This window comes from Streptomyces californicus, from assembly GCF_000717645.1.
Taxonomy (GTDB): Bacteria; Actinomycetota; Actinomycetes; order Streptomycetales; family Streptomycetaceae; genus Streptomyces; species Streptomyces californicus.
Genome location: NZ_JNZZ01000029.1, coordinates 1 through 56,579, shown reverse-complemented (window position 1 = coordinate 56,579; position 56,579 = coordinate 1). Strand labels below are relative to the sequence as shown.

The window sequence follows — 56,579 nt, the reverse complement described above, 5'->3', positions numbered from 1 at the left end:
CGGCAGATCCTCACCGACGGGACATCGCCGGTCGGCTACAACTGGAGCGGACGCCCGGCCCCGAACGGCGTGGAGAGCGACCAGTGGTACGCGCGGGTCAAGGCCGGCAACGACGTCCTCACCCTGCCCCACCCGGCGCAGTGGCGGTCCACGGAACCGGGCGGGGACTCCCTGGTGATCTGGACCGGGACCCGGCCGGACGACGGCGGCATCGTCATCCACCTCCCCGGGCACGCCCCCGTGCCCGTTCCCGACGAGGAGCTGTGGGCGCTGCTCGACCTGGCCCCACTGGTCACGGACGCGGGCGTCGACGTCCCCGTCGTCTTCCCGATGGGCGGCTTCACCGCGGGCGACACGCGGCGGACGCAGCCGTTCACCGACCGCACCGGCCGCAGCGCCTTCGGCTACTCCGGACCGCTGGACCTGGTCGAGGACGACCCGTTCGACCCGCTGCGCATCACCGCCCTGCGGGAGAAGAAGCTGGGCCAGTGGATCAGGACCGTCTGGAGGCCCCGGCCCGCTCCGGGGGCCGCGCCGGGGACGCCCGGCACGGCCGCCAAGACCGGTCCGTCGCCGAGCGTCACGGAACGCGCCGACGCCGCCGGCCCCCCGCGGACCGGTGCGCCCGAGGAGCCCGCCGGTCTCCCGCAGTCCGCAAAGGCCGCCCTTCCCGACGACGCGTACGGGGCGCTCCGGGACGGCGTCTCCGTGCTCCGCGAGGGCTTCCGGCGCGTCGGGCCGGACACCGTCCTCCTCGACGGCGCTCCCCTCACCCTGCGCGAGGCGCCGGGGGAGGGCGAACGGACCGTGGACACCCTGCTGTTCGCCGTACGCCCGGTGGCGGGCGGCACACCGGCCGGCGCGGTGACCGGCACGGCGGCGGAGTTCCGTGCCTGGCTGGAGGGCATGGTCACCGCCGAAGACGTGACCGGGCAGGACGTGCCGTCCCTGGAGGCCGACCGCACCCTCCCGCTGGACCTCCTGGACCGGATCGGGGCGTCGCTCAGCGTCTCCGTACGCACGGAGGCCATGCTGCTGGGCGACCGGATCCCCGCCTCCCGGGTGGAGTTGACCCCCGTACAGCGGCTGCGGGTGCTGCTCGCCGACCCGTCCTACGGCGCCGGGACCACGGCCCTGCCGATGGGCCCCCTCGCGGCGGCCGCCGCGCGCGGGCTCGGGGTGACCGTGGCCGTGGTGGGCCCCGACGACGAGGTGACGTACCACGGCGGGCACGGCGACGGGGGCCCCGCCGCCCTGCTGGCGCTCGCCGGGGACCGTCACCTGGCGGGTGTCCCGGACAGCTCCTCGGCGGAGGCTTCGGACGCCCCGGGCCGGGGAGCCGCCGACGCCTCACCGACCCCCGGCCAGGGCACGGCCGACGCCCCGGAGACGCCCGGCGGCCCGTTGGCCGACGACGCGGCACGGCTGGACCAGGTGGTGGAGGCCCTGTCCTCCGTCCCGGCGTCCGTCCTGCGACCGGCGCCCGCCGGACCGGGGGAGACGGCGCCCCCCGTCCCGGCCCGGCCCGGACCGCAGGACCCCGAGGCGGACGCCTGGGCACGGCGGCACCGCGCCGTCCTGGACGACGCCCTGCGCCTGTTGACGGCGCTCGGCCCCGAATCCCCGCCCCGGGCCGGGCCGCTGACGGCCGCTCGGCTGGAGCCGCTGGTCAACGCCTGGTTCCGGGCCCGTGAACAGGACCCCTCCGGCAGCCTGACCGACCGGATCCGCCGCATACTGGACGACATCCGTGCCTGATCGCAGCGAGGAGCCCATGAACGACAACACGCCCGACGCGGGGACCGCCGACGGGACCGCCGCCCCCGAGCCGCGCCCCTCCGGCGTCCAGGGCGGACCGTCCGCCGTGCTGCGGGGCGCACCGGGGTTCCGCGAGCCGCCCGAGGACTACGTCGAGGCGGCCAGGGCGGCCCCCGACCACTGGCTGTCCGTCATCGACCGGCACTGGAGCGGCGACGAGGACGAGCCCACCCCGGCCTGGGCGGTCCTGGGGCGCTGGCGCAGCGACGCCGACGGCGAGATCGTGGAGTGGGAGGAGAACACCGCCTACCGCCCCTCGCCCGACGCGCACGGCTGGGCCCCGCCGGTCAGCCCCGTGGACGCCGCCGTGCAACTGGTCGCCACCGGCTACGCGTCGGAGGACCTGTTCGCCCTGATGGTCGCCGACGCCGAAGTGGCCGTGTGCCTCGACGGGACGGGCGGTCTGGCGGTCACCGACGCGCAGGACGGCACCGAGGCCGTCCCGGTCTTCCCGGCCTCCCCGGCACTGGACCAGGACCGGCTGCCCCCGCACGAGATGATGCTGGTCCCCGACCTCCTGGGCCGGCTGCCCGAGGGCAAGGAGGTGCTGGTCCTCAGCTCGTCCGCGCCGGTCGGCCAACTCGTCACCGCGAGCGCCCTGCTGGCGGCCCGGGCCGAACTGGAGGAGTTCGCGCGCCTGGAGGAGGCCGACGCCTGGCCCCCCGCCCCGGCGGCGGGCGACCGCCCGGACGCCACCCCCTGGCCTCCCGAATCCGCCGAGGAGCGGCCCGAGTTCTTCCGGGGGGAGAGCTGACCCCCCGGGCCGCCGGAGGGCCGTGCCCGCGGCGGCGGGGCACAGCCGGGCGGCGGGGAGGGCAGGACCGGGCGGTGGCGAGGGCAGGACGAGGCAGGTGCCCCTCCTCCAACTCCGCTTCGGGCGGGTACGGTTCCTCCGTGACCGGAATCCCCACCCGGACGGGGATTCCGCTTGCCGCCCGCTCGCCGGCCCCGTGCCCCGTCGCCGAGGGGCCCGGCCCGGCAACCCGTCCCGCCGGACTGTCACCTGATGAGCCCGCCGGACTGTCAACCGATGAGAATGAGTTCGCGACCATGGCCCGTGTCTTCTGTTCCTGGAGTGCCCGCCGGTGAGTGAGTACGTCGACAGGTCCGGCCCGGAGACACCTTCCGCTCCCGGACCCGAGCCCCTCCCCGCGGCCGAGGACGGCCCGGCGATACCGGACCCGGAGCCGGGGCCCGCGCCGGCCGGAGCGGTCCCGACCGTCGGCGGCCCGGCGAACCCGGCCCCCGCACCGGCCGTCGTCCCCGCCGGTCCGACGGCCCCCGCCCCGGACGGCTCGGCGGCAGCGGACGGGCCGATGCCCGAGCCGCCCCCGGAGGTGGTCGAGGCGGCCCGGGAGCTGCCCGACCGCTGGCTCGGCGTGCCCGACCCCGCGTGGTCGGGACGGGGCGCACCCCCGGACTGGGCGGTCCCCGGCCGGTGGCGTACGGACGCCACCGGCGCGATCGTGGCGTGGGAGGACAACGACGGCTACCGCCCGTCCCCGGCGGCGCTCGGCTGGCCCCGGGCCACCGACCCGGTGGAGTCCGCCGTCCAGCGCGCCGTGACCGGCTACGGGCCGGCCGGCGAGGTCCTGCGCACCCTGGCCGCGTCGAAGGTCGCGGTGCTCACCGGACCGGACGGCGGACCGGCGGCCCTCCGGTCGGCGCAGGGCGACCCCGTGGTCCCCGTCTTCACCAGCCCGGCCCACCTCCGCGCCCTCGGATCGCTCGCCGCCCGGCTGCTCCCGGTGGCCGACGTGGTCGCGGGGCTGCCCGAGGGGCACTCCCTCTACGTCAACCCGAACGGACCCGCCGGGATGATCATGGAGACCGAGGCGCTGGCCGAGGAGATCGCCGCCCAGGAGCGCGGCGAGGCCCGGCCGGTGGGCACGGACGGCCCGGGAGCGCCGGACGCCCCGCGCGTCCACGCGGTCCGCGTGACCGACGCCGACCGCCTCGCCCCGCACACGGCGGCCCGCGTGGACGCCGCCGGGACGGAGGTCCGGGCATGAGGGGCAGAGGACTCTTCGCACGCCGACGCGGCGCCGGAACCGCCACCGGCCCCGGGCGCGACCGCCCGGCGGCCGTGCCGACCGCCTCCACCGAACCTGGCGGCGGTGCCGAGGAGGGGTTCCTCGTCGAGGACCACGACGGCATGCTGCTGCTGCGGACCTTCTCCGACGAGACCCTCACCCCGGCCGACGTCGCCGACCTGGCCCGCACCATGCGCGCGGACGAGGACACCGTGACCGTCGTCGCGGGCGCCGAGGGGGCCGGCTCCGCCGCCTTCTGGCCGAAGCTGAGCGAACTGCTCGACACCCTGGGCGAATCGGGGGCCGACAGCGTACGGCTGGTCATGCCCGGCGCCGGGCACGAGACCGAGGGCCGGCCCGCCACCGCCCGCCGCATCGCCGACGCCTGGCGGATGGCGGTCGAGGCTCCGGACGGGCCGCCGCTCGTAGTCCCAGGCGGCTCCCTCTTCGTCCCGCCCGCCGAGGGCGCCGCACCGCGGCCCTCCGCGGGCGGCTGGTGGCGGTTCGCGCCGGGCGAGCGGCCGAAGCCGCTGGGTCCGCGCAGCCCGCAGCCGTCCTGGCAGTCCGCGCTGAACGGCCTGCCGTCGGCCCTGGCGGGCGGCTGCGTCGTCGAGCAGATACCCGCCGGGGTGCTGGTCCGCCCCTCCGGGGCCGCGCCGGCCCGGCCCGGCGACCTCTACCACGCGGTGCCGGTCGACCCCCGGCGCCTGACCGTCGTGGTCGGGGTGCCCTTCGGCGAGGACATCTCGGCCGAGGAGGTCGCCGAGGTGCTCGAAGCCCTGCCGGACGACGTCCAGGTCGCCGTGCGGCTCGTGCCCGGCGGGCGGCGCGATCTGCTGCCGCTGGCGCAGTCGGTCTCCGACCGGCTGGACATCGAGGTGGAGGTCATGACCGGGCTGCCGCTCGTCGCGGCCTCCGGCCCGCTCGGCACGTACTCCGTGCGGTCGGTGCTGGCGACGCCGGACGGCGTCCCGACGTGGATCCCGTTCGTCGACGCCGTCCGCTGCGCCCCGCCGGACGCGGAGGGCCGCGCCCGGCCGCCCCGGCTGCTGCGCTGGAGCCCCCCGCTGCCCGGGCCCGCGCGCCCGGAGGAGGGCGTGGTCGGACTGACCGACGACTGGCAGCTCACGGTGACCCGGGCCGGCATGTGGGTGGGACCGCGCGGCGGCCCGGCGCTGTCGGCCCGCCGGGTGGACCCGGGCGGCCCGGTGATCGAGCTGGGCGTGCCGGGCGAACTGCTCGACGCCTCGCTGTGGCCGGTCCTGTCGAACGTGCTGGAGTCCCTGGCCCCGGACCTGCGCGGCCGTACGACCCTGCACGTTCACGGTGCGGCCCGCGACGGCGGACGCGAACTGCGGCGGCTGGCCGCCCAGTACGGACTGCGCACCCTGCGCCACGCCGCCCCGGCCCCGGTCCGGGCCGGGCAGGCGGCCCCGGGCCGCCCCGCCGCTGCCGCCGCCGGTCCCGCCGCGCCGTCGGGAGCTCCCGCACCGGCATCGTTGTCACCGACGCCTCCGGTACGGGGCACCGCGCGCCCGGCACCGTCCGGACCCGCGGAGCGCCCCGGCCAGGGCCCGCGCACCCAGTCCGCCCAGCCCGCGACGGCGGCGCACCAGCCGGGCCGGACCTCCGGGTCCACCCCGGCCCCGGCGGCGAAAATCGGCGGCCGGGAGGCGCGCACGGACCGCGCCCGGCAGCTCCGGGAGTCGATGGCGGCCGGGTCGGAGACGAGCGCGGGGACGGGCACGGCGGCGCAGGCGAGCACCGCGACGGGTGCGGGCGCGTCCAGCACCCCGCGTACGCCCGCGACCCCGAGCACGCCGAGGGCCTCGGATACGTCGAGTGCTTCGGGTACGTCCAGCGCTTCGGGTACGTCCAGCGCCTCGGGAACCTCCGGTGCGTCCGGCAGGGGCCCGGTGCGCGGGGAGCGGGAGCGGCGGGCGAGCACCTTCGACTGGTCGGACGACGACCGCGTTCCGACGGGGTTCGCCGGGCGGGCCCGCACGCCGGCGGCGACCTCCGGTCCGGACGCGCGCCCCGAGGCGGCCGACGGAACCGGTACGACGGCCGGGAAGGCCACGACGTCCGAGGGCACGGGAGCGACTGAGGGAGACGCCCCCGACGCCCCCATCGCCCCCATCGCTCCCGAAGCCGAGAACGCCGCCGAGCAGAAGAAGGCTCCGGCGGGGGCCGGAGACCCGAAACCGTCGTCGGCGGCCCCTGACGCATCGGCGACCGAACCGGAGGCGGAGGCGGGACCGGACGCGGACCCCGGCCGGGGACCGGGAGCTGACCGCGACCCGGGACCGGACGCGGACCCCGACCCGAAGCCGGAAGCGGGACCGGAAGCGGACTCCGCCCCCGACCAGGACCCCGACCGCGCCCCGAAGCCGCAACCGGAAGCGGACCCCGACCCGAAGCCGTCCGCCGGGCCGGAGGACCCCACCGAGGTCCCCACCGAGATCCCCCCGGCCGCTCCCCGCCCCACCGGCACGGACGTCCGGGATCCGGAGCCCGCGCCCGCTCCGCCGGGGCCGGCGCGCCGGCCGGCGGCCGGGTCCTCCGACCCCGCGCCCGCGACGGCGCCGGTCACCTCGACCGCCTCGTCGGACTCCGGAGCCGCCCGGGTGCCGGACGTGGCCCCCGTACCGGACGCGCCGGACGCGGACGTACCGGACGCGCCGGATCCCCGAGGCGTTCCCGGCGTCGCCGACACCGGCCACGCGACCGATGACGGTGACGGCAACGACGACGGAGAGGGTGCCGGGGACGAAGACGCGGAGCCGGTGGCCCAGGAGCCGCTTCCCCCGGTCCTCCTGGACCCCGGACACCGCAGCTCCGAGGCCGAGCGGACCGCCTTCCGGACGCTCGCGGGCGACCTGTGGGACCGGCACGGCGCGGCTGTCGCCCGTGCCCTCGCCCGGATGCCCGCTCTGCGCGGGAAGGAGCAGGAGGCGGCCCGCGCGGACCTCATCGCGCTGCGGATGTATCTGCACCTGGCCGAAGGGCCGCTCAGCCACGGCGCGTTGACATGGAGTCTGCGCGACCGCGAGCTGGACCTGCTGCCGTACGGCGCCTGCGTGGCCTCGGCGCTCAACCGGATGCCGTCCTACCGGGGCGTGGTGCTGCGCGGCACCGCCGTCTCCGCGGGCGCGGACCGCCCCGCCCCGCCGCGTCCCGGGACGCTGCTGCGCGACGCGGCCCTGCTGAGCACCGTACGGCCGGACGCCGGCGCCGCACCGCCGCCGGGTGACAGCTATGTCATCTGGTCGGTGGCCGGCCGCCGTGTACGCCAGTTCTCCGAGCAGCGCGGGCCGGAGGAGGTCGTGTTCGCCCCCGGGACGCTCTTCCGGGTGCTGGCCGTCCGCCGCGCGCGGCCCGGCGTACAGATCCATCTGCGTGAACTGACCGGACCTGCCGAGGCGGTCGCGCCCGATCCCGAGGGGGACCGGACCGTGCTCGCCCGGCTGGAGGCCGTCGCGCCCGGACCCGACGCGACGCCCAAAAGCGCCGGCCCCTGGCCGGACCGCTGCACGGGCGCGGTGGGGGCCGGGCCGTGACGCGACAGAGAACCCCGACAGGAGCGAGGACCTTACGTGGCACGAGAGCATGATCCGACCCCCCGCATACCCACGCGGTCGGGCACATCCAGCGGCGAAGGCGGCACCGGGAACAGCCGGGGCTCCGGCGGCCCGTCGGTGTCGGTCCGCCGCGCGGTGACCATGCCGGGAGCGCCGGGGGACCCCGGCAGCGCACTGGCGCCGGGCGGCGGTACGACCGCACCCGCCGCCGGAGCCGCCCCGGAGGCCGCCACCCGGGCGGAGACTCCGGCGTCCGCGAGCCCCGCAGGCACGAACGCCGGTGCCGCCGCGTCCACGAGCGCCACCACGGGCCCGGACGCCGCCAGCACCGGAGCGCGCGCCGAGGCGCCCCGGGAAGAGGCGGAGGGCGCCACCAGACCCTCCGCCTCCTCGGCGGCGGCAGCCGCTTCCGTACCGTCGTCGGCGTCGTCGTCGGCATCCGTCCCGACCGCTGAACTGGCGACCGTCAGCACCGACGGCCCGGCTTCCGGCAGCGCGGCGACCGCCACCGGAACCGGTGGCGGCGGCGGGGCCAGTACGCAGGAGGGCGACGAACCGCCCGGCAGCCGGCCCAAGAAGCCGATGCTCGCCGCCGCCGGCATCGTCGGGGCGCTCCTCATCGCGGTGCCCTTCCTCTTGGCGGGGCAGGACGACCGCAAGCCCGAGCGCACCCGGACCGAGAACGCGGCCGGCACCGTCCTGGACAGTGAGCGGCCTCCGGTCCCGGAGACGTACACCAGCCAGACGCCGGCTCCCGCGCCCACGCCGAGCAAGAAGAAGGAGGAGAAGAAGGAGAAGAAGGCGGTCGCGCCGGTGGTCCACCAGCCGCCGGTCACGGTCTCGCCGACCCCCTCCCCAAAGAAGTCCGAGGCCGAGGAGAAGCCCGAGCCCAAGGCCAAGGCGAAGGTCAAGGCCAAGGCGCTGACGCCGGCCGAGCAGCTCCGCCAGTGGGCGAACGGGCGCTCCGGGGTCCAGAACACCGTGATCAAGAACGCGTCGACCAACCAGTGCATCGACATCGGCGGTTACGGCAAGGGCAAGATCAACAACGCCGTCAACCAGTACCCGTGCAACGGCACGACGGGCGACAACCAGTTGTGGAACCTCGACATCGTGGACAAGGACGGCGGGCCCCAGAACGCGCCCCTCTTCCTGATCCGCAACAGCAAGGACGGGCTCTGCCTGGACCTGGGGTACTACAACGCCCGTTCGGCGGGGACGAAGATCGGCCAGTTCCACTGCAACGCGTCGGGCGACAACCAGCTCTGGTGGCTCGACCCGCGCGGCGACGGGACGAACTGGATCCGCAACGCGGTCAGCAAGGACCTGTGCCTGCGCCCGACCGGTGGTGCCTCCGCCGGGAACGACGCCCGGCTGGAGATCGCCGACTGCGGCTTCGGCGATCGCTGGATCGTCTGAGTCCTGAAGTGTTGTGACGTCGCCCTCGTCTGCCCGGTGCGGTTCCCAGCACCGGGCAGACGGGGGCGTTCTCCTGCGCCCTCGCACGGGGCCGGAGCGGCCGGCGCCGCGGGTTCGCGGGGCGGACGCAGCCGGCGTCGCGGGCGGGTCAGCGCAGCTCGGCCAGGACGGCGTCCGTGAACGGCGTCCACGCCTCCGCGGCCCACGGGCCGAACGCGCGGTCCGTCAGCGCGACGCAGGCCGCGCCCGCCACCGGGTCGATCCACAGGAACGTGCCCGACTGGCCGAAGTGCCCGAAGGTGGCCGGGGAGGACGAACTGCCCGTCCAGTGCGGGGACTTGGAGTCGCGGATCTCGAAGCCGAGGCCCCAGTCGTTCGGGTTCTGGTGGCCGTAGCCCGGCAGGACGCCCTTGAGCCCCGGGTGCACGACGCTCTGGGCCTCCAGGACCGTCCGCGGGTCGAGCAGACGGGGGGCCTGCACCTCGGCGGCGAAGCGCACCAGGTCGTCCACGGTGGAGACGCCGTCCCGGGCGGGGGAGCCGTCCAGGGTCGTGGAGGCCATGGCGAGCGGTTCCAGGACGGCCTGGCGCAGATACTCCCCGAACGGGATGCCGGACGCCTTCGCGATGTGCTCGCCCAGCACCTCGAAGCCCGCGTTGGAGTACAGCCGGCGCTCGCCGGGCGGGGCCGTCACCCGGTGCTCGTCGAAGGCGAGGCCGCTGGTGTGGGCGAGGAGGTGGCGCACCGTGGAGCCCTCGGGCCCGGCCGGCTCGTCCAGTTCGACGGCCCCCTCCTCGTACGCCACCAGCGCCGCGTAGGCCGCGAGCGGCTTGGTGACCGAGGCGAGGGGGAAGCGGTGGCCGGTCGGCCCGTGCGTGCCGAGGACCGTGCCGTCCGCCCGTACGACGGCGGCCGCCGCGGTCGTGACCGGCCAGGTGTCGATGATGCGCAGGCTCTCCATGCCCCCGAGCCTAACGGCCACCCGTACCGCCCCGCCCCCGGCCCCGCGCCACCTCCGCCCGTACAGCTGTCGCACCGCTCCCGTACCTCCTCGCGCCCCCTCACGCGGCCAGCGGATGCGGACGGTGCGCAGGGTGCAGCGGGGCGAGCCGGGTGCCGAGCGCCATGATGCGCATCGCGCGTTCCGTGGCGTCGGCCAGGAGTTCGCCGCTGCGGCCGATCGCCTCCACCAGCGTCATCGGCGCGGGCAGGATCGCGCTGTACGCGTCCACGCCCACCTCCCGCACGTCCTGCGCCCCCGGCCCGATCGTCCCGGCCAGCGCCAGGACCGGCACCCCGGCGTCCCGCGCCCGCCGCGCCACCTCCGCCGGGATCTTCCCGCGCACGGTCTGGTGGTCGAGCGCCCCCTCCGCCGTGATCACGATGTCGGCGCGGGCCAGCCGGGCGTCCAGGTCGAGGCCGTCCAGGAGGACGTCGTACCGGGGGAGGAGCCGGGCCCCCACGGCCGCCAGCCCGGCCCCGAGCCCGCCCGAAGCGCCCGTGCCGGGAGCCGTCCGCAGATCCAGCGGCTCCCGGCCCGGCGGGGTGAAGGCCGGGGCCACGTCCCGGGCGAGGACGGCGGCCAGCCGCTCCAGGCCGGCCGACAGCAGTTCCACCTCCGCCGGGGTCGCGCCCTTCTGCGGCCCGAACACCCGGGCCACCCCGCGCTTGCCGCAGAGCACGTTGTACGGATTGCACGCCACGAGCAGCTCCGTGCGGGCCAGCCTGGGGTCGAGCCCCGCCGGGTCGATGTGCTCCAGCTCGTACAACGCGCCGCCGCCCGGACGGAGTTCGCGCCCGTGCCGGTCGGTCAGCCGGGCCCCGAGCGCCTGGAGCGCCCCCGCGCCCCCGTCCGACGTACCGGAGTCGCCGCAGCCGACGAGGACGCGCCGGGCCCCGGCGTCCAGGGCCGCCCGGATCAGCTCGCCGACCCCGTACGTCGTCGTCGCGCCCGGGTGGCGGCGGTCCGGCGGGACCAGGGAGAGCCCCGCGACGGCCGCCATCTCGACGACGGCGGTCAGCGCGCCGGGGTCGCCCAGCAGCGCGAAATGGGTGGGGACCGGGTCGCCCACCGGGCCCGTCGCGGTGGCCCGCACCAGCCGCCCGCCGCTCGCCAGGGCCAGCGCCTCCGCCGTCCCCTCTCCGCCGTCGACCAGGGGGATGAGGTCGAGTTCCGCGTCGGGGACCACCCGGCGCACCCCGGCGGCGATGGCCTCCGCGACGCGGGCGGCCGACAGGGACTCCTTGAACCCGCTGGGGGCGATGGCGATGCGGGGCGTACGGGGACGAGGGGTCATGGCTGGGTCTCCAGGAGGACGGGCACGCCGAGCAGCGGCCAGACGGCGAGGGCGAAGAGAAGGACGAGGGCCGCGGTGAGCGGCGCGAGGAAGGCCGACAGCCGCAGCAGATCGCGCGGGGTGTACGTCGGGGTGTCCGGCACGTCCGCGAAGAGCGCGACCGGCTTGGCCGAGGACGGCAGGGTGTGGCAGAAACCGGCGGCGGCCGTGGACGCCAGCGCCGCCGTGACCGGATTGACCCCGGCCCCGACCGCCGCCGCCACCACCAGCGGCACCAGCACGGAGGACCGGGCGGAGCGGGACTGGAGCGCCAGATGGGCGGCCGTGCTGACGAGCGCCACTCCGGCGAGGAACAGCCACGGGGGCGTACCGGCCCCCAGGGGTATCCACCCCACCAGCCAGGCGGCCGCACCCGAGTCGGAGAGGGCGACGCCCATCGCCATGGTCGCGGCCATGAACAGCAGCAGCGGCCAGGGGACCGTCCGCAGCCCGTCCTTGAAGCGCACCGTGCCGAGCGCGGGCGAGGTCGCCACCAGTGCGCCGATGAGCGCGACCACGGCGGGCGACACCCCGTGCAGCGGCTCGCTGCACCAGAGCAGGACCACCGTCGCGAGCAGCAGCAGGCACCGGGACTCCGCCGGGGTGAACGGCCCCTCGACCGCTGTCTCCGCGTGCTCCTGGATCTGTGCCGCCGTGATCCTGACCGGGCCCTTCCGGTCGGCGCGGCGGGTCGTCGTCAGCAGCACCAGCTCGGCTGCCAGATGGGAGGAGACGACGGCCAACGGCAGCCCGAGGAGCAGCCATTGGACGAAGCCCAGCTCCTGGCCGGTCTGCTCCCACAGCACCCCGACCGTGATCAGGTGGGCCCCCGCCCCGATGAGCGTGGCGACGGCGGAGAGCAGGATCACGGTGGGGAAGAGGAGCGCCAGCATGACGACGAGGCGGGTCCGCTCCCGCAGCGCGGCGGCCAGCGCCAGGAACACCGGTAGCGCGAGGGCGGCCCGCCCCGAGGTGGCCGGCACGGCGAACGCGGTGACGACGAGCCCGGCCGTGGTCAGGTGCGTCAACTGGCGTACGGTCCGGGCCCCGCCGACCAGGAACACGGCCGCCCGGCCGGCGAGCCCGGTCCGGGTCACCGCGGCCGCCAGGACGAAGGCGCAGATCAGCAGCCACACCGTCTCGTCGCCCAGGGTGGCGAACAGGGCCTCGCTGCTGATCACCCCCGTCACCGTCAGCGCCAGCCCCGCGCCGAGCGCGACGTAGGCGTCGTCCACCGGGGTGGCGATCCACGCGGCGGTGGCCAGGACGAAGACGGCGAGGGAGAGCCGCCCGTCGGCCCCGAGCCCGGGGGCGGCGCCGGGAACGGCGAGGAGGGCGCAGAGGCCGGCGGCGGCCCCGAGGCCGAGGATCCGGGGGAGAGGAGGAGACACGCTGTACAGCCTCGGAAGGCGGGGTGAGCGGTCGATGAGCAGCCCGTGAAGGACCTTTCATCTGCCCCGCGGTGCGCTTTCGGGCACGATCGCCCGTGGTCACGCCGTTCCCGCGCGGCTTCGGACCTCCTGCTTCGGACCTCCTCGGGATTGCTTCAGACCTCCTCGGGATGCGGGGAGTCGAGTGCGTCGAGCTCGTCCCGCGACAGGCGCAAGGAGCCGGCGGCCACGTTCTGGGCGAGGTGGACGGGATCGCCGGTGCCGGGAATGGCCAGGACGTGCGGGCCCCGGTGCAGCGTCCAGGCCAGCCGGATCTGCGCCGTGCCGACCCCGTGGGCGCGGGCGACGGCCCGTATCGCGGGACCGTCCTCCACGGTCGCGCCGGCGGTACGGCCGGTGCCGGCGATCGCGTAGAAGGGCACGAAGGCGATGCCCTGTTCACCGCAGAGGTCCAGGAACTCCGACTGCTCGCGCGGTGCTCCGATGCCGTACATGTTCTGCACGCACACCACGGGCGCGATGGCCACGGCCTCCGCCAGGTGGTGGGGGCGGACGTTGGACAGCCCCAGGTGGCGGACGAGCCCCGCTTCGCGCAGTTCGGCGAGCGCGCCGAAGCGTTCGGCGATCGAGTCGGCGCCGACGACGCGCAGGTTCACCACGTAGAGGTGGTCGCGGCCGAGCTGGCGCAGGTTCTCCTCGACCTGGCCGCGCAGCCGGCCGGGGTCGGCGTGCGGCAGCCAGTCGCCCGAGGGTGCGCGGCCGGGGCCGACCTTGGTGGTGATGACGAGGTCGTCCGGGTAGGGCGCCAGCGCCCGGTTGACCAACTCGTTCGCGCTCCGCAGCGACGAGAAGTAGAACGCGGCGGTGTCGAGGTGGTTCACGCCCAGCTCGACCGCGCGGCGCAGCACCGCGATCGCCTGATCGCGGTCGCGCGGCGGTGCGGTGGGCGAGAACGCCTCACCGGTCTGGGGCAGGCGCATCGTTCCGAAGCCGAGCCGGTTCACGGTGCGGTCGCCGAGCATCCAGGTGCCCGAGTCGGCCGCGTTGACGGTCTGTGAGGTCATGGCGGGATGATGACCGCACGCTAGGCTGGCCCGCCATGGATTCACCCGTACCCGAATCCGTCGAGGGGGCTTATCGGTGGGACTGTCGTTCTCGGCGAGTGATCTGGCACAGGTGCGGTTCGCCGTCTCACCGATGTGGGAGGTGGCGCCCAGCTTCCGGCTGCTGCGGTCGGGGGCCGCGCATCCGGTCCACCGGGCCTGGGCCGACCAGGTCCGGCCGCGGCTGACGGCCGCCGGACTGGACCGGGGGTGGCTCGCCGAACTGATCCCGCCCACCGGCTACGTCCCCGACTTCCTCAACCCGGCCCCCGCCGGCCCGGCCCCCGCGCCCCGTACGGAATGGCGGGCCATCCGGGCCGCGTCCGCCGACCGGGTGCGCCGGGACCTCGACCACCTGGCACGCCACCAGGGGCGACTCGGCCCCCGGCTGCGGATGCTGCACGCCGAACCGGAGGCCCGCCTCGCGAAGCTCACGGACGAGCTCGAAAGCTACTGGGAGGTGGTGCTGGCCCCGTACTGGGCGCGGATCGGGCCGGTCCTGGAGGCCGACATCCTCCACCGGGCCCGCACGGTCGCCGAACACGGCGCGGGCCGTCTCCTCGACGACCTCCACGCCTCGCTGAGCTGGGAGAGCGACGGGCTGCGGATGGCCCGCCGCAAGCATCCGCTGGTCCGGGCGACGGCGGGCGCCGGACTGCTCCTGATCCCCTCGGTCTTCACCGGACCGGACCTGCGCACCCGCACCACGCCGCCGGACCCGCCGCAGATCGCCTATCCGGCGCGCGGCACCGGCACGCTGTGGCAGCGGCGGCGCACGGCCGGGGCCGAGGCCCTCACCGCCGTGCTCGGCCGCTCGCGCACCCTGCTCCTGACCGAGCTGGAGTCCCCGGCCTCCACCACGCAGCTGGCCCACCGCACCGGGCTCTCCCCGGCCGGGGTCTCCCAGCAGCTCACCGCTCTGCGCGACGCGGGCCTGGTCAGCGCCCACCGCGCCGGCCGCTCCGTCCTCTACGCCCGCACCACCGCGGCCGAGACCCTTCTCCGCGCCGCGTCCCCCTGACGGCGGGCCCCGGAAGCCTTCCGGGGCCCGCCGCCGCTACGGCAGCCGGTACCCCATGCCCCGTACCGTCTCCAGCCGCTCCGCGCCCAGCTTCCGGCGGAGCGCGCGGACGTAGACGTCCACGATGTTGGAGCCGGGGTCGAAGTCGTACCCCCACACGTGTGACAGGATCTGCTCGCGCGACAGCACCTGGCCCGGATGGCGCAGGAACATCTCCAGCAGCACGAACTCGCGCGCCGTCAGGTCCACCGTCCGCTCCTCCGCGCGGGCCCGGCGCGTCCGCAGGTCCAGGGTGAGGCTGCCGCTGCGCAACAGGGTGACCTCGGGGGCGCGGGCGGCGGTGCGCTGGCGCAGCCGTATCCGCGCGAGCAGCTCCTCGAAGCGGAACGGCTTCGTCATCCAGTCGTCGGCCCCGCCCTCCAGCCCGGCCACGGTGTCGCGGACCGAGTCGCGGGCGGTGAGCACGATCACCGGCAGCGTCACCCGGGACTCGCGCAGCTCCCGCAGGACGGTGAAGCCGTCCCGGCCCGGCAGGCCGATGTCGAGCACCATCAGGTCGAAGCCGCCGGTCAGCGCGTGGCCGAGCGCCAGGTCGCCGTCCTCCGCGACGACCGTGGTGAAGCCGTTGGCGCGCAGCCCCTTCTGGACGAACGAGGCGATGCGCTCCTCGTCCTCGGCGATCAGGATGCGGTTCATGCGTCGGTCTCCAGGGTGAGTACGAAGGTGGCTCCGCCGCCCTCGGTCCGGCGGAGTTCCACCTGCCCGTGGTGGCCCTCCGCGATGGCCTTGACAATGGCGAGGCCGAGCCCCGCCCCGCTGGTGCGGGTCCCGCGCCGGGACGTGCCCCGGCGGAACCGCTCGAAGATCACCTCGGCGTCCTCCGGCGGGATCCCGGGCCCGTGGTCCGCGACGTACAGCTCGACGCGGCCCCCGCCGCCCGGACCCGGCTGCGACCCGCCCGCCCCGCCCCCGCCCGTCTCGCCCCGGGAGCCGGAGGGGGAGACGACACGGGAGCCGATGCGGATGCGCCGGCCGGGGGCGGTGTGCTGGACGGCGTTCTGCGCGAGCTGGACCATCGCCTGCGTCATCCGCTGCGGATCCAGCCGCACCTCACGGTCCGCGACCCCGTCGAGCACCCACGCGCGGTCCCCGAGGGTCCGCACCTTCACGAACACGTCGGCGGTCAGCTCCGCGAGCTGCACGGGTTCCGGCCGGACGAAGTCGGGCCGCTCGGCCCCGGCGAGCAGCAGCAGGTCCTCCACGATGCGGCTCATCCGGTCCAGCTCGTCCGTGACCAGCCGTACGGTCTCCTCCCGGTCCGCCGGATCGTCGCCCATCAGCTCCAGATGGCCCCGGACGATGGTGATCGGGGTGCGCAGCTCGTGCCCCGCGTCGTCCACGAAGACCCGCTGCGCGGCGAACGCCCGCTCCAGCCGGTCCAGCATCGCGTTGAACGTCTCCGCGAGGGCCGCGATGTCGTCCCGGCCCTCCACCGGGATCCGCCGGGTGAGGTCCTGCTCGGTCAACTCCGCCGCCGTCGCCCGGACGATCCGTACGGGAGCCAGGATGCGGCCGGCGACGGCCCAGCCGATCCCGGTCGTCATCAGCAGCGCCACCCCGGACAGGGCGAGCAGCGTCCAGAACGTCTTGTCGGCGACGGCCCGTTCGCGTTCCGGATGGAAGGCGACGACGAACGCCCCGGGCTTCCCGCCCGCCGCCGGGCCGATCGCGACCTTCGCCCAGCGCACCTCGCCCTGCGGGCGCTTCAGCGTGCCGAAGGAGTCCTCGGAGGCGTGGATGCGGGTGAGCGAGGCGCCGTCCCGCCACAGGGCGGTGTCCGCAGGCAGATCGCGCCGCTGGCGGATGGCGTCGGGCCGGTCGCCGGGGCGGCCGGTGAGGCCCAGCAGCTCCTCGTCGGGGTCCGCGTACTGGCGTTGCAGATAGATCCGGAGCAGCCGGTCGGCGGTGGAGAACCGGCCGCCGGTGTCCGGATCGACCCCCTGCGGCACGAAGTTGGCGAACTCCCCGGTCTCCTGCGTCAGCAACTGGCTGATCCGGTGGTCCACGTCCCGCTGGAGGATGGAGCGCACGGTGACGGCGACCGCGCCCAGCGCGACCGCCATCACGACCAGCAGCCAGAGCAGGATGCGGACCCGGGCGGAGATCCTCGGCAGGCCCAGGGGCGACCGGCTAACCGTCATCACCGACGTCGTCGTCGTCATCGTCGTCGGCCGCCGAGGGGCCCGGCACGACGGAGCCGTCCGTGGTGCGGGAGGGGCCTGCGGAGCCGCCCGGCGTCGGCGTGCCGCCCGGGGAGGGGTCCCCGCCCGGCGGCGGAGTGGAGCGCGGGCTCTCCTCCAGATGGACGGCGGGCGGCACCTTCGGCGCCTCCGAGGTGTCGGTCATGGCATAGCTGGTGGCCGCTATGCCGAGCGGCACGGCGACGACGGCTGCCAGGGCCGCCAGACGAGGTGAGAAAGCCATGCGTTCACCTTGACGGCTCCGCCCGGTCCGCACATGAAGACAGGATGAACAATCCTTCATCTCGGGCATTCAGTGCATACCAGGCATTGAAGGTGCGATCGGCCGCAGGGCGGATCCCGGGGGCGCCCCGCCGGTTCCGCTTGCTTCGAGTGCACTCCAAGGATCTAGCGTGGAGGCCATGACGGTGATCGACGGAACCTCCCGGAGCACCCCCGCGACGACCGCACCGGCACGGCCCTCACCGGGGACCGCGTCGGGAGTGGACGCCTGCCGGGCCGCCCCGGAGCCGCACCCCCGCCCCACGGGCCGGGACAGCTACACGATCAGTGAGGTCGTCGCGTACACCGGGCTCACCGCGCACACCCTGCGCTGGTACGAGCGGATCGGGCTCATGCCCCACGTGGACCGCTCGCACACCGGGCAGCGCCGCTTCAGCAACCGCGACCTCGACTGGCTGGTCTTCGTCGGCAAGCTGCGGCTGACCGGGATGCCCGTCGCCGACATGGTGCGGTACGCGGAGCTGCTGCGCGAGGGCGAGTCCACCTTCGAGGCACGGCAGGAGCTGCTGGAGGCGACCCGCCGCGACGTGATCGCGCGGATCGCGGAGCTCCACGACACCCTCGCCGTCCTCGACCACAAGATCGAGTTCTATGCGGGCGCCCGCCTGGCGCCGGAGAGGCACAGCGCCTGATGACCACTGCCGACACGATCGCCACGGTGGAGCTGGGTACGGACGGGCCGCGGGTCGGCGTCCAGGGCCTCGGCTGCATGGGCATGAGCGAGTTCTACGGCGACACCGACGAACGCGCCGCCCGCGACACCCTCGACGCCGCCCTGGAGGCGGGCGTCACGCTCCTCGACACCGCCGACGCCTACGGGCGCGGGGCCAACGAGGAGTTCCTCGCCCCGTTCGTCCGGGCCCACCGGGACGAGATCACCCTCGCCACCAAGTTCGCCCTCGTCCGCACCGACGACCCCCACTACCGGGGCATCAGCAACGACCCCGCGTACATCAGGACCGCCGTCGAGGCGAGCCTGCGCCGGCTGGGCACCGACGTCATCGACCTCTACTACATGCACCGCCGAGACCCGGCCGTCCCGCTCGCCGAGTCGATCGGCGCGCTGGCGGAGCTGGTCCAGCAGGGCAAGGTCAAGCAGCTGGGGCTGAGCGAGGTGACCGGACCGGAACTGCGCGAGGCGTACGCCGTCCACCCGATCGCCGCCCTCCAGTCCGAATGGTCCCTCTTCAGCCGCGACGTCGAGAAGAGCGCCGTCGGCGCGGCGGCCGACCTCGGCGTCACGCTCGTCCCGTACTCCCCGCTCGGCCGGGGCTTCCTCACCGGAGCCTTCACCGACGCGGGCGAGCAGCTGACCGAGGGCGACTACCGGCAGCGGCAGCCCCGCTTCAGCGGCGACAACGCCCGGACCAACGCGGCCCTCCTGGAGCCCGTCCGCGCCATCGCCGCCGCACACGGCGCGACGGCCGCGCAGGTGGCCCTCGCCTGGGTCCAGCAGCGCGCCGAGGTGCACGGCCTGACCGTGGTCCCGATCCCCGGCACCCGCAAGCGCGCCCGCCTCCTGGAGAACGTCGCGGCGACCCGGCTGACCCTGACGTCCGACGAACTGGCCGCCCTGGAGCCGATCGCGGCCCGGGTGGCGGGGGACCGCTACCCGGACATGAGCAGCACGGCGGCGGCGCGGGAGGAGTAGCGGGAAGGGGCACGGCCCGGATGTGCCCCGGGCCGCGCCCCGGCCTGAGGAGCCGCAGGCCGCGCCCCGGCCTGGGTGCCCGCCGTGCCCGGGCCCGGAAGCCGTCCCCGGGCCCGGAAGCCGTGCCCCGGGCCCGGGACCCCGCAGGCCGCGCCCCGGCCCGGGGGTGCCGAGGGCCGCGCCCCGGCCCGCAGACCGTGCCACGGTACGGCTGTGCGCCCCGCCGCTCACGCCAGCCCCAGCGCGAACACCGCGAACCCCGCCGCGAGCAGCCCCGCCAGCGCGCGGCGGGCGCGGGCGGCGCGGGTGCCCGTCCGCCACGGGGCCTCGAAGCGGCGCGCGTACCGGGCGATCAGCACCAGCAGCCCCGCGAACACCGGCAGCCACGCGACCCGGGCCAGCAGCCAGCCCACCGTCTCGGGCGCGGCCGTCAGCCCCGCCACCGTCGCGCCCCCGGCCCCCGCCAGCGAGGCCGGCACGGCGGCGGCAAGCATCGCGCTCTGGTGCCAGCAGAGGATCGTCATCGCGGACAGGTTGACCACCACGACCGGCGCCCACAGCAGCGGCCTGCGCAGCAGCCGCCCGAGCCGGTCGCGCAGCAGGATCGCCGCCCCGCTCTGCGCCGCCGCCAACGCCACCACCAGCAGCGACGGCGGATGCGAGTTCGTCCGCGCCTCGCCCGGCACCCCGACCATCGACGCCGGGTAGTGGAAGACGAGCAGCAGCACCGCGAACAGCGCCCCGCCCCCGATCAGCAGCAGCCGGGCCCCGCGCTGTCCCAGCCGCCCCTCGCCCCACGACACACCGAGCTGATACGCGAACAGCCAGCCCGGCAGGATGTTGAGCACGCTCAGCCAGGACGGCACCGCATCCGCGTACGGCCCGTAGCGCAGGAAGTCCACCACCGCGACCGACCCGAGCAGGGGCAGCGCCGCCCAGCCGCCGAGTCGCCGCGCCAGCGTGACGCAGACGGGGGTGAGGGCCGTGACCACGGTGTACACCCCGACGAACCAGAGCGGCTGGATCACCAGCGTCGACGCCGTACGCAGGGTGTCGCCGGGCACGTCCAGCCAGGACAGGACCGTCAGCAGCACCGCCCACACCGCCGTCACCCCGAGCACGGGCCGGCCGAGGCGCGCCAGCCGGCCGCCCAGCCAGGCGGCCGTGGTCGAGGGGCGGCGCCGGTAGGAGAGGACCGAGGCGTACCCGCCGACCAGGAAGAAGATCCCCAGCATCTGAAGCACCCAGCTCGCGGGCGCGAGGCCGCCGAAGACGGTGAGCGGGCTGGCGTTGTGCAGGCCGTCGGCGTCCAGCCGGAATCCGCCGAGCATCCAGTGGCCGAGCGGCACGGCGAGCAGGGCCACCGCCCGCAGCCCGTCGACGGCGCGGTCGCGGTGGGCGGGGGTGGAGGCGTCGATGCGGGCGGCGAGCCGCCGCGCGTTCTCCCGTACGGAGCTCATCGGACCGCCCCTTCCCGAACCCGCCCGCCGGCCGAAACCCGCACGTCTTCCGAAGCCCGAGCACGCTCCGAGGCCGGTCCTTCGGCCGAAGCCCGTACGCGCTCCGGAGTCTGTCCGTCAGCCGAAGCCGGTACGTCGGTCGGTGCCGATACGTCCGCCGGAACCCGCGCGTCCGCCGTGGCCCCGGCGCCTCCCGGGGCGTCCGTCCCCCGCGCGATGGCGACGAAGGTGCGCAGCGAATCCGTCCCCGGTGCGAAGTACCCGGCGTGGCCCCGGGCCTCGTCGGCCGGTACGCGCCGGGCGCCGAAGGCCGGGTCGGTCGGGTCCGTCCCGTGGCCGAGGCCCGCGAACCGCACGTTCGGCACGTTGTCGATCCAGTCCGTCGGGTCCTTCGCCGCCCATACCCGGGCGTTCGTCCGCAGCCCCGCCACATCGTCCGCCCGCATGCCGGGGGAGCCGAGCACCACCAGGTCGGTGACGGCCAGCCGGTGCGCGGCCAGACCGCAGACCACCGAGCCGTAGCTGTGGCAGAACACGGCGGGCTCGGGCAGCCCGTCCGCCGTCAGGCCCTCCGTGAACCGGGTCAGCCGGTCGGCCCCCGCCTGTGCGAGGCGGCCGGTCGCCGCGTCGATGCCGACGCCCACCGGGGTGGTGTACCCGACCCAGGCGACGACCGCCGTCCCCGGGCCGGCCTCCGCCTGCAGGGTCCTGGCCATTCCGACCGGGGCCCCGTGGTCGGCGACCTTCCGGTCGAAGGTCCCGGCGTCGTTGTCGGACCCGGGCACCACCACCGAGACGCGGTGCGCGGTGCGCAGGTCCCCGAACACCTCGGCGACCTGGCCGCGTCCGCGCGGGTCGAAGGCGAGGATCCGCCGGCCGGGGGCGGCGAGCGAACGGTAGCGGGGGTCGTCCTCGGCGGCCAGGGCCAGGGCGTTGGCGCGGTAACGCAGCTCCAGCGGCGCCCCGTCGAGATTCCCGACGACGGACGGATGCCGCGCCACCAGCCGCCGTTGTTCGGCGGCGCTCAACCCGGCGAAGAATTGCGCCACTTCGCCGGGCGTGGCGCGCTCCGGATCGGGCAGCCCGCCGCCCGGCGTCCGGTCCGCCCGCCACTGCGCGCTGCCCGGCGGCGGCCCGGTCAGCGCCTGCTGCGCATCCCCCGAAACCCAGCCCGCGGTCCCCGCCACCGTGCCGGCGGCCAGTGCGAACGCGACCAGAGCCCTCGCGTATCGGCGCATCGTTCCCTCCCTCTCCGGATCCGCACCGACCGGTGCGACCGGGAGGAAGGTAGGAAGAGGGAGGGTGACGCGACGTCACACCGGGGAGCCAACTGCGGGGTGATACCGGAGTAGGGGGTGGGGGAGAAGCCTCCGCACCGACGCCTCCCCGGGCCGCCGGGCCGAGGGAGGCCCTGCGCCAATCCCTCCCCGGGCCGGGGCGCCTGCGCCGGTTCCCTACGCCCTCGTGTCCCCCGGCGTCACCAGACCCGACTCGTACGCGAAGATCACCGCCTGGGCCCGGTCCCGCAGCTCCAGCTTGGCCAGCACCCGCCCGATGTGCGTCTTCACCGTCTGCTCCGCCAGCACCAGCCGCCCCGCGATCTCCTGGTTCGACAACCCCCGGGCGATCAGCTCCAGCACCTCGCTCTCGCGCGGGGTCAGCCCGTTCAGCCGGAGCGCCTGGCCGGTGCGGGTCGCCCCGGCGGGCCGTTGCGCCGCGAAGTCCGCGATCAGCCGCCGGGTCACCGAGGGCGCGAGCAGCGCGTCCCCGGCCGCCACCACCCGTACCGCCGCGATCAGGTCGGCGGGCGGCGCGTCCTTCAGCAGGAACCCGGAGGCGCCCGCGCGCAGCGCCTCGTACACGTAGTCGTCCACGTCGAACGTCGTCAGCATCAGGACCTTCGGCCGGTGGACCACCCCCACCGGGGGGTTCAACAGCTCGCGCGCGGCGGCCAGTCCGTCCATCTCCGGCATCCGCACGTCCATCAGCACCACGTCGGGGTGCTGGTTGCGGCTGACGTCCACGCCCCGGCGGCCGTCCGCCGCCTCGCCCACCACGTCGATGTCGCTCTGCGCCGCCAGCAGAGCCGCGAACCCCGCCCGCACCATGGCCTGGTCGTCGACGATGATCACGCGGATGGTCACAGATCCTCCGAAAGGGGTGGTGCGGAAGGGGAGTCGGGCGGCGGCAGCGGCATCCGGGCGGCCACCCGGAACCCGCCGTCGGGCAGCGGTCCGGTGTCCAGCGAGCCGCCGGTCAACCGTACGCGCTCCCGCATCCCCACCAGGCCGTGCCCGGTGCCGGCGCTCTCCAGCGGCGAAGTCCGCTCCGGGGCGGGCCCGTTGACCACCAGCACGTTCAGACGGCCCCGCGACGCCCGCACCGACACCTGAGTGCGCGCCCCGGGCGCGTGCCGCACCACATTGGCCAACGCCTCCTGCACGATCCGGTACGCCGACAGGTCCACCGCCTGCGGCACCTCGCCCAGCTCCGCCGCGAGCGAGAACTTCACCGGCAGCCCGGCCCGCACCGTCGCCTCCACGAGCTGCTGGAGCCGGTCCAGACCCGGCTGCGGTGCCCGGTCGCCCTCCGAGCCGTCGCTGCGCAGGACCGACAGCAGCCGCCGCATCTCGCCCAGCGACTCCCGGGCCGCCGCCGCGATGGAGGCGAACTCCTCCCGCGCCGGCTCCGGCAGCCCGGCGATCCGGTACGGCGCCGAGTCCGCCTGCACGGTGATCACCGACATGTGGTGCGCCACCACGTCGTGCAGCTCACGGGCGATCCGCGTCCGCTCCTCCAGCAGCGTGCGCCGCGCCCGCTCCTCCTCGCTGATCGTCTCCTGCTCGGCCAGCCGCCGGGTCGCCTCACCCCGCTCCCGTACCACGCCGCCGATCACCAGGACCACCGCGCCGAGGATCGTCAGCAGCAGGGCGCTGCCCGCGTCGCGGTCCGAGGACGCGACGATCTGGAGCACCACCCCCGCCGCGGCCGTCATCACCCAGACGGCGATGGCGGTCCGCCAGGTCTCGCGCAGGCCGAGGGCCAGCAGCACGAAGAGGTACGCGATCAGCACCGGAGGCGGCCACGGCCAGCTGTCGTGCTGCCCGGGGTCGCGGGCCAGCAGCACCAGCGCGCCCACGACATCGGCCGGGAAGATGATCCACCACGCCTGGAGGGGCCGGTGGGCGAGCATCAGCAGCGGGGCGGCCTGAGCCACCCCGAGGGCCCCGGCCAGTGCGCCCGGCAGGCCGTACTGCGAGGTCAGCACGGTGATGGTGACCGGGATGAAGGTCGCGGCCAGCGCGAGCACCAGAGCGTGCGGCAGCAGCCGCTGCCACCGCTCGGGCGCGTTCGCCAGCGGCGGGGTGGGCGGATGGGACGCGTGGGACAGCCCGTGGGCCAGCTCGCGCAGATTGCGGCGGGCGGCGCTCAGCAGGCCGTCGGCGGGCGGCGGGGGCCCGGCGGGGGAAGTGGACATGGCCCGGTCAGCCTAGGCAGACCGAGGCCACCCCGGCGTCATACCGTGGTTCCGACCGTCCCCGGGTCGTCTCATACCCGGGTACGGGGTCCCCGCGCCGACCCGGGCACTGGGTCCCCGCGCCAACCCGGGCACGGGGTCGACGCGCCGGGACCGGGCGGGCCACGACGCGCCGGGACCGGACGGGCCGAGGGCCGGGTCACAGCTCCGAGAGCAGCTCGGCCTTCTTCGCGCTGAACTCGGCGTCCGTCACCAGCCCCGCCCGGTGCAGCTCCCCGAGGTGGTGGATCCGCTCCGCGATGTCCGCCGGATCGCGCCGCCCGGCGGACACCAGGGCCGGGGCCGGGCCGCCGGACCCGGGCTGGGTCCGGCGTACGGACTCCAGGACGGCGGCGGCGAACGGCAGCGACTCGTGCACCGGCCCGTACCCCAGCCCGAACAGCACGGCCGCCGGGTCCTGGTCGGCGGCCCGCGACGCCGAGGGCTCGCCGGCCGCCGGACCGCCGGTCTCCCCCTCGCCGGCGACCGGGCCGAGCGTGTCGTCCAGGCTGCCGCCGGCGCGGTGGTCGACCGGGGCGGCCGTGCGGGGTATCAGCCGCAGATAGCCGTCGAGCGCCTCGGGGGAGCGCCATACGATTCCGGCCAGTTCCCCCACCCGGAAGGTCTGGTCCCCGGCCTTCCACTTGGCGCTGGAGGCCCCGGTCCACGACCACCGGAAGGAGACCCGATCCCCGTCGAAGCCGGCCCGCCCGTCGTACGCCTTGAAGGACATCGGGGCCTCGGGGGCGGCCACCAGGAAGCGGTCGGCGGGCTCGTCGGACGCCGGGTCCAGCACGGTCCGCAGCTCATCCGCGTAGTACTCCGCGAGTACTTCCCGCTCCGCCGGAAGCACCAGGCGATACGGGTCGTACCCCTCCTTGAGCTGCCCGGCGGCAGCCTCCACCAGAGGATCGGCGCCCACCCTCGGCACGGCACGCAGCACCACCGTGTTCCGCTTGCCGGGGGTCAGCGTCACCGACGACAGCGCCGCATACGGGATGCGGCGTTCCCGCAGGCTCTGGAAGAGCTTCGGTGCGCGGATGCCCCGTTCGAAGCGGATGAGCACGGCGTCGGTGTCGAACTCCCAGGTGGCATGAATTCCGGCCAGCACATCACCCATGTGCCTCATCGTATGCGGCACGGTCGCGCACGTCCCCCCTTGAAGCAATGATCTGTTTATCCGCCCGACACGCGCTTTTACGCGCGTCAGCCCTCCAGCTCGCCGGAGATACCGCGGTGACAGGCGCTGTCGGCGCTCGCGCAGCTCACCGATCCGTACGCGCCGACGCCGATCGCGGCGAAGTTGTCCAGGCTCTCGGTGCCCGGCACGAAGTAGCCGCTGTGCCCGGCGGCGCCGGCCGCCGAGACGATCCGCGCGCCGAAGGCCGGGTCCACCGGATCGGCCCCGTGACCGATCCCGCCGAACTCCATGTGCGGTACGTCCCCGATCCAGTCGTCCCCGTCCCGCATCGCCCAGATCCGGGCGCCGGTCTCCAGCTGTCCCGCGTGGGCGGCCCGCATGCCGGGGCTCCCCGCGACCGCGATGTCGGCCACCCGGCCCGGGGCCCGGTGCGCGGCGATCCCGCAGACGACGGAACCGTAGCTGTGGCAGAACAACGAGACCCGGGAGCGGCCGGGCAACGCTTGGACCAGCGCGTTCAGCCGGACCGCGCCGTCGGAGGCGAGCGCGCCGAGCGCCGCGTCCATGCCGACGCCGACCGGTGCGGTGTAGTCGGCCCAGGCGATCACGGCGGTACGGGTGGCCGGGGAGGCCGCGCGCTCCGCCTCGTACAGCGACTTCGCCATGCCGACCGGGGCCGTGTACCGGCGTTGGCTGCGTTCCAGGGTCAGCAGGTGCGTGTCCACGCCGGGGACGACGACGGAGACCCGGGAGGCCCGGTCGAGGTTCCCGAACACCTCGGCCGCCCGGCCCCGCCCGGACGGGTCGAAGGCCAGGATCTTGCGGTCGCCCTTGAGCAGTGAGCGGAACCGGTCGAGCCGGGCCCGCGCCTCGGCCCGGCCGTCCGGCGAGAGCTTCGGGTCGCTGCTCCGCACCCGCTCGGCGGTCACGGCCTGCCCGAGCGCCACCCGGTTGGCGCGGTAGCGCATGGCGACCGGCGCGCCGTTCAGGTTTCCCACCACCGACGGGTGCCGGGCCGCGAGGACCATGCGCTGCGCCGAGGTGAGGGAGGCGAAGAAGTGCGCCAGCCGCGTGGTGGGGGCGTCCGCCTCCGGCAGCTGCCGGCCCGCTATCTTGTCCCGGGCCCAGGCGGCGAGCGCCAGCTCGCGCGGCCCGTCGGCGTGCTGGTCACGGACGGCGCTCCAGCCCGTCGTCCCCAGCATCACGAACACCACCGCTACGGCGAGCAGCGCGCGCCAGACGGTCAACGTGGGAGAGGTGTCGAAAGAAGTCACTGCGCCACACCCTAGGAGACGTGCGACGGCCTCCGTGTTTCAGGTGAGCGACATCACCCGTCCGCGAGGGATTAACGGAGAATTTCTCACGCGGCGTCACCCTGGCGTCGTGACCGGGTCACCGCTACCACTCCTGCTGAGGCCCCCGGCCCGCCGGGCGCCAGTCGCGGGCGAGGGCCGGGACGAGCTGGTCGAGGTACTCCTCCGTCAGATCGCGCAGCGCCTCCACGCTCGCGTCGTGGCCGCGGCCCCACAGCTGGCCGGTCACCCGCATCACCGCCGAGAACGCGGCGACGGCCACCCGGGGGCGGGGGTCGCGCTCCACGTCGAGCCCCTCACGCTCCGCGATCAGCAGGGCGACCTGGTTCTCCAGGGCGACCCCGCGCCGCATGTGCGCGGCGAGCAGGGTGGGCGTGGACTCGATGATCCGGTACACGCGCATGTGGAGATCGACGGTGACGACCTCCTCGATCGCCTCGCCGATGCTGTTCCACGCGCACAGCACCGCCCCGCGCATGGCCTCGAAGGGCGCCTCGTGCGCGGGCCGGCGGCGCAGCTCGTCGATGAAGCGGGACTCGACCATCTCCTGCACCGCAAAGGTGACGTCCTCCTTGCTCGCGAAGTAGCGGAAGAAGGTGCGCTGCGAGACGTCCACGGCCTCGACGATCTCGTCGACCGTGGTGCGTTCGTACCCCTGGGTGGTGAACAGTTCGAGGGAGGCGCGCACCAAGGCGTCGCGGGTGCGCTGCTTCTTGCGTTCACGCAGTCCGGCTCGTGGCCCGCCTGCCTGCCCCTCGGTCACGTACCACCCTCTTTTCCCGTATTTCTCCAGCTCAGCATACCTATGAGCCCTGTGTGAGCCACGTGACAGTTACTGTCTTGTGAATTGGTTTGTCAACTGTCAGACGCTGTCACTAGTCTCCCCGTTATGACTAGTCAGACCACCGTCGAGAAGGCGCCGCGGGAGCCTGAAGACAACGCAGTACCCGCCCCGGTCAAGGGGCTTCGCGGCCACCCCTGGCTGACCCTCTTCGCCGTCGCCATCGGCGTGATGATGGTCGCCCTCGACGGCACCATCGTCGCCATCGCGAACCCCGCGATCCAGCGGGACCTCGGCGCCTCGCTCGCCGACGTCCAGTGGATCACCAACGGCTATCTGCTCGCCCTCGCCGTCGCCCTGATCACCGCGGGCAAGCTGGGCGACCGCTTCGGCCACCGGCAGACCTTCCTCATCGGCATCGCGGGCTTCGCGCTCGCCTCCGGTGCGATCGGCCTCTCCAGCGAGATCTCGCTGGTCATCCTCTTCCGCGTCCTCCAGGGCCTCTTCGGCGCCCTGCTGATGCCGGCCGCGCTCGGCCTGCTGCGCGCGACCTTCCCCGCCGAAAAGCTGAACATGGCGATCGGCATCTGGGGCATGGTCATCGGCGCGTCCACCGCGGGCGGCCCGATCGTCGGCGGTCTCCTCGTCGAGCACGTCAGCTGGCAGTCGGTCTTCTTCATCAACGTACCCGTCGGCGTCGTCGCGCTCGTCTTCGGCCTGGTGATCCTGCGCGACCACCGCGCCGCCAACGCCCCGCGCTCCTTCGACGTGATCGGCATCCTGCTGCTCTCCAGCGCGATGTTCGCCCTCATCTGGGGCATCATCAAGGCCGGTGAGTCCTGGGGCTGGGGCGACGGCCGGACCTGGGCGTGGCTGGCCTCCGCCGTCGCGGCGTTCATCCTCTTCGGCGTCTGGCAGAACCGGGTCAGGGAGCCGCTCGTCCCGCTGAAGATGTTCCGCTCCGTCCCGTTGACGGCCGGTGTCATCCTCATGGTGCTGATGGCCTTCGCCTTCATGGGCGGCCTCTTCTTCGTGACGTTCTTCCTCCAGGGCGTCCACGGCCTCAGCCCCGTCGACAGCGGTCTGCACCTGCTGCCGCTGACCGCGATGATGATCGTCTCCTCGCCGGTGGCGGGTCTGCTGATCACCAAGTTCGGCCCCCGCATCCCGCTGGTCGGCGGCATGGTCTTCACGGCCACCGCGATGTTCGGCATGACCACGCTCAGCGAGTCCACCGGCACCTTCACCATGTCCCTCTGGTTCGCCCTCCTCGGCTGCGGTCTGGCCCCGGTCATGGTCGGCGCCACCGAGGTCATCGTCGGCAACGCGCCCCTGGAGCTGTCCGGCGTGGCCGGCGGGCTCCAGCAGGCCGCCATGCAGGTCGGCGGCGCGCTCGGCACCGCCGTCCTCGGCGCGGTCATGTCCTCCAAGGTCAGCGCCGACTTCGCGGGCAACTGGAAGGACGCGGGCCTGCCGGGCCAGGCGGACCCCGCGCTGGAGAAGGCCGCCGAGTTCGGCATGGTCCCCGGTGAGCTCGGTCAGGCCCCCGGCATGACGCCGGACATCGCCGCCCGCATCGGCGGGGTCATCCACGACACCTTCATGTCCGGCATGGGGCTGGCCTTCACCGTCGCCGGTGTGGTCGCGGTCATCGCCGCCCTCGTCGCCACCCTCACCAAGCGCGGCGAGAACGCCGAGGCGGGCGCCGCAGTCGGCCACATCTGACCCGGCCCGGTACGACCTCGTACGTCAACACAGCGCATCGCACAGCCCCGCCGAATCCTTTCGGCGGGGCTGTCGCCTATCAGGGTGGTGGACCCCCTCCGCTCTTCCGCACCGCCTGCATGGTGACGCAGAGTGATCGGCGGAAAGAACAGCACCGATCGACCACGGGGGTTGACCACCATGCGCACGACCGTCCTTACCCTGCGCACGACCGTTCTCGCGGCGGCCGTCCTGGCCTGCACCGCACTCGTTCCCCAGGCCCTGTCGCCCGACCGGGCGGCAGCCGCGCCCGACCGGTCCGCGGGCGTCAAGCTCGGGACCTGCGAACCGGGGCGGCTCTGCCTCTGGAAGAAGGCTGACTTCACCGGGGCCCGCCACACCTTCGAACTCTCCGGCACCGACATCGAGAGCTGCGTCCCGCTGCCCGGGGGCGGCGACGCCCAGTCCCTCGCCAACCGCACCGGCCGGCCCGTCACCACCTACCAGTCCGCCGAGTGCGCGGAGACCGGGGAGTTCGAGACGTACCCCGGCGGCGGGACCTGGACGCCCCGGTCCCCGTACCAGGTCCGCGCCTTCAAGATCTGGGAGAACTGAGCCCGGACATGCCGGAGGGGCGGTGGCGTCGTGCCACCGCCCCTCCGGGCCCGTCCGCCTGCGGCTACGCGTCGCCGCCCGCCGCGCCGGGGTCGGCCGCCGTCACGTCCAGCAGCTCGTAGCGGTCCACGGCCTTCTTGAGGGCGGACCGGTCGATCCGGCCCTCCTTGGCCAGCTCGGTCAGGACCGCCAGCACGATCGACTGCGCGTCGATGTGGAAGAACCGGCGGGCCGCGCCCCGGGTGTCCGCGAAGCCGAAGCCGTCCGCGCCCAGCGACTGGTAGGCGCCCGGCACCCAGCGCGCGATCTGGTCCGGCACCGAGCGCATCCAGTCCGAGACCGCCACGAATGGGCCCTGGGCCCCTTCGAGCTTCCTGGTCACGTACGGGACGCGCTGCTCCTCCTCCGGGTGCAGGAGGTTGTGGCGCTCCACGTCCACCGCCTCGCGGCGCAGCTCGTTCCAGGAGGTCGCCGACCAGACGTCCGCCCTGACGTTCCACTCGTCCGCGAGGATCCGCTGCGCCTCCAGGGCCCAGGGGACCGCCACGCCCGACGCCATGATCTGGGCCGGGATCTCGCCCTTCTCACCGGCGGAGAAGCGGTGGATGCCCTTGAGGATGCCCTCGACGTCCACGTTCTCCGGCTCGGCCGGGTGCTGGATCGGCTCGTTGTAGACGGTGAGGTAGTAGAAGACGTCCTCGTTGGCCTCGCCGTACATCCGGCGCAGCCCGTCCTTCATGATGTGCGCGATCTCGAACCCGTACGCCGGGTCGTACGCGACACAGCCCGGGTTCGTCGAGGCGAGCAGCTGCGAGTGGCCGTCCGCGTGCTGGAGCCCCTCGCCGGTCAGCGTCGTGCGGCCGGCGGTCGCGCCCAGGACGAAACCGCGCGAGAGCTGGTCGGCCATCTGCCAGAACTGGTCGCCGGTGCGCTGGAACCCGAACATCGAGTAGAAGACGTACACCGGGATCAGCGGCTCGCCGTGCGTGGCGTACGCCGAGCCGGCCGCGATCAGCGACGCCGTGCACCCCGCCTCGGAGATGCCGTCGTGCAGCATCTGGCCCGTCGGGGACTCCTTGTAGGCGAGCAGCAGATCGCGGTCGACCGCCTCGTACTGCTGGCCCAGCGGGTTGTAGATCTTCGCACTCGGGAAGAACGCGTCCATGCCGAAGGTGCGGTACTCATCGGGGGCGATCAGCACGAAACGCTTGCCGATCTCCTTGTCCCGCATGAGGTCCTTCAGGATGCGGACGAACGCCATGGTGGTGGCGATCGACTGCGAACCCGAACCCTTCTTCGCGGCCGCGAACACCTTGTCCTCGGGCTGCGGCAGCGGCTTCGCGCGGACCACCCGGGTCGGGACGTACCCGCCCAGACCCTGGCGGCGGTCGTGCATGTACTGGATCTCGTCCGAGTCGCGGCCCGGGTGGTAGTAGGGCGGGTAGCCCTCGTCCAGCTGCTTGTCCGTGATCGGGATGTGCAGGCGGTCGCGGAACCGCTTGAGGTCCTCGACCGTGAGCTTCTTCATCTGGTGGGTCGCGTTGCGGCCCTCGAAGTTCGGCCCCAGGGTCCAGCCCTTGACCGTCTGCGCCAGGATGACCGTCGGCTGCCCCTTGTGCGCCTTGGCCGCCGCGTAGGCCGCGTAGACCTTGCGGTGGTCGTGGCCACCGCGCCCGAGGTGCAGGATCTGGTGGTCGGACATGTCCTTGACCATGTCCCGCAGCCGCGGGTCGTCGCCGAAGAAGTGCTCGCGGATGTACGCGCCCGTCTCCGTGGCGTACGTCTGGAACTGACCGTCCGGGGTGGTGTTCAGCTTGTTGACCAGGATGCCCGTGCGGTCCTGCGCCAGCAGCGGGTCCCAGGAGCGGTCCCAGACCAGCTTGATGACGTTCCAGCCGGCGCCCCGGAACTGCGACTCCAGCTCCTGGATGATCTTGCCGTTGCCGCGCACCGGGCCGTCGAGGCGCTGGAGGTTGCAGTTGACCACGAAGGTCAGGTTGTCCAGGCCCTCGCGGGCCGCGATGGAGAGCTGGCCCAGCGACTCCGGCTCGTCCATCTCGCCGTCGCCCAGGTAGGCCCAGACGTGCGACTTGGAGGTGTCGGCGATGCCGCGCGCCTCCATGTAGCGGTTCATCCGCGCCTGGTAGATCGCCCCGAGCGGGCCGAGGCCCATCGAGACGGTCGGGAACTCCCAGAAGTCCGGCATCAGCCGCGGGTGCGGGTAGCTGGACAGCCCGTTCGGGGCCTTCGACTTCTCCTGGCGGAAGGCGTCGAGCTGCGCCTCGCTCAGCCGGTCCAGCAGGTACGCGCGGGCGTAGATCCCCGGGGACGCGTGCCCCTGGAAGAAGATCTGGTCGCCGCCGTCGCCCTGGTCCTTGCCCCGGAAGAAGTGGTTGAAGCCCACGTCGTACAGGGAGGCGGAGGACGCGAAGGTGGCGATGTGACCGCCGACGCCGATCCCCGGCCGCTGCGCCCGCGAGACCATCACGGCCGCGTTCCAGCGGGTCGCGTTGAGGATCTTGCGTTCGATCTCCTCGTCGCCGGGGAAGAACGGCTCGTCCTTCGTGGCGATCGTGTTCACGTAGTCCGTGCTGCGCATCTCCGGCACCGCGACGCGCTTCTCCCGCGCGCGTTCGATGAGCCGGAGCATCAGATAGCGGGCCCTCTCACGGCCGCGCTCGTCGACGGCGGCGTCGAGGGAGTCCAGCCATTCCTGGGTCTCCTCGGGATCGAAATCCGGGACCTGGCTCGGAAGGCCGCCAATGATGATCGGGTTGCGATCGGATCCGGAAGCCACACTGTTCCTTCGCTGTTCGGTGATGCTCTACGGGGTTCGTTACGGGGAACGTACCCCCGGGTCAACTCTGTGCGCGCCGCCTCCATCGTGCTACCGCGAAGGCCCGAACGTCATCTCTACCGTGGGGTAACCCCGAGGTTCCGAAAACTGCTCGGCGGGGCACGAGTATGAGCGGTACGCGGCTGGGTACGGGCAAACCGCAACCTTACGCCCAAGGCGTCCAAGCGTTCCCAAAGGCTGTTCGAATCCGATTGGCGGATCGAAACGGCATAAGCTGAGGAAGGACGTAAACGGATGGAGAGAGCCGGGGAGACCCGGTGAAGCCGCCGGAGAGACATGCCGGAACTTGCGATGACGTGGCAGGGAACGTCACCGTATAGGCGGTCTCGCACGCTGGGTACTTGCGCGATTCGCCGGGCCCGTGTGGACTACGGCCTACGCCCCGCGCACGCGCGTGGCTGAGCATTTTCCGAAGACATGATCAGGAGGCAACCCGTGAGCGCGACCGCGGACCACGCGGAGGAGCGGACCAACCCGGCTGCACGCCTGGGGTTCGAGCCCGGACAGGTGGTCCAGGAGATCGGCTACGACGAAGACGTCGAGCTGGAGCTCCGTGAGGGCATTGAGGCCACTACCGGCCAGGAACTCGTCGACGAGGAGTACGACGATGTCGCCGACGTCGTCCTGCTCTGGTTCCGCGACGAGGACGGCGACCTTACGGACGCGCTGGTGGATGCCATCGGTCTGATCGAGGACGGCGGCATGGTCTGGCTGATGACGCCGAAGACCGGCCGTGACGGTTACGTCGAGCCGAGCGACATCAACGAGGCCGCCCAGACGGCCGGGCTCGCCCAGACCAAGACCATCAGCGCGGGCAAGGACTGGACGGGCAGCCGTCTGGCCACCCCCAAGGGGGCCAAGGCCAAGCGCTGAGCCGCTCTTCGCACCACCTCAGGGCCCTCGCGGGCGCGCACACCGTGCCCGCGGGGGCCTTCGTACGCCCGCGGGGCCCGTGGGCGCCCCGGGCAGGGCGGGAGGCCCCGCGGGACCGGCGACCGGGACCGTTCGCGGTCGGGCGGGGGACCGTGCGTAGGGTGGGGGCCACCCGGACGGACCGGCCGGGGATGCGGAGAAGCGGCGAAGGGATGCGTGTTCCATGACGATCGAGGTCGGCAGCCAGGCCCCGGATTTCGAGCTCAAGGACAACCACGGCCGGACCGTGCGGCTGTCGGAGTTCCGCGGTGAGAAGAACGTGGTGCTGGTGTTCTACCCGTTCGCCTTCACCGGCGTCTGCACCGGCGAGCTGTGCGCGCTCCGCGACGAGCTGCCCCGCTTCGAGAACGAGGGCACCCAGCTGCTCGCGGTCTCCAACGACTCCATCCACACCCTGCGCGTCTTCGCCGAGCAGGAGGGGCTGGAGTACCCGCTGCTCTCCGACTTCTGGCCGCACGGGGAGACCTCGCGCGCCTACGGCGTCTTCGACGAGGACAAGGGCTGCGCCGTGCGCGGCACCTTCGTCATCGACAAGGAGGGCGTCGTCCGCTGGAGCGTCGTCAACGGCCTCCCGGACGCCCGCGACCTGAACGACTACGTGAAGGCGCTCGAAGCGCTCTGAGCGGAACTCCTGGCGACGCCCGGTCAAAAGCCTGTTTTGGCCGGGAACCGGTCACTAGGATCCAATCGTTGATCCGATGCCAACGAACGACGGGGACGCTGGTGTCTGCCGGCCCCTGAGAAAACTACTGGAGGACTCGTGGGAGTCAGCCTCAGCAAGGGCGGCAACGTCTCGCTGACCAAGGCCGCGCCCAACCTGACCGCGGTCATCGTCGGTCTGGGCTGGGACGCCCGCACCACCACCGGGGGTGACTTCGACCTCGACGCCAGCGCCCTGCTGACGAACACCGAGGGCAAGGTCGCCGCCGACGGCAACTTCGTCTTCTTCAACAACCTCAAGAGCCCCGACGGCTCCGTCGAGCACACCGGGGACAACCTCACCGGTGAGGGCGAGGGCGACGACGAGGTCATCAAGGTGAACCTCGCGGGCGTCCCGGCCGACGTCGACAAGATCGTCTTCCCGGTCTCGATCTACGAGGCCGAGAGCCGTCAGCAGAGCTTCGGCCAGGTCCGCAACGCGTACATCCGCGTGGTCAACCAGGCCGACAACAGCGAGCTCGCCCGCTACGACCTGAGCGAGGACGCCTCGACCGAGACCGCGATGGTTTTCGGCGAGCTGTACCGCAACGGCGCCGAGTGGAAGTTCCGCGCCATCGGCCAGGGGTACGCCTCCGGTCTGCGCGGCATCGCCCAGGACTTCGGCGTCAACGTCTGACGTTCCGGCGCCACGGGGCGCCCGGCCGGCTGTGACCTGCCGGGCGCCCACCACCGGGCGCTTTCGACGCCCGGCCCCGGGCGTCGAAAGCGCCCGGCAGCGTTTTTTCACGACTCGGGGAGGACACACATGGGCGTCACGCTCGCCAAGGGAGGCAATGTCTCCCTCTCCAAGGTCGCACCCAACCTCACCCAGGTGCTGGTCGGGCTCGGCTGGGACGCACGCTCCACCACGGGGGCCGACTTCGACCTCGACGCCAGCGCGCTGCTGTGCCAGTCGGGCCGGGTCCTCGGTGACGAGTGGTTCGTCTTCTACAACAACCTCACCAGCCCGGACGGCTCCGTCGAGCACACCGGGGACAACCTGACGGGCGAGGGCGACGGCGACGACGAGTCCGTCATCGTCCGCCTCGACCAGGTCCCCGCGCACTGCGACAAGATCGTCTTTCCGGTCTCGATCCACGACGCGGACAACCGGGGCCAGGCGTTCGGCCAGGTCAGCAATGCCTTCATCCGGGTGGTCAACCAGTCCGACGGCAAGGAGCTGGCCCGCTACGACCTCAGCGAGGACGCCTCGACGGAAACCGCGATGATCTTCGGCGAGCTCTACCGGTACAACGGCGAGTGGAAGTTCCGTGCGGTCGGCCAGGGGTACGCGTCCGGCCTGCGGGGCATCGCTCTAGACTTCGGCGTCAACGTTTCGTAGCGCCCGTGGGCGAGGGGGAGCCCCGACACACCGGGGGAGACCCGTTTTACATAACACGATGGGGTAGCCAGTGGTACTGAAAACCTTCGGCTGGTCGTTCGCGGTCACCGCGCTCGGCCTGGTCGCGGCGGTCATCTACGGGGGGTGGCAGGCATTCGGCATCGTGGCGATCCTGTCCGTCCTGGAGATCTCGCTGTCCTTTGACAACGCGGTGATCAACGCCGGAATCCTGAAGAAGATGAATGCCTTCTGGCAGAAGATCTTCCTGACCATCGGCATTCTCATCGCCGTCTTCGGTATGCGGCTGGTGTTCCCCGTCGTGATCGTCGCCGTGAGCGCCCAGCTCGGGCCGATCGAGGCGATCGACCTCTCCTTCAACGACCCGGACAAGTACAAGGAACTGGTCACGGACGCCCATCCGTCGATCGCCGCCTTCGGTGGCATGTTCCTGATCATGATCTTCCTCGACTTCATCTTCGACGAGGAGCGGGACATCCACTGGCTGCGCTGGATCGAGCGTCCGCTCGCCAAGCTCGGCAAGGTCGACATGCTCTCCGTCTGCGTCGCGCTGATCGTCCTCCTGATCTCCGCGCTGACCTTCGCGACCCACGCGCATCAGCACGGCGGCGGCCACGCCGACAAGGCGTCGACGGTCATGCTCTCCGGTATCGCCGGTCTGATCACCTACCTGATCGTCGGCGGGCTCTCCGGCTTCTTCGAGAACAAGCTCGAAGAGGAGGAGGAGCGTGAGCACGAGGCGGAGGAAGAGGCCAAGAAGAAGGGCAAGCCCGTCACCGGGGTCGCCCTCGCCGGAAAGGCCGCGTTCTTCCTCTTCCTGTACCTGGAAGTCCTCGACGCCTCGTTCTCCTTCGACGGCGTCATCGGCGCCTTCGCCATCACCAACGAGATCGTCCTGATGGCGCTCGGCCTCGGCATCGGCGCCATGTACGTCCGTTCGCTCACCGTCTACCTGGTGCGCGAGGGAACGCTCGACGACTACGTCTACCTGGAGCACGGCGCGCACTACGCGATCGGCGCGCTCTCCGTGATCCTGCTGATCACCATCCAGTACGAGATCAACGAACTGATCACCGGATCGGTCGGGGTGATCCTGATCGCCCTCTCCTTCTGGTCCTCGGTCAGGCGCAACCGCGCGCTCGCCGCCGAATCCGGCGGCGGCTCGGGAGACAAGTCCGAGGTGTCCGCCGGGGTGTGACCCGGCGGGGATTGAGGAACGCTCTCTGCGGGGCGGCCCACACGGCGACGGCTCTCCGGTATCTCCCGGACCCGGCCCGGTGGCCGCCCCGCAGCGATGTCCGGGCGGGTACGAGCGGCGCGAGCAGCGGGCGCGAACAGGGTGGGGGTTGGCATGGGATTCTTCGACGGCCTGTGGCCGGGGCGTGCGGCGCAGTTCGACTCGGGCAACTCGACGTCGAGCGCGATCGTGCTGACCAAACGCAACGCCACGGTCTCGCTCAACAAACAGGGCGCCCTCTCGGGCAACCTCCGGGTCAATCTCTCCTGGCGCATGCGGACCTCGGACATCGAGGGCCGCTCACGCCGGAGCGGCCGGCTGCGCCACCCCCTCCAGTTCTTCCAGCCCGAGGTGGTCCAGGCGCACACGCAAGGCGTCGTCAACGTCGACCTGGACCTCGGCTGCATGTACGAGCTGGCCGACGGCACCAAGGGGGTCGTCCAGCCGCTGGGCAGCCTCATCGGCGACCTGAACGGGCCGCCGTACATCCGGCTCAGCGGGGACGACCGGTTCGGCGCGCCCTCGGGCGAGACGGTCTACGTCAACCTCGACCAGCGCGACCAGATCAAGCGCCTGCTGTTCTTCGTCTACATCTACGACCGGACGCCCGCGTTCGACCGTACGCACGCCAAGGTCACGCTCTACCCGGGCAACGGCCCGCGCATCGAGATCGAGCTGGACGAGCGGGCGCCGCAGGCCCGCTCCTGCGCGGTGTTCACCGTGGAGAACGTGAAGGACGAGCTGATCGTGCGCCGTGAGGTGAAGTTCGTGTACGGCTTCCAGTCGGAGCTGGACCGGCTGTACGGCTACGGCATGCAATGGGGGCGGGGCTACAAGTCACGCACCTGAGCCGGGCGCACGGCGAAGGGCTGTCCCCAGGCACGGGTCCGGCTGTTCCGCCCGCACCGCACGGGGCTCCGCAGACGGGGCTCAGGCCCGGACGAACTGCGGACCCTGGGGAGGCAGGACGAAATGAGGGTCGGGCGCGTGCGCGGCGGCGGCCGCCGGCTGCGGATAGCCGTACGCGGGCGGCGCGGCGGGCTGCGGGTAGCCGTACGCCGGCTGATGCGTCCCGGCGACCGCCGCGGGGTGCGCGGCCTGGGGCGGGTAGCCGTACGAGGGCTGCTGGTGCTGGACCGTGGCCTGCGCGTCGGGGCCCGTCCCGGCGGGCGCGGGGATCTCCGGCGGCACGGACGGGGGCGGGGGAACGGCGGCGGGGAGCGGCCCCGGGCCCGCCGGGTCCTGGGCCCCCTGGGACGCCTCCGAGTCGTCCACCGAGATGCCGAAGGCGGTGGCCAGGCCGATCAGCCCGGTGGGATACCCCTGGCCGACCGCGCGGAACTTCCATCCGTCGCCGCGGCGGTAGAGCTCGCCGCAGATGATCGCCGTCTCCTCGCCGGTCTCCGGCCGGACGTCGAACACCGCCAGCGGCTCGCCGTCGGCGTACGCGGCGTCGAACAGCAGGATCCGCAGGTCCGGCACCTGTTCGAAGGCGGCCCCGTCGGAGGAGGCCGCGATGACCACCTGGTCCACCGACGCGTCGAGCGCGCCGAGGTCCGCCTCCACCGTGTCCGTCAGCCCGTCCGCGACGCTGCGCTTCGGCAGCCGCCGGACCAGGCCGGACGGGTGCCGGGGCTGGTTGTAGAAGACGAAGTCCTCGTCGGAACGGACCCGGCCCGACGCACCGAGGAGCAGGGCGGAGGCGTCCACGTCGGGGACCCCGGTGCCCGGGGTCCAGCGCAGCACGGCCCGGACGGCCGCGGCATCGACGGGGACGTTCGAGCCCTTCAGCATCGTGTGCGTCATGACCGTCATCCTGCCTGCTGGGGGCCCGCGCGGACAACGCGGGGGGCGGATCCGCCGTGCCCGGCGGCGGCGCGAGCAGGGCGCGACGATACCGCGAGGATGAGCGGCACAAGGGGCGGGTAACCGGAAATTCATGTACATGGGGAACTGTTGACACCCGTCCGTACGTACTATTACCGGCCATGCGTTGTTCGACCGGTCAGGCAGTTCGGGGGAAAAGAATGCGTCACTTCGGGCATATATCGCCCACTGCCCGCGAGGGTCTGTTCCACCGGGAGCCCAGCGTCTTCACCGCCGACTCCCCGGCCCGCATGCTCTCCGTCGCCCTGGGGGCCACGCTCTACTCCCCGGCCACCCGCCCGTCCCTCGCGGACGACGTGCTGAAGCAGGCCGCACGCGGTGTCGTCTCGATGGTGCTGTGCCTGGAGGACTCGATCGACGACGCCGAGGTGATCGGCGCCGAAACCAATCTGATCAGGCAGTTCGCCGATCTCGCCGCCCAGGATGCGGCGGCCCCCGCAAGCGGAGCCGCGGAGTCCGGCGAGCGGGGCCCGGACGGCGCCCCCGGCGTCGGCGTCCCCCTCCTCTTCATCCGCGTACGGGAACCGGGACAGATCACCGACCTCGTACGACGTCTCGGCGACTCGGTCCGCATGTTGTCCGGTTTCGTACTTCCCAAATTCACCGAGGAGCGCGGGCGTCACTTCCTGGAGGCGCTCGCCGAGGCCGAAGCGGCGTGCGGCAGACGGCTCTTCGCCATGCCGGTCCTCGAATCCCCCGAACTGCTCCACCTGGAGACCCGCGGCGAAATCCTCCGGGGCATCGCCCGCAGTGTCGACAAATACCGGGACCGGGTGCTCGCCCTGCGGCTCGGTGTCACCGACTTCTGCTCGGCCTACGGACTGCGCCGCGCCCCCGACATGACGGCGTACGACGTCCACATCGTCGCCTCCGTGATCGCCGACGTCGTCAACGTGCTCGGCCGCGCGGACGGCTCCGGCTTCACGATCACCGGCCCGGTCTGGGAGTACTTCCGCCGCCAGGAGCGCATGTTCAAGCCCCAGCTCCGCCGCAGCCCCTTCCTGGAGGGCCGCGCCGAGGAACTGCGTACGGCGCTGATCGAGCACGACCTCGACGGGCTGCTCCGGGAGATCGAGCTGGACCGCGCCAACGGGCTGCTCGGCAAGACCTGCATCCACCCGTCGCACGTGGCGCCGGTCCACGCGCTGTCCGTGGTCAGCCACGAGGAGTACACCGACGCCCAGGACATCCTGAGCCCCGAGCGCGGGGGCGGCGGGGTGCTGCGCTCGGCGTACACGAACAAGATGAACGAGGTGAAGCCCCACCGGGCCTGGGCCGAGCGGACACTGCTGCGGGCCGAGGCGTTCGGGGTGGCGAGGGAAGACGTCGGCTTCGTGGACCTGCTGGCCGCCGGCCTGACGAACTGAGCGCGCGTCGATGAGCGAGCGCGCGACGAGAGAAGAGACCGTGAACGTGGTGTGGTCGGGCAACTGGGTGGCCGAGCGGCTGGGCGTCGCCCTCGAAGGCGGCGACGAGCTGGGGGACCTGCTGGGCCTGGCCCTGCGCCGCAACCCCAAGCGGGCGCACCTGCTGGTCTCCAACGTGCTGGGCAAGCACGTCCCGCAGCTTCCGTCCGTCGTCCACGGCGCCGGGTACGAGCTGGGTGAGCGGGTCCGGGCGCTCCTCGGCCCGCAGGAGGCGCGCCGGGCGGTCGTCCTCGGGTACGCGGAGACGGCCACCGGGCTCGGCCACGCCGTGGCGGACGGCCTGCGGGACGCCCCGTACCTGCACTCCACCCGGCGGCCGGTGGCGGGCGTCGCACCGGCGGGCGGCTTCGAGGAGTCCCACTCGCACGCCACCTCGCACCTGCTGCTGCCGGAGGACCGCGATCTGCTGGCGGGCGGCGGCCCGGCCTCCACGCTGGTGCTGGTCGACGACGAGTTCTCCACCGGCAACACCGTCCTGAACACCGTCCGCGCCCTGCACGCCCTGCACCCCCGCGAGCGCTACGTCATCGTCGCCCTGGTCGACATGCGCTCCCCGGCGGACCGCGACCGGCTGACCGCGTTCGCCGCCGAGATCGGCGCCCGCGTCGACCTGGTGACCCGCGCCGCCGGAACGGTCGCCCTGCCGGACGGCGTACTGGAACGCGGCCAGGCCCTGGTCGCGGAGCAGGAGGCACGGGCCCCCGCCTCCGCGCCGCCCACCGTCCCCGTCCCGGCCCGCGTCACCCGCGTCGCCCTCGACTGGCCGGCCGGCGTCCCCGACGGCGGGCGCCACGGCTTCACCCCGGACCACCGGACGGCCCTGGAAGCGGCGCTTCCGGCCATGGCGGAGCGGATCGCGACGGCCCTGGACGCCGATGCTCCGGGCGGGGGCGACGATCACGGACAGGGCGCGGACGGGGGCCGCGACCGGATTCCGGCTGCGGAACACGACCGGGACCGGAGTCCGGCCCGGAGCCAAGGCCAGGACCGGGTCGGGGATCAGGACCGGGACCAGGACCGGGACCAGGACCAGGGCCGGGTCCGGGCGCCGCGCCGGGTCCTCGTGCTCGGCTTCGAGGAGCTCATGTACGCCCCGCTCCGCCTCGGCACCGCCCTCGAAGAACTCCTGGGCGCCCGTGCCGAGGTCCGCTACTCCACCACCACCCGCTCACCCGTCCTGGCCGTCGACGACCCCGGCTACGCGATACGCACCCGGCTCGTCTTCCCGGCCCACGACGACCCGGCGGACGGCCCCGGCGACCGGTACGCGTACAACGTGGCGGGCGCCGGCTTCGACGCCGTGGTCGCCGTCGTCGACTCCACCGCCGACACCCCCGCGCTCCACGCCCCCGACGGCCTGCTGGCCCGGCTCGCCGAACACACCGGCCAGGTCCTCCTCGCGGTCGTCCCCTCGTACACCCCCACCCCCGTTCAGGAGCCCGCCGTGCTGCCCGAGCCCCTCAGAGGCCCCGACTTCTCCAGTTACGCGCCGGACGAGGTCGGCTGGCTGCTCCAGGACCTCTCGGACACCGAACTGGAGGCGCCCACCGAGGAGCGCGAGGAGGCGATCCAGAGCGGCGGCGCGCACTACGCGGAGTCGCTGCCCGTCGAGTACCAGCCGAGCCCCGCCTACCAGGCGCTGTTCACCGCGGCCCTGGAGACCTCCGCCGCCCGGATCGCCCGCGCGGTCGGCACCGTCACCGAGACCGTCCTCGCCGAACGCGGCCCGCGCCCCGTCCTCGTCTCGCTCGCCCGCGCCGGCACCCCGGTCGGGGTGCTGATGCGCCGCTGGGCCCGGCACCGGCACGGCCTGGACCTGCCGCACTACGCCATCTCCATCGTCCGGGGCCGGGGCATCGACGCCACCGCCCTGCGCTGGCTCGCGGCCCACCACGACCCGGCCGACGTGGTGTTCGTGGACGGCTGGACGGGGAAGGGCGCCATCACCCGCGAACTGGCGGCGGCCGTCGAGGCGTTCGAGGCATCGGGCGGCCCGGCCGGATTCGACCCGGAGATCGCGGTGCTCGCCGACCCGGGCGGCTGCGTCCGGACGTACGGCACCCGCGACGACTTCCTCATCCCCTCGGCCTGCCTCAACTCCACGGTCTCCGGCCTCATCTCCCGTACCGTGCTCCGCGCCGACCTGGTCGGACCGGACGACTTCCACGGCGGGAAGTTCTACCGGGAACTCGCCGCGTCCGACGTGTCGAACCACTTCCTCGACACCGTCGCCGCCCGGTTCGACGACGTGGCGGCCGAGGTCGACGACGCGACGAAGGACCTGCTCGCCGCCGACCGCGCCCCGACCTGGGAGGGCTGGGCGGCCGTCGAGCGGATCAGCGAGGAGTACGGCATCCACGACGTCAACCTCGTCAAGCCCGGCGTGGGCGAGACCACCCGGGTACTGCTGCGCCGCGTCCCCTGGAAGATCCTCGCCCGGCGCGGCGCGGGCCCGGACCTGGAGCACATCCGGCTGCTGGCCGAACAGCGCGGCGTCCCGGTCGAGGAGGTCGACGACCTCCCGTACAGCTGCGTCGGCCTGATCCACCCCCGCTTCACCCGCGGCGCGACGGGCGCGGACGGCAGGGCGGTGGCGGCCGGGAGCCCGGTTGCCGACGGCGGCGAGGCGGTGCGGGAAGCATGAGCGCGACCTCTTCCGCCACCACCCTCGTGGCGAGCGACCTCGACCGCACGCTGATCTACTCGGCGGCCTCCCTCGACCTCGCCATGCCGGACGCGGAGGCCCCCCGGCTCCTGTGCGTCGAGGTGTACGGCCACAAGCCCCTCTCGTACATGACGGAGACGGCCGCCGCCCTGCTCACCGAGGTGGCGGGCGCCACGGTCTTCGTGCCGACCACCACCCGCACCCGCGAGCAGTACGGCCGCATCCACCTGCCGGGACCCGCCGCCCGGTACGCGATCTGCGCCAACGGCGGCCACATCCTGGTCGACGGCGTCTCCGACCCCGACTGGCAGCGGCAGGTGGAGGACCGGATCGCGGCCGAGTGCGCGCCGCTGACCGAGATCCGCGCCCACCTCGCCACCACCGCCGACCCGGCCTGGCTGCTCAAGGAACGGGTGGCCGAGGACCTCTTCGCCTACCTCGTGGTCGAACGCTCCCTCCTGCCCGAGGAGTGGGTGAAGGAGCTGGCGGCGTGGGCCCGGCCGCGCGGCTGGACGGTCTCCCTCCAGGGCCGCAAGATCTACGCCGTGCCCGCGCCGCTCACCAAGAGCGCCGCGATGCGCGAGGTCGCCCGCCGCACCGGTGCGACGCGCACGCTCGCCGCCGGGGACTCCCTCCTCGACGCCGACCTGCTGCTCGCCGCCGACCTCGGCTGGCGTCCCGGCCACGGCGAACTGGCCGACGAGGGCTGGCGGGCCCCGCACGTGGTCGCGCTGGAGGAGCGCGGCGGCCCGGCGGGGGAGGAGATCCTGCGCCGGTTCCTGGCGGCTTCGGCTGCGTGAGAGTGCGGGGTGCGGAAGGCTGGGGGCATGACCAAGGGCAACGACACCACGATCACGGCCGAGCTGTACGCGTACATGCTGGCCCACAACCCTCCGCTGGACCCCGTGCAGCGGGAGCTGGTGGAGACGACGTACGCGCGGTTCCCCGACCACGCGGGCATGCAGTCGGCCGAGGAGCAGGCCCCGCTGCTCGCCTTCCTGGTCCGGCTGGTCGGCGCCCGGCACGTGGTGGAGGTCGGCACGTTCACCGGGTTCAGCGCCCTGGCGATGGCCCGGGCGCTGCCCGCCGACGGCACGCTGATCGCCTGCGACATCTCCGAGGAGTGGACGGCGTACGGCCGGGAGGCGTGGGAGAAGGCGGGCGTCGCGGACCGGATCGACCTGCGGATCGCCCCGGCCCTGGACACCCTGCGCGCGATGCCCGCCGAGCCGCACATCGACTTCGCCTACCTGGACGCCGACAAGGGCGGCTACATCGCGTACTGGGAGGAGCTGGTGCCCCGGATGCGGCAGGGCGGGGTCATCGCCGTAGACAACGTCCTCTTCCACGGCGCGGTCACCGACCCGGAGGCCACGGGGCCGGCCGCGGCGATCCAGGAGTTCAACGACCACGTGAACGCCGACCCGCGGATGGACAGCGTCATGCTGACGGTCTCGGACGGCCTGACGCTGTCCCGCAAGAAGTAGCGCTCAGCGGCGGGGAGTTCGGGCCCCGTCGTCAGCCGCAGCACCCGCCCCCGCAGCAGCCACCGCCGCCGCCCGCGCCACCACCGGAGGGCGCGGGCGCGGACCCGGCGGCACCGCCCACGGCCACGGCGGACAGCAGCTTGACGGTGTCGTCATGGCCCGCGGGGCAGGAGGCCGGGTCCGAGGACCGGGCCATGGGACGACTGACTTCGAACGTGTCACCGCAGGTGCGGCACCGGAATTCATAACGAGGCATGGCCACAGGCTAGAGCCCCACACCCCCGCGTGACCACGCCCCCGGTGGCTACACCCGGGCGCCCGCGCTCCGGGTGCTCGCGCCCCCCCGGGGTGTCCGCGCCCCCGGGTGTCCGTGCCCCCGAGGCGCGGCTCAGATGCCCGCTGCGGCTCAGGTATCCGGCGCGTCGGCTCAGGTGCCCGCGCCGGCTCAGGTGCCCGCGCCGCGTTCCTCGCGGATGTCGGAGACGACCCGGGCCGCGGTCCGGCGTACGGCATCGGTCTCGGTCAGGAAGTGCCAGTAGTCGGGGTGGCGTCCTTCGAGCCCGGCGATGGCCCGATCCAGCCGGGCGACGGAGTCGTCGAGCGGCCGGGCGTGCCGGGGGTCGGGGGTGTGCCGGCCCGCCATCGCGAGGCGCTGGGCGTCCCGCACCGCGAACCTGGTCCGCTCGATCTCCTCCTGCGGGTCCTTCGCCACGGCGTTCAGCTGCCGCAACCGGTCCCCGGCGGCCGACACCGCCTCGTCCGTCGCGTTGAGCAGGGCGCGAACCGTGGACAGCCGGGAGGTGGCGTCGGCCCACCGCTGCTCCTCCCGTGCCTTCGCCGCCTCGACGAGCTTGTCCTCGGCCTGCCGTACGTTCACGGCGGCCTGCTCCGGGACCGGCTGGAGGTCCTGCCAGCAGGCGGCCGAGAACCGTCGCCGCAACTCGCTGAGCACCGGCTCCACCGAGCCCGCGCGAGTGGTCAGTGCCTGGGCACGGGTCCGCAGGGACACCAGCCGGCGGTCGATCTCTGCGGCCCGCTCGGGCAGCCGCTCCGCCTCGGTGCGGACGGCCTCCGCGTCGCGCAGCACCACATCGGCACGCTGCAGGGTCTCCGGGACGCCGTGCTGCCCCGCGCCCTGGTTCAGCTTGGTCAGCTCCGGGGCGAGCGCGGCGAGCCGGGCGGCGAGATCGTCGGCCCGCAGACCGGCGGCCCGTACGGAGTCGAGGGCGTTGCTCGCCGCGAGCAGCGCCTGCCGGGCCCGCTCCACAGCCGGGGCGAGCCGGGCGAGCTGGGTCTCCGCGCTGCCCAGCAACGGCCCGAGCCCCTGGGCGAACCGGTTCAGCTCACCCTTGACCCGCACGAGGTCGTCCTTGGCCCGGGTCAGCTCGGTACGGGCCTGGGAGGCGACAGAAGACTCCAGATCGTCCCGGTCCAGGTCATGCCTGTCGACGGCGGTGATGTAGGCGTGGCTGACCTCGTCGATGCGCCGGCCCAGCGCGTCGAAGTCCTCCGCCGCCTTGCGGCCGCGCGGAGAGCTGTCCACGGCGTTGATGGTCTCGATGGAGATCCTGAGGTCGCGCTGGGCGGTGTCCAACTCGTAGAACGCCTCGGCGGCGGCGTCCTTCGCGGCCTGCGCCTCGGCCCGCTGGCTCTCGCCGCGCCCGCCGAACCACCGGCGCGTACCGCCCCCGGCGAAGGCGGCGGGCAGCACCGCGACCAGGAGAGGCACGGGCAGCAGCAGCAACATCAGCACGTCCCGGCCGCCCCCGACGGCGGCCCTCGCACCCGCTCCTGCCTTCGGCCGCGCGTTGGTCGCCGTCACATCCCTCTCCCGTGCCGATTCGCCTTGCCCGGTACATTCTCCCACCAGGTAAGGACGAACACACGGGTCGATTAGTTCGCGCTCCGCACGGTGACATGGCCGTTGTCACTGCGAGCCTTCACCACGCGGGCGCTGTCCCCGCGCGGGACGTCGACCGAGACGTCCCCGTTGTCGGCGGAGGCGTCCACCGCGTACGTCAGGTTGCCCGGCGGCAGATCGATGGTGATGCCCCCGTTGTCACTGACGGTGTCCACGAGGTCGGGTACGGAGGCGAAGCCGAGCCGGATCTCCCCGTTGTCGGCACGGGCCGTCACGGTGGAGCCGGCTATCCGCTCGGCGCGGATCGTCCCGTTGTCGCTCTTCAGCTTGAGCGTGCCGCTCGCGTCACGCACGGTGATCTCGCCATTGTCGGACGAGAGGTCCAGCGCGCTCCTGAAACCGGTGGCGGTGACCGAGCCGTTGTCCGAGGCGGCGGTCACCGCGACCCCGCGCGGCACCTTGACCCGGTGCCGGGAGTCGCAGTTGTTGACGAAGCCCTCGCACTTCACCCGGAGCGTGAGGGTATCGCCCTCCATCTTCCAGACGGCGTCGGGCCCGCTGCCGAACATCACCCACCCGTCGAACTGCCGCTCCACCTCGACCTGTTCCACGTCGGCCGGCACGAGGTCCACAGCGCCGTTCTCGGCGTCGACGGTCAGCGTCTTCCCTTCCAGGGCGAACGACTTACGCTCGACGGGGGCCTCGTCCACATCCGTACTCCCGCACCCGGTGAGAGCCAGCGCCAGCAACGCCACCCCGCCCCCGACAGCCAGGGCCCGCCCGGCGCCCCCGTGCCGCGCTCCGGATCGCGTACGGGCCGGTGCGCTCGTCAAGATCTGCATGGTGATGGGTCCCCCAGTTGCGTCGTGCCGGACAGCGCCACCGGCCGTACCCGCCGGTGCTCCACAACCGTATGCACCCCCGCCCACCGAGGGGATCCGGCCCGCTACCGTAATCGGGGTGGGGTTATCCCCCGGACCACCAGGGCGCCGGCCCCAGCGCCTCCGCGATCGTCCGCCCCTTGGACGTGCCCTGGCCACCACCACCTCCGCCCGGAACGGTTTATGAGCTGCGGCCCCGGTCCATGTACGCTGTTGCCTCATCCACGGGTGCGTAGCTCAGGGGTAGAGCGCTGCTCTTACAAAGCAGATGTCGGCGGTTCGAAACCGTCCGCGCCCACCAGCACAAAGACCCCCAGCCGATCATGGCTGGGGGTCTTTGACATCCACTTCTGACATCAACGGGCGCGGTCACCCACGGTCGGGACGCTGCCGCTTCAACATCCGGTCGAGGTGACTCACGGCCTCGCGCTGCGTGTCCTGGACGACGTGGGCATAGATGTTCATCGTCACTGCGATCTGACTGTGCCCGAGGATTTCCATCACGACACGGGGCGGGACGCCAGCGGCGGTGAGCAGGGTCGCGCAGCCGTGGCGGGCATCGTGCAGCCGGATGACGCGAAGCCCTGCGGTGCCAGCGACCCGGGTGAACGAGCGGTACAGGTTGCGCGGCTCAATCGGCCGGCCGGAGCGGGTGGTGAAGACGTAGCCGGTCTCCTCCCACTGATCACCGGCAGCCTCACGCAGGGCCGCTTGCCTTAGACGTTCCCAGCGGAGCGGGGCCACGCACAGGGCGGGCAGGGGAAGCGTCTGCTTCCTGCGACGCCCCTTGGGATCGTCCTCGTACGCCTCACCGCGGACACGCTGCCGCTGAGTGCGGACCCGGATCTCCCGCTTGTCGAGGTCCACGTTCTCCCATCGAAGGCCCACGATCTCCCCACGGCGGAAGCCGAGCGCGATGGCGAGCACGAAGGCTGCGTAGAGCGGGTCCTTCCGGGCGGCGGTGAGGAAGGACAGGGTCTCGTCCAACGACCAGGGGGAGAGATCCCGAGCCACTGCCGAGGGCGGTTCCACGAGGGTCGCCACGTTCCGCATGACGAGTTCCTCCCGGCACGCAGCCGTCAGCGCCGTACGCAGGACGCGGTGGGACTCCTTGGCGGTCGCCGCGGTGGTCTGCTGCTCCAGCCGGACCAGGAAGCGCCGGACGTCAGCGACGCTCAACGATTCGAGGCGCTTCGAGCCGAGCATGGGCACGAGGTAGAGGCGGATGTGCGTCTCGTACTTCGCGTAGGTTGTGCGCTTGCGGCGCGGCTTGATGATGTTCTCCAGCCAGTAGGGCAGCCACTCGGCGAGCTTGGCCGACCGCGTGGGCACGGGTACGCCCTGGTCCACCTTGGCGAGCAGGTCACGGCGCTTGGCGTCGCACTCGGCCCAGGTCTTGCCGTAGGCGAACTTGCGGGCCCGGGTGCCGTCCGGCTGGAGCACGTAGACCGCGGCTTGATAGCGGCCGTCCTTGCGCTTGGTGATGGTGCCCGCGCCGTTGGGGTTGCGCTTGCGCTGGGGAGGCATCAGGCGGCTTCCTCGATCTCGTTGACGATGAAGTCCCGCACAGCGTCGGCGGGGATGCGCCGGGCCCGGCCGATGGTGATGGAGACCAGCCGGCGGGAGCGGATCAGGTCGTAGACGGTGGAGCGTCCGAGCTTCAGCCGCGCCATGACCTCGGGCACGGTGAGGAGTTCGGCGGTGGCGGTGGTCACGATGCGGCTCCTTCCAGAGCGAGTTGGTCTTGCAGTTCGGCGCGGTGTTCGCGGGCGGTTTCGCGGTTGTGCTGGATGACCTGTCGGAGGGCGCCGAGGGTGGTGGAGTAGGCGCGGGATTTGGTGGAGAAGTGGCCGCGGAAGCCGAGCATGTGGGCCCAGTCGCGGAGCTTGCGTTCCGGGTAGGCGTGGTGGAGGTCCAGGCACGCTTCGATCAGCCGTCGCGGGTGGTCGGGAACGTCGAGGAGGACGAGCGCTTCCTTATTGCCGACGCGGTGGTCAACGGTCCCGGTCGTCTCGGCGGCCTTGGTGGCGTATTTGGCGACGTAGGAGGCGACGGCCTGTTCGGTGAGGTCTTCGCCGTCACCGAACGCGCTGATGGGCTGCACGTCGAGCTGTGTCCCCCACCGCAACGTCCAGCCGTCCGTGATCCCGGCTTCCGGATTGGCCGGCACAACCACTTCGACCCGGGCGGCGGCGGCGTGGATCGCGTCGTCCAGGAGGTCGAGGGTGGCCCAGGCCGGGGGCGGGGTGTCCGGGCCGTCGGGTCCGTCGAAGCGGATGACCGCGTGGAAGTGCACGGCACCGCGCTTCTGGTACTCCGCGACCTTCCCAAAGGACACCTTGGACTGTTCGCGGGCGGCTTTCTGGGTGAGTCCGGCTCGCTTGGCGATTTCGCGGCGGAGGTAGATCGTGAAGTAGCGCCAGAGGTCGGAGGCGTGGTTGTTCCACAGCACCGCCCCCGCGTAGTCGTAGGTGTCGGGGTCGAGCGGCGTGCCCAGCTCCGGGGCGTCCTCCGAGTGCCGAACCCCGCAGCGGCAGGGCCGGTTGCCGGGCCGGTTGTGGACCGGGCCGAACGACGGGGCGGTGAGCGTGGCAAAGACCCGGGGGTGGTCCCGGATCGTGGTCGGGGTGCCTTTGTCGGGGTCACCGGTGAGGCCGGCGCGGATGAGGTGGTAGGTGTCGCCGGCGTAGGTCCAGGCGCAGGCGGGGCAGCGGGAGGCGCGGCGGTTGCCGCAGGCGATCCGTAACCGGCCCCCGGGCTCGGTGGCCGTCGAGTAGTGGTGCAGCAGGGTGCCGGTGGTGCGGTCGATGGTCTTGGTGGCTCCGGTGAGGTGGATGGGCTGGGAGCAGCCTCCGGTGCGGCGGAGTTGTTCGGTGAGGCGGTCGAAGCCGGGAGACCCGACCACCCGGAGCAGATCGCCCAGGGTGGTCGGGTCCAGGCCCGCCATGGTGGCGGTGTCGTTCACACCAACACCTCCTGCCGTGCGGTGGAGAAGGCGGCGCCGATCCATCGGGTGTAGGCGGGCGGGATCGCCTCGGTGAGTTCTTCGTGGACATCGGTCCAGGTGATGCCCATAGCGGTCTGCATCTCGGGCACGGTGGCTTTGCCGCCGCCCTTGCCGTAGGCGGCGACGTAGGGGCCGTCCCGGCGGACACCGTGGCGATGACCGCGCACGTACCCTCGGTGTCGCGGGTGGGCCGGCCTAGCGGTGGCCCAGCGGCCGAGTTCGAAGTTCCTGTGGCGCAGGACCCCGAGGCCGAACATCTCGCCGCACAGGGTGAGGTCCTTACGTATGGCGGCCCGGCCGTTGGGCTGCTCGATAACGTACGGCAGGCCGGTCCGTTCCAGCAGTTCGCGGGTGGGGGCCACCAGATCGTGGTGATCACCGCCCCAGCCCTGGGAGGTGTTGGTGCCGATGGTGAGGGCGCAGCCGGCCTGGCAGGGCGGCGAGGCGTGCAGCAACGTGTACCGGTCGATGTCGCCCGTGGTGGTAAGGCGGTCGAGGTATTCGAGGGCGTCGCCCCGGTGGTAGGCGAAGGGGTAGTTCGGGCGGGCGGCAAGGTCGCAGCCGTCGACCTGGAAACCGGCGAGGTGGTAGCCCCAACCGGCCCCGCCGGCGCAGGAGAAGAGATCCTGGGCGGCACCGTGGTTCGCGGTGTAGCCCTCGACCAGGGCCTTGACCTGGCTGTCGCCCGTGGCGGTTGCGGTGGCTCCGCAGTGGCAGATGGCCGAGCCGGTGGCCGGGGCGTTGGGGGACGGCTTGCTGACGTGGAGGCCGGGGCGGTCCGGGGTGGGGGTCAGGTCGGCCATGGCGCTCAGGCCCCGATCCGGGTGTGGGCGCGGGCGGGGGCGGTGTGGCCGGTGCCGTGGCAGGCGGGGCAGTGGGCGGTGATGGTCTGGCGCTGCCCGTCGGGGGTGCGGGTGCCGGTGGTGATGGTGACGGTAGGGAAGCCGTCGCAGTGGCCGCAGATCGGCCGGGGCGGGGTGTGCTGGGGCATGATGGGATCTCCCTTTCGGGTCCGTTGGATCTCGAATGGGTTGGGCACCCGGGGCGGCGGAAACTTGGCGGTTGAGGCCGCCCCGGGGGCTGTTAGCGGTTGTTCGGGTGGTTGAGCAGCGAGCGCAGGACCACGGCGCACACGGCGACCGAGGCGGCGGTGATCGCGGTCGCGAGGAGCATCGAGACCAGGACCGTCCCGACGACCAGGACCACGGCGGTCCCGCAGGCGGTGGCGACGAGCAGCGAGCCCGTGGTGAACCGCACAGCCGGACGGGCAGGCGGAGCAGCCGGAACCGGTGCCGGGGCGCTCGGGGCGTTGTGGCAGGTGCAGGCCGGGGGGTGCACGAGGCCGGTGAGCGGCGGGACCAGGGACGTGCCGGGGGTGGGTGCGGTGTCCGGGGGCGGGATCTTCGGCGTGAACACGCGTGGGGCCTCCTTGTCAGGGGTTGCAGCGGTGGGTGCGGGCGGCGAGTTCGGCGGCGGCGCGGCCGTGGTAGTCGGCGGAGAAGTCGCAGCCGGGCGCGGTGCAGGCGGCGACGTGCTTGGTGCGGCCCCGGCCGTCGTAGTGGGTGCCGACCTGAACGGGGCCTATGCGGAGCACGTTCGTGAAGCGGTTCGGACGCGGCATGACGTGAACCTCCATATGGATTAGGTGAGTTGGGCGGTGATGGCGTCGGCGAGAGGTGCGGGGACGCCGAGGCGGGCGCGCAGGGTGGCCGCGTCGATCCGGTCACCGGTCGCGGTCTGGTGGGCGTCGGCCAACTTCCGGGCGTGGTCGAGCAGAGCCGGCGGAACCGCCGCAGGGGCAGGAGCCGGAACAGGCAGTGGGGCGGGCTCGGAGGCCGGTGCCGGCGGGAGTTCCGGAGCCGGTTCGGGAGCCCGCTCCACCGTCACGTCCGGGACCGGTTTGGCGGCCGGGGCAACCGGCGGTGCGGCAGCCGGGACGGGGTCCGGTTCGGCGGGCGCGGTGGTGGGGGCGTGGACGAGGAGGGTGCCGCCGAGGAAGGCGAGGGCGGGCCAGCCGGCGACGAGGATGCGCAGCCAGGCCGGAACGTCGCCCAGGTCGAGGAGTCCGGCGGTGGCGACGTTCGCACCGAGCGACGCGGCCAGGGCGATGACGAACCAGGCCCAGGCGGCGCGGTTGTCGGCGGTAGTGCGCATGCGACGCCAGGCCGCGACCAGGAGCAGATCGACGCTGACCGGGTAAGCCCAGGCTTTCCAGCCGTCCTGCCCGGCCGCTTCGGCCAGGTCATGCAGGTGCGCGAAGGACAGGGCACCGGCGATCACGGCCTGGATGAGTACGGCGTCGATACGGATGCGTGGCATTGGGGTTCACCTCCTTTCAGGGGCGGGCCGGTGCCGGGCGGGGATCGGGTCCGCCACCGGGCACCGGGGCATGAGGTGGTCAGGCGTCGGGGGCGAGGCCGGAGCCGAGGCAGTTGAGGCAGAGGCCGTCCTGTTGTCCGACCGGGCGGCGCTTGCGGCCGACGCGGACCGTGGCGGCGACCATCCCGGACCCGTCGCACGGCGAGCACACGGCCGGGGCGGGCGGGGTGTTCTTCGGGGGCTTGGTGGTGGTCCGTCGGGTGGCCATGGCGGTGGTTCCTTCCGGTTCCGGGCATGGGCGGGGTAGGGACCCCGGCGTGAAGCAGTCACGCCAACTGGACTTTCAGGGAGGGTTGTTAGCCGGTTGCTGGGCGGGACTTGAGGAGCGGTGAGCCCGGGTCCGGGGCGGCGGAGACGGCCGGCCGGAAGGGTGCCAGAGCGGCAAGGTGCGGGGTGACGTGCGCGAACTCGTGGCAGACGGCCACGGCTTGGCCGGGGGTCATGGCGGGGGTGCGGATGCGGGACCAGCCGCCGGAGGAGTCCCCGGCCACCGCGACACCGGGGCGGTCCGGGGGAATGGTGGTGGCAGCGAAGACCGCTTCGGGGGCGATGTCCCCGAGCGCCATCTCGGCGGTCTGCTTGTCGTTGACCCGGTGCACCACACGCCCTGTGAGCTGAGCCCGCAGGGCGGTGGCTCCCTTGCCGAGGTCGGAGCCGAAGCGCTGCCCGCACACCTCCAGGAAGATCCCGACCGCGCGGGCCATCTGCGCGAGCCGGATCATCCGCATAACCATCCGGTCCCGCCGCTCCTCGTCCTTCTTCGCGGCCACGAGGAACAGCTCGGCAACCTCGTCGACCAGGACGACCAGCGGCACCGGGCGCAGCTTCGCCGGCAGGCCCCACATGTCCGGGACACCGTGGGAGCTGAGGAGGTCGAAGCGCTCCTCCATCTCACCGATGAGGGCTTCCAGAAGGCCGTCAGCCTCGTCCGGGGTGATGGCGAGGGCGGAGAGGCGGGGTGCGTAGCCGCGCTGTTCCACCCCGCGTTTGCAGTCGATCCCGATCAGGCCGACCGGGAGCTTGGCGAGTTGGGAGATGAGGTTGCGCTGATACATCGACTTGCCCGACTGGTTCGCGCCGACCGTCAGGGCGTGCGGGACCTTCTGGTAGTCCCGGACGAACGCGGTGCCGTCCTCCCGCAGAGCGACGGGGACGACGAGCGGGCCGGCGGTGGTGTTGCGCGGGAGCCGGCGGGGCATCTTCACGCGGCGCAGGACGTCGTAGCCGGTCATCCGCTGGACTTCCTGCCGGGCCACGTTGCGGACCATGAACGCCCGCAGACGGGACGGCTGGACCGTCAGCCCGCACACATCCATCGTCGCCCGGTACGTGACCGAGAAGCGGACCCGGGCGACCGGGGCACCGACCAGCGACCAGAACACCCGAGGGGAGCGGGCCTTCGCGTAGCCGAGGCCGCCGGCGGCCGATAAGGCCCCCGCCACCTCGATCACCGTGGACAGGTCCGACATGATCAGGCCCCCAGCGGCGTCACGGCGACCGCGCGGAAGCTGATCCCGTGCCGGGTCTGGCCGTTGAACGTGTTCTCCCAGTCGCGGGCCTTGAGACCGACCACCGTGACCGGGGTACCGGGGGCCAGGTTCTCCGGGACGCCCGTGTTCGGCACGGTCACCTGGTACAGGTTGCCCTCACCCTCGTCCGCGACCAGCAGACCCACCGTGGCCAGCGGGGCACCGGTCTCCCGGTCGATGGCGATCTCGCCGGTCTGCTTGCTCACGAGCTTCGGCGTCGGAGGCGTCGCCACGAACACGACAGCGGTCGAAACATCGATCTTGAAGGACGGCATCTGATACTCCCTGGATTGAGTGGAGCAGCCCAAAGAGGGCTCTCAACGTTCGCTGTCCTGGGACTGCGAACCGCTAAGCAAGACTATGGGCCGTAGTCCTGGGACTGTCAACAGTCCTGGGACTGTGTTTGACTTAGCTCCGACGAGAGGAGTTCGGGATGACGCCCAAGTGGCGAGAGCTGGCAGACAAGCTGGCTGATCAGATCAAGGCAGGTGAGTACGGTCCGGGCGCGCAGCTCCCGCATATTCGGGACTTGGTTGACGCCGGCGAGGGCTCTAAGTCCACGGTCCACGCCGCCTACAAGGCTCTTGAAGCCGAAGGTCTGGTCACGTCATCCCGAGGGCACGGCACGGTGGTACGCCAGCAGGTACCGCTCAAGCGGTTGGGGATCGCCCGGTACGACAAGGCCAAGTGGCGCGACGGTGACGAGGTGGCGTTCATCGCGGACCGCGTGGCATCCGGACGCACCTATCGGCGCAATGAACAGACACAGACGGTGAGTCTTGTTGAGGCCCCACCTTCCGTGGCGGCAGCACACGGTCTCTCCGAGGGAGCAGAGGTCTACGCCCGAGCCCGGTTGGTGAAGGAAGGTGAGCAGCCGACGCACACCTTGACCAGCTACTACCGGCCTGAGCACGTCGAAGGCACCCGCTTGGTCGATCCGACACCTGGCCCGGCCGGCCGGGGCGGTGGGTTCCGTGTGCTCTACGACGCGGGGTACGAGATCGACCATATGAAGGAAGAGATCTTCGCCCGCGCTGCTAGCTCAGGCGAGGTGAAGACCTTGCAACTACCGCCGGGCGAACCCGTTGTCGAGCTGCATCGGACCACCTACACCGCTGATGGCACGGTGGTGGAGTTCGCCATCGGTGTACATGCAGCCTCGCGCTTCGCCTGGGAATACGACTTCAAGGTCCCGGACTCAGCGAGGGAAGCGAAAGCGGAGTGATGATCTCAGAACAGGTGTGGGGCGATACACGAGTCCTGTGGGACTACCACCAGATGGGGCACGCGCTTCGTCCGTGCTCGGTTGGGATCGGGCTGGGAAGCCACGACCTAGGTGTGGCAGACGCAGCGGTGGCCGCATACCACAACGGCGTAGTTCCACTGCTCTTGTTCACCGGAGCGAGCAGCCCCACGACTCGGGAGCGCATGCCGCGCGGCGAAGCGGTTCACTACCGAGAAAGAGCCCTGGAGCTGGGTGTTCCCTCATCTGCCGTGCTCGTTGAGCCGAAGGCGCGCAACACCGGCGAGAACATCCGCTTCTCTAAGGCTGTGCTCGAAGAGGCCCGGGTCGAGGTGTCGAGCGTTCTGCTGATCAGCAAGCCCTACGAGGAAAGGCGTGCGTACGCCACGGCACGCAAGCTCTGGCCCGAGGTCGAGATCGTCAGCGCGTCGTCTCCAATGTCGCTGAGCCAGTACGTGGACTCGATCGGGGACGACCGTCTGGTGATTGACATGCTCGTGGGCGCTCTCCAGCGATTGCTCATCTATCCGGCCCAGGGATTCATGATTCACGAACCAGTACCGGACGATGTGCTGGAAGCGTATGAGCGCCTGTGTCTGGCAGGGTTCACGAGCCGACTCATCCCTTCTGGCTGACGCGGCACCATCAGGAGTCATGCCGTGAGGCGTTCCGTCAGACTGCGCCAGTCCAAGAACGCTGATCGCGAGCCACGGCATACACGGCGTCGACTTGCTCCGGACTTAAGACACCAGTCAGAGGGCTCAGCGCGGATAGCTCTCGATTCTCGATGGCGCGTACGTCTTGCAATGAGGGTTGCACCGTCAGTTTGGCTGGCTTGACGAAGACAAGCACGGGTTTCACTTCGACTGCGAACCTGCACCCGCGGTCGAGTACCTTCTTCACGACGGCAGCCTCACGCCGACTGCTACGAGGGTAGGGCCGACCCTCCCCGTAATTGATCCGCGCGACGTGGTCACCGACCCATACGGTCTTGCCCCGGTGGTGCTTCGTGTTGATCGAGAAGACTCCGCCAGGCCCAATGAGCAGATGATCGATATCCCATGTTGGGGACAGCGGTATGGAGTGCAGTGTGCGCCAGCCGTGCCGGCGAAGTCGTACCAGCTCGCGACTGACTATGCGTTCGCCGCGTAGTCCTGTCCTCCAGGAGGCGTTCTCGGGGCGACGCAGCGCCCACTCGAGAGAGCGTTGGATCAGGCTCGGGCAATCTGCCCTGATCTTCTCTCTCAACGCCTGGCCAGGACGACGTGAAGCTAGGTCGTAGTCGGAGGGTGGGGGAGTCCGCAGCGTCGATGCAACACCACCAGGCGAAGCGGCCGACCGGATCATGTACGGGGTCAAGGCTTCCAAGATCTGCTGTCGCAGCCTCTCGTCAACGACCTCAACGTGTCCCGTGCGCCTGTCGAACCACGCAACAGCTTTGCCATCGGGTGCGTTCACGTAGAGACGATCTAGACCGTGCCGCTTCCACTCCGACACCCGTAACGCAACCATGCTCGCCCCCATCGATCAGGTACACCAGGCCCCCATGGGAGCAGGAGCGAACCCAACGCCACAAGGTCGCCTAGCTGTCGAGCCATGCAGAGTTGTTACAGGTTTCTCTACCTCATCAAGGCACCCGGCTGCGCTCCGCTCCGCCGGGCGCGCTTCCCGGCTCTGGCTGCGCCCGCGCTCCTGCCTTC

General features: G+C 72.7%; 53 protein-coding genes and 1 tRNA gene (1 of these 54 running past the window's edge). 23 read left to right on the top strand and 31 right to left on the bottom strand.

The genetic code is table 11. The annotated features are described in order from the left end of the window. The 5 genes from IF19_RS0129645 to IF19_RS0129625 form a co-directional block, all read left to right on the top strand. Positions 1-1,758, top strand: the 3' portion of a protein-coding gene (locus tag IF19_RS0129645; protein ID WP_248782509.1) for a lonely Cys domain-containing protein. Its footprint begins 21,141 nt before the window's first position; only the last 1,758 of its 22,899 coding nucleotides appear in the window; its start codon lies off the left edge, out of view; its stop codon occupies positions 1,756-1,758. 16 nt (positions 1,759-1,774) lie between these two features. Beyond that, positions 1,775-2,572, top strand: coding sequence for a type VII secretion system-associated protein (locus tag IF19_RS0129640; protein WP_050493868.1), 798 nt, complete (start codon positions 1,775-1,777; stop codon positions 2,570-2,572). 331 nt (positions 2,573-2,903) lie between these two features. After that, positions 2,904-3,830: a type VII secretion system-associated protein gene (locus IF19_RS1000000135735; protein WP_063744248.1), complete on the top strand. Its 927-nt coding sequence runs from the start codon at positions 2,904-2,906 to the stop codon at positions 3,828-3,830. Beyond that, a complete protein-coding gene (locus IF19_RS0129630; RefSeq protein ID WP_030277056.1) occupies positions 3,827-7,411 on the top strand; it encodes a hypothetical protein in 3,585 nt (1,194 codons plus the stop codon). Before IF19_RS1000000135735 ends, IF19_RS0129630 begins: the two co-directional genes overlap by 4 nt. 36 nt (positions 7,412-7,447) lie before the next feature. Next, entirely contained in the window at positions 7,448-8,851 is a 1,404-nt protein-coding gene (locus tag IF19_RS0129625; protein WP_234313211.1) for an RICIN domain-containing protein, read from the top strand. Positions 8,852-8,999: 148 nt separating this feature from the next. Here IF19_RS0129625 and IF19_RS0129620 read toward each other — a convergent pair whose 3' ends face one another. The 4 genes from IF19_RS0129620 to IF19_RS0129605 form a co-directional block, all read right to left on the bottom strand. Then, positions 9,000-9,812 (bottom strand): serine hydrolase domain-containing protein, encoded by an 813-nt coding sequence (locus tag IF19_RS0129620; RefSeq protein WP_030118339.1) that lies wholly within the window; start codon positions 9,810-9,812, stop codon positions 9,000-9,002. A gap of 100 nt (positions 9,813-9,912) precedes the next feature. Beyond that, positions 9,913-11,148 (bottom strand): glycerate kinase family protein, encoded by a 1,236-nt coding sequence (locus IF19_RS0129615; RefSeq protein ID WP_030118340.1) that lies wholly within the window; start codon positions 11,146-11,148, stop codon positions 9,913-9,915. Next, on the bottom strand, positions 11,145-12,578 hold the full coding sequence (locus IF19_RS0129610; protein WP_050493867.1) for an SLC13 family permease: 1,434 nt from the start codon (positions 12,576-12,578) through the stop codon (positions 11,145-11,147). The genes IF19_RS0129615 and IF19_RS0129610 overlap by 4 nt, the downstream gene beginning before the upstream one ends. A gap of 155 nt (positions 12,579-12,733) precedes the next feature. After that, positions 12,734-13,642, bottom strand: coding sequence for an aldo/keto reductase (locus IF19_RS0129605; RefSeq protein ID WP_030118342.1), 909 nt, complete (start codon positions 13,640-13,642; stop codon positions 12,734-12,736). Between the two features lie 82 nt (positions 13,643-13,724). On the opposite strand from IF19_RS0129605, the gene IF19_RS0129600 reads away from it, so the two are divergent. Further along, complete coding sequence (locus IF19_RS0129600) at positions 13,725-14,702, top strand: ArsR/SmtB family transcription factor (protein ID WP_030120180.1); 978 nt, start codon at positions 13,725-13,727, stop codon at positions 14,700-14,702. Between the two features lie 36 nt (positions 14,703-14,738). On the opposite strand, the gene IF19_RS0129595 is transcribed toward IF19_RS0129600, so the two are convergent. The 3 genes from IF19_RS0129595 to IF19_RS0129585 are packed head-to-tail and all read right to left on the bottom strand — an operon-like array spanning position 14,739 to position 17,186. Continuing rightward, positions 14,739-15,398 (bottom strand): response regulator transcription factor, encoded by a 660-nt coding sequence (locus IF19_RS0129595; RefSeq protein WP_030191244.1) that lies wholly within the window; start codon positions 15,396-15,398, stop codon positions 14,739-14,741. Continuing rightward, positions 15,395-16,903 (bottom strand): sensor histidine kinase, encoded by a 1,509-nt coding sequence (locus IF19_RS0129590; RefSeq protein ID WP_030120182.1) that lies wholly within the window; start codon positions 16,901-16,903, stop codon positions 15,395-15,397. The genes IF19_RS0129595 and IF19_RS0129590 overlap by 4 nt, the downstream gene beginning before the upstream one ends. Continuing rightward, positions 16,893-17,186 (bottom strand): hypothetical protein, encoded by a 294-nt coding sequence (locus tag IF19_RS0129585; protein ID WP_030118347.1) that lies wholly within the window; start codon positions 17,184-17,186, stop codon positions 16,893-16,895. The genes IF19_RS0129590 and IF19_RS0129585 overlap by 11 nt, the downstream gene beginning before the upstream one ends. Positions 17,187-17,364: 178 nt before the next feature. On the opposite strand from IF19_RS0129585, the gene IF19_RS0129580 reads away from it, so the two are divergent. Next, entirely contained in the window at positions 17,365-17,877 is a 513-nt protein-coding gene (locus tag IF19_RS0129580) for a MerR family transcriptional regulator (RefSeq protein WP_030277052.1), read from the top strand. Next, entirely contained in the window at positions 17,877-18,896 is a 1,020-nt protein-coding gene (locus IF19_RS0129575) for an aldo/keto reductase (RefSeq protein ID WP_030118349.1), read from the top strand. The genes IF19_RS0129580 and IF19_RS0129575 overlap by 1 nt, the downstream gene beginning before the upstream one ends. A 227-nt stretch (positions 18,897-19,123) precedes the next feature. Here IF19_RS0129575 and IF19_RS0129570 read toward each other — a convergent pair whose 3' ends face one another. The 7 genes from IF19_RS0129570 to IF19_RS0129540 all read right to left on the bottom strand — a co-directional run bounded on the left by IF19_RS0129570 (position 19,124) and on the right by IF19_RS0129540 (position 27,090). Further along, positions 19,124-20,356 (bottom strand): acyltransferase family protein, encoded by a 1,233-nt coding sequence (locus tag IF19_RS0129570; RefSeq protein ID WP_030118350.1) that lies wholly within the window; start codon positions 20,354-20,356, stop codon positions 19,124-19,126. After that, on the bottom strand, positions 20,353-21,594 hold the full coding sequence (locus IF19_RS0129565) for an alpha/beta hydrolase (RefSeq protein ID WP_078580816.1): 1,242 nt from the start codon (positions 21,592-21,594) through the stop codon (positions 20,353-20,355). Before IF19_RS0129565 ends, IF19_RS0129570 begins: the two co-directional genes overlap by 4 nt. A 216-nt stretch (positions 21,595-21,810) precedes the next feature. Then, positions 21,811-22,500 (bottom strand): response regulator, encoded by a 690-nt coding sequence (locus IF19_RS0129560; RefSeq protein ID WP_030120184.1) that lies wholly within the window; start codon positions 22,498-22,500, stop codon positions 21,811-21,813. Further along, positions 22,497-23,834, bottom strand: coding sequence for a sensor histidine kinase (locus IF19_RS0129555; protein WP_030118355.1), 1,338 nt, complete (start codon positions 23,832-23,834; stop codon positions 22,497-22,499). The genes IF19_RS0129560 and IF19_RS0129555 overlap by 4 nt, the downstream gene beginning before the upstream one ends. A 199-nt stretch (positions 23,835-24,033) precedes the next feature. Further along, the gene (locus IF19_RS0129550; RefSeq protein WP_030118356.1) at positions 24,034-24,993 is read right to left on the bottom strand and encodes a DUF4429 domain-containing protein; all 960 of its coding nucleotides are present in this window, start codon (positions 24,991-24,993) and stop codon (positions 24,034-24,036) included. Positions 24,994-25,079: 86 nt separating this feature from the next. Further along, entirely contained in the window at positions 25,080-26,288 is a 1,209-nt protein-coding gene (locus IF19_RS0129545; RefSeq protein ID WP_030118357.1) for an alpha/beta hydrolase, read from the bottom strand. Between the two features lie 124 nt (positions 26,289-26,412). Beyond that, positions 26,413-27,090: a TetR family transcriptional regulator gene (locus IF19_RS0129540; RefSeq protein WP_030118358.1), complete on the bottom strand. Its 678-nt coding sequence runs from the start codon at positions 27,088-27,090 to the stop codon at positions 26,413-26,415. A 249-nt stretch (positions 27,091-27,339) separates the two neighbouring features. On the opposite strand from IF19_RS0129540, the gene IF19_RS0129535 reads away from it, so the two are divergent. After that, the gene (locus tag IF19_RS0129535) at positions 27,340-28,833 is read left to right on the top strand and encodes an MFS transporter (RefSeq protein ID WP_418952725.1); all 1,494 of its coding nucleotides are present in this window, start codon (positions 27,340-27,342) and stop codon (positions 28,831-28,833) included. 180 nt (positions 28,834-29,013) lie between these two features. Next, entirely contained in the window at positions 29,014-29,427 is a 414-nt protein-coding gene (locus IF19_RS0129530) for a peptidase inhibitor family I36 protein (RefSeq protein ID WP_050493866.1), read from the top strand. 64 nt (positions 29,428-29,491) lie between these two features. Here IF19_RS0129530 and aceE read toward each other — a convergent pair whose 3' ends face one another. Continuing rightward, positions 29,492-32,224, bottom strand: coding sequence for a pyruvate dehydrogenase (acetyl-transferring), homodimeric type (gene aceE / locus IF19_RS0129525; RefSeq protein ID WP_030118361.1), 2,733 nt, complete (start codon positions 32,222-32,224; stop codon positions 29,492-29,494). 495 nt (positions 32,225-32,719) lie between these two features. Between aceE and IF19_RS0129520 the strand changes: the two genes are divergently transcribed. From IF19_RS0129520 to IF19_RS0129495, 6 genes are all read left to right on the top strand, one after another. Further along, the gene (locus IF19_RS0129520) at positions 32,720-33,157 is read left to right on the top strand and encodes a DUF3052 domain-containing protein (RefSeq protein ID WP_030118362.1); all 438 of its coding nucleotides are present in this window, start codon (positions 32,720-32,722) and stop codon (positions 33,155-33,157) included. A 223-nt stretch (positions 33,158-33,380) separates the two neighbouring features. Further along, a complete protein-coding gene (locus IF19_RS0129515) occupies positions 33,381-33,839 on the top strand; it encodes a peroxiredoxin (RefSeq protein ID WP_030118363.1) in 459 nt (152 codons plus the stop codon). 138 nt (positions 33,840-33,977) lie between these two features. Next, the gene (locus IF19_RS0129510) at positions 33,978-34,553 is read left to right on the top strand and encodes a TerD family protein (RefSeq protein ID WP_030118364.1); all 576 of its coding nucleotides are present in this window, start codon (positions 33,978-33,980) and stop codon (positions 34,551-34,553) included. A gap of 129 nt (positions 34,554-34,682) precedes the next feature. Further along, complete coding sequence (locus IF19_RS0129505) at positions 34,683-35,258, top strand: TerD family protein (protein ID WP_030118365.1); 576 nt, start codon at positions 34,683-34,685, stop codon at positions 35,256-35,258. A 70-nt stretch (positions 35,259-35,328) separates the two neighbouring features. Further along, positions 35,329-36,474 (top strand): DUF475 domain-containing protein, encoded by a 1,146-nt coding sequence (locus tag IF19_RS0129500; protein ID WP_030118366.1) that lies wholly within the window; start codon positions 35,329-35,331, stop codon positions 36,472-36,474. A gap of 153 nt (positions 36,475-36,627) precedes the next feature. Next, on the top strand, positions 36,628-37,362 hold the full coding sequence (locus IF19_RS0129495) for a TerD family protein (protein WP_030118367.1): 735 nt from the start codon (positions 36,628-36,630) through the stop codon (positions 37,360-37,362). Between the two features lie 81 nt (positions 37,363-37,443). Here the strand turns inward: IF19_RS0129495 and IF19_RS0129490 are convergent, their stop codons facing one another. Further along, a complete protein-coding gene (locus IF19_RS0129490; protein WP_030277048.1) occupies positions 37,444-38,328 on the bottom strand; it encodes a TerD family protein in 885 nt (294 codons plus the stop codon). Positions 38,329-38,540: 212 nt separating this feature from the next. Here IF19_RS0129490 and IF19_RS0129485 point away from each other — a divergent pair, with 212 nt between their 5' ends. From IF19_RS0129485 to IF19_RS0129470, 4 genes are read left to right on the top strand one after another with little or no spacing between them, the layout of a single operon-like run. After that, positions 38,541-39,767: an HpcH/HpaI aldolase/citrate lyase family protein gene (locus IF19_RS0129485; RefSeq protein WP_030118369.1), complete on the top strand. Its 1,227-nt coding sequence runs from the start codon at positions 38,541-38,543 to the stop codon at positions 39,765-39,767. Positions 39,768-39,777: 10 nt separating this feature from the next. Continuing rightward, a complete protein-coding gene (locus IF19_RS1000000135555) occupies positions 39,778-42,471 on the top strand; it encodes a phosphoribosyltransferase (protein ID WP_050493865.1) in 2,694 nt (897 codons plus the stop codon). After that, entirely contained in the window at positions 42,468-43,292 is an 825-nt protein-coding gene (locus IF19_RS0129475) for an HAD family hydrolase (protein ID WP_030118371.1), read from the top strand. Before IF19_RS1000000135555 ends, IF19_RS0129475 begins: the two co-directional genes overlap by 4 nt. A 27-nt stretch (positions 43,293-43,319) precedes the next feature. Beyond that, positions 43,320-43,979 (top strand): O-methyltransferase, encoded by a 660-nt coding sequence (locus IF19_RS0129470; protein WP_030118372.1) that lies wholly within the window; start codon positions 43,320-43,322, stop codon positions 43,977-43,979. A 31-nt stretch (positions 43,980-44,010) separates the two neighbouring features. Here IF19_RS0129470 and IF19_RS1000000136590 read toward each other — a convergent pair whose 3' ends face one another. From IF19_RS1000000136590 to IF19_RS0129460, 3 genes are all read right to left on the bottom strand, one after another. After that, complete coding sequence (locus IF19_RS1000000136590) at positions 44,011-44,235, bottom strand: FmdB family zinc ribbon protein (protein ID WP_030702293.1); 225 nt, start codon at positions 44,233-44,235, stop codon at positions 44,011-44,013. Positions 44,236-44,424: 189 nt separating this feature from the next. Then, positions 44,425-45,801 (bottom strand): hypothetical protein, encoded by a 1,377-nt coding sequence (locus IF19_RS0129465; RefSeq protein WP_032748002.1) that lies wholly within the window; start codon positions 45,799-45,801, stop codon positions 44,425-44,427. Between the two features lie 71 nt (positions 45,802-45,872). Further along, positions 45,873-46,682 carry a DUF4097 family beta strand repeat-containing protein gene (locus IF19_RS0129460; RefSeq protein WP_030118374.1) on the bottom strand — a complete coding sequence of 270 codons (810 nt, stop codon included), beginning with the start codon at positions 46,680-46,682 and terminating at the stop codon, positions 45,873-45,875. Positions 46,683-46,947: 265 nt separating this feature from the next. Here IF19_RS0129460 and IF19_RS0129455 point away from each other — a divergent pair. After that, positions 46,948-47,022, top strand: a tRNA-Val gene (locus tag IF19_RS0129455). Between the two features lie 68 nt (positions 47,023-47,090). On the opposite strand, the gene IF19_RS0129450 is transcribed toward IF19_RS0129455, so the two are convergent. The 11 genes from IF19_RS0129450 to IF19_RS0129400 all read right to left on the bottom strand — a co-directional run bounded on the left by IF19_RS0129450 (position 47,091) and on the right by IF19_RS0129400 (position 53,911). After that, positions 47,091-48,248 (bottom strand): tyrosine-type recombinase/integrase, encoded by a 1,158-nt coding sequence (locus tag IF19_RS0129450; RefSeq protein ID WP_030118375.1) that lies wholly within the window; start codon positions 48,246-48,248, stop codon positions 47,091-47,093. Further along, a complete protein-coding gene (locus IF19_RS0129445; RefSeq protein ID WP_030118376.1) occupies positions 48,248-48,436 on the bottom strand; it encodes a helix-turn-helix domain-containing protein in 189 nt (62 codons plus the stop codon). Before IF19_RS0129445 ends, IF19_RS0129450 begins: the two co-directional genes overlap by 1 nt. Continuing rightward, positions 48,433-49,686, bottom strand: coding sequence for a replication initiator protein RepSA (gene repSA, locus IF19_RS0129440; RefSeq protein WP_030290178.1), 1,254 nt, complete (start codon positions 49,684-49,686; stop codon positions 48,433-48,435). Before repSA ends, IF19_RS0129445 begins: the two co-directional genes overlap by 4 nt. Next, entirely contained in the window at positions 49,683-50,531 is an 849-nt protein-coding gene (locus IF19_RS0129435) for a DNA cytosine methyltransferase (protein WP_234313317.1), read from the bottom strand. Before IF19_RS0129435 ends, repSA begins: the two co-directional genes overlap by 4 nt. Before the next feature lie 5 nt (positions 50,532-50,536). Then, positions 50,537-50,719, bottom strand: coding sequence for a hypothetical protein (locus tag IF19_RS0129430; RefSeq protein ID WP_030277040.1), 183 nt, complete (start codon positions 50,717-50,719; stop codon positions 50,537-50,539). Positions 50,720-50,811: 92 nt separating this feature from the next. Beyond that, positions 50,812-51,144: a hypothetical protein gene (locus IF19_RS0129425; RefSeq protein WP_030277038.1), complete on the bottom strand. Its 333-nt coding sequence runs from the start codon at positions 51,142-51,144 to the stop codon at positions 50,812-50,814. A gap of 16 nt (positions 51,145-51,160) precedes the next feature. Further along, positions 51,161-51,349: a mobile element transfer protein gene (locus IF19_RS0129420; protein ID WP_030119692.1), complete on the bottom strand. Its 189-nt coding sequence runs from the start codon at positions 51,347-51,349 to the stop codon at positions 51,161-51,163. Between the two features lie 20 nt (positions 51,350-51,369). Next, on the bottom strand, positions 51,370-52,047 hold the full coding sequence (locus IF19_RS0129415) for a DUF2637 domain-containing protein (RefSeq protein ID WP_030277036.1): 678 nt from the start codon (positions 52,045-52,047) through the stop codon (positions 51,370-51,372). A 79-nt stretch (positions 52,048-52,126) separates the two neighbouring features. Continuing rightward, positions 52,127-52,315 (bottom strand): hypothetical protein, encoded by a 189-nt coding sequence (locus IF19_RS0129410; RefSeq protein WP_030119690.1) that lies wholly within the window; start codon positions 52,313-52,315, stop codon positions 52,127-52,129. A gap of 88 nt (positions 52,316-52,403) precedes the next feature. Continuing rightward, positions 52,404-53,576, bottom strand: a complete 1,173-nt coding sequence (locus tag IF19_RS0129405; protein ID WP_030290174.1) for an FtsK/SpoIIIE domain-containing protein — start codon at positions 53,574-53,576, stop codon at positions 52,404-52,406. Between the two features lie 2 nt (positions 53,577-53,578). Continuing rightward, positions 53,579-53,911 carry an SCO3933 family regulatory protein gene (locus tag IF19_RS0129400; protein WP_007452857.1) on the bottom strand — a complete coding sequence of 111 codons (333 nt, stop codon included), beginning with the start codon at positions 53,909-53,911 and terminating at the stop codon, positions 53,579-53,581. 158 nt (positions 53,912-54,069) lie between these two features. On the opposite strand from IF19_RS0129400, the gene IF19_RS0129395 reads away from it, so the two are divergent. After that, complete coding sequence (locus tag IF19_RS0129395; protein WP_030119670.1) at positions 54,070-54,861, top strand: GntR family transcriptional regulator; 792 nt, start codon at positions 54,070-54,072, stop codon at positions 54,859-54,861. Further along, the gene (locus tag IF19_RS0129390; RefSeq protein WP_030119669.1) at positions 54,861-55,514 is read left to right on the top strand and encodes a YdcF family protein; all 654 of its coding nucleotides are present in this window, start codon (positions 54,861-54,863) and stop codon (positions 55,512-55,514) included. Before IF19_RS0129395 ends, IF19_RS0129390 begins: the two co-directional genes overlap by 1 nt. 37 nt (positions 55,515-55,551) lie before the next feature. On the opposite strand, the gene IF19_RS1000000136585 is transcribed toward IF19_RS0129390, so the two are convergent. Further along, complete coding sequence (locus tag IF19_RS1000000136585; RefSeq protein ID WP_234313318.1) at positions 55,552-56,226, bottom strand: nuclease-related domain-containing protein; 675 nt, start codon at positions 56,224-56,226, stop codon at positions 55,552-55,554. Positions 56,227-56,579 lie beyond the last annotated feature (353 nt).

Coding starts and splice junctions, on each gene's coding strand:
- IF19_RS0129400 (WP_007452857.1), bottom strand. CDS start 53,911: ATGCCGTCCTTCAAGATCGATGTTTCGACCGCTGTCGTGTTCGTGGCG.
- IF19_RS0129550 (WP_030118356.1), bottom strand. CDS start 24,993: ATGGGTGATGTGCTGGCCGGAATTCATGCCACCTGGGAGTTCGACACC.
- IF19_RS0129515 (WP_030118363.1), top strand. CDS start 33,381: ATGACGATCGAGGTCGGCAGCCAGGCCCCGGATTTCGAGCTCAAGGAC.
- IF19_RS0129460 (WP_030118374.1), bottom strand. CDS start 46,682: ATGCAGATCTTGACGAGCGCACCGGCCCGTACGCGATCCGGAGCGCGG.
- IF19_RS0129435 (WP_234313317.1), bottom strand. CDS start 50,531: ATGGCCGACCTGACCCCCACCCCGGACCGCCCCGGCCTCCACGTCAGC.
- IF19_RS0129495 (WP_030118367.1), top strand. CDS start 36,628: ATGGGATTCTTCGACGGCCTGTGGCCGGGGCGTGCGGCGCAGTTCGAC.
- IF19_RS0129415 (WP_030277036.1), bottom strand. CDS start 52,047: ATGCCACGCATCCGTATCGACGCCGTACTCATCCAGGCCGTGATCGCC.
- IF19_RS0129535 (WP_418952725.1), top strand. CDS start 27,340: ATGATGGTCGCCCTCGACGGCACCATCGTCGCCATCGCGAACCCCGCG.
- IF19_RS0129620 (WP_030118339.1), bottom strand. CDS start 9,812: ATGGAGAGCCTGCGCATCATCGACACCTGGCCGGTCACGACCGCGGCG.
- IF19_RS0129390 (WP_030119669.1), top strand. CDS start 54,861: ATGATCTCAGAACAGGTGTGGGGCGATACACGAGTCCTGTGGGACTAC.
- IF19_RS0129630 (WP_030277056.1), top strand. CDS start 3,827: ATGAGGGGCAGAGGACTCTTCGCACGCCGACGCGGCGCCGGAACCGCC.
- IF19_RS0129405 (WP_030290174.1), bottom strand. CDS start 53,576: ATGTCGGACCTGTCCACGGTGATCGAGGTGGCGGGGGCCTTATCGGCC.
- IF19_RS0129420 (WP_030119692.1), bottom strand. CDS start 51,349: ATGCCGCGTCCGAACCGCTTCACGAACGTGCTCCGCATAGGCCCCGTT.
- IF19_RS0129475 (WP_030118371.1), top strand. CDS start 42,468: ATGAGCGCGACCTCTTCCGCCACCACCCTCGTGGCGAGCGACCTCGAC.
- IF19_RS0129450 (WP_030118375.1), bottom strand. CDS start 48,248: ATGCCTCCCCAGCGCAAGCGCAACCCCAACGGCGCGGGCACCATCACC.
- IF19_RS0129505 (WP_030118365.1), top strand. CDS start 34,683: ATGGGCGTCACGCTCGCCAAGGGAGGCAATGTCTCCCTCTCCAAGGTC.
- IF19_RS0129590 (WP_030120182.1), bottom strand. CDS start 16,903: ATGACGGTTAGCCGGTCGCCCCTGGGCCTGCCGAGGATCTCCGCCCGG.
- IF19_RS0129565 (WP_078580816.1), bottom strand. CDS start 21,594: ATGCGCCGATACGCGAGGGCTCTGGTCGCGTTCGCACTGGCCGCCGGC.
- IF19_RS0129530 (WP_050493866.1), top strand. CDS start 29,014: ATGCGCACGACCGTCCTTACCCTGCGCACGACCGTTCTCGCGGCGGCC.
- IF19_RS0129470 (WP_030118372.1), top strand. CDS start 43,320: ATGACCAAGGGCAACGACACCACGATCACGGCCGAGCTGTACGCGTAC.
- IF19_RS0129580 (WP_030277052.1), top strand. CDS start 17,365: ATGACGGTGATCGACGGAACCTCCCGGAGCACCCCCGCGACGACCGCA.
- IF19_RS0129490 (WP_030277048.1), bottom strand. CDS start 38,328: ATGACGGTCATGACGCACACGATGCTGAAGGGCTCGAACGTCCCCGTC.
- IF19_RS1000000135555 (WP_050493865.1), top strand. CDS start 39,778: ATGAGCGAGCGCGCGACGAGAGAAGAGACCGTGAACGTGGTGTGGTCG.
- IF19_RS0129410 (WP_030119690.1), bottom strand. CDS start 52,315: ATGGCCACCCGACGGACCACCACCAAGCCCCCGAAGAACACCCCGCCC.
- IF19_RS0129595 (WP_030191244.1), bottom strand. CDS start 15,398: ATGAACCGCATCCTGATCGCCGAGGACGAGGAGCGCATCGCCTCGTTC.
- IF19_RS1000000136590 (WP_030702293.1), bottom strand. CDS start 44,235: ATGCCTCGTTATGAATTCCGGTGCCGCACCTGCGGTGACACGTTCGAA.
- IF19_RS0129395 (WP_030119670.1), top strand. CDS start 54,070: ATGACGCCCAAGTGGCGAGAGCTGGCAGACAAGCTGGCTGATCAGATC.
- IF19_RS1000000136585 (WP_234313318.1), bottom strand. CDS start 56,226: ATGATCCGGTCGGCCGCTTCGCCTGGTGGTGTTGCATCGACGCTGCGG.
- IF19_RS0129585 (WP_030118347.1), bottom strand. CDS start 17,186: ATGGCTTTCTCACCTCGTCTGGCGGCCCTGGCAGCCGTCGTCGCCGTG.
- IF19_RS0129605 (WP_030118342.1), bottom strand. CDS start 13,642: ATGACCTCACAGACCGTCAACGCGGCCGACTCGGGCACCTGGATGCTC.
- IF19_RS0129575 (WP_030118349.1), top strand. CDS start 17,877: ATGACCACTGCCGACACGATCGCCACGGTGGAGCTGGGTACGGACGGG.
- IF19_RS0129485 (WP_030118369.1), top strand. CDS start 38,541: ATGCGTCACTTCGGGCATATATCGCCCACTGCCCGCGAGGGTCTGTTC.
- IF19_RS0129615 (WP_030118340.1), bottom strand. CDS start 11,148: ATGACCCCTCGTCCCCGTACGCCCCGCATCGCCATCGCCCCCAGCGGG.
- IF19_RS0129555 (WP_030118355.1), bottom strand. CDS start 23,834: ATGTCCACTTCCCCCGCCGGGCCCCCGCCGCCCGCCGACGGCCTGCTG.
- IF19_RS0129640 (WP_050493868.1), top strand. CDS start 1,775: ATGAACGACAACACGCCCGACGCGGGGACCGCCGACGGGACCGCCGCC.
- IF19_RS0129570 (WP_030118350.1), bottom strand. CDS start 20,356: ATGAGCTCCGTACGGGAGAACGCGCGGCGGCTCGCCGCCCGCATCGAC.
- IF19_RS0129430 (WP_030277040.1), bottom strand. CDS start 50,719: ATGCCCCAGCACACCCCGCCCCGGCCGATCTGCGGCCACTGCGACGGC.